Origin of the sequence: Mycolicibacterium sphagni (genome assembly GCF_002250655.1) — a bacterium.
GTDB lineage: Bacteria > Actinomycetota > Actinomycetes > Mycobacteriales > Mycobacteriaceae > Mycobacterium > Mycobacterium sphagni.
In genome coordinates this window covers 226,534-283,694 of sequence record NZ_NOZR01000006.1, presented here as the reverse complement: position 1 = coordinate 283,694, position 57,161 = coordinate 226,534, and the positions used below count along the sequence as shown (strand labels likewise).

The 57,161-nt window shown below is 65.0% G+C and carries 63 protein-coding genes, 1 tRNA gene and 2 pseudogenes (2 of these 66 only partly in view); 57 read left to right on the top strand and 9 right to left on the bottom strand.

Annotated elements, in window-relative coordinates:
• The 46 genes and pseudogenes from CG716_RS09980 to CG716_RS09750 form a co-directional block, all read left to right on the top strand.
• A protein-coding gene (locus CG716_RS09980; RefSeq protein WP_234817784.1) for a hypothetical protein crosses the window boundary here: on the top strand, positions 1-342 show its end. The gene continues 423 nt to the left of window position 1, outside the view; the window shows 342 of its 765 coding nt (coding positions 424-765); the start codon falls outside the window, past its left edge; it ends in the stop codon at positions 340-342.
• 98 nt (positions 343-440) lie between these two features.
• Positions 441-1,397: a phosphoadenosine phosphosulfate reductase family protein gene (locus tag CG716_RS09975; protein WP_207760620.1), complete on the top strand. Its 957-nt coding sequence runs from the start codon at positions 441-443 to the stop codon at positions 1,395-1,397.
• A 9-nt stretch (positions 1,398-1,406) separates the two neighbouring features.
• Positions 1,407-1,802 (top strand): hypothetical protein, encoded by a 396-nt coding sequence (locus CG716_RS09970; protein ID WP_094478935.1) that lies wholly within the window; start codon positions 1,407-1,409, stop codon positions 1,800-1,802.
• 191 nt (positions 1,803-1,993) lie between these two features.
• Complete coding sequence (locus CG716_RS09965; protein WP_133066910.1) at positions 1,994-2,977, top strand: hypothetical protein; 984 nt, start codon at positions 1,994-1,996, stop codon at positions 2,975-2,977.
• The gene (locus CG716_RS09960) at positions 2,974-3,279 is read left to right on the top strand and encodes a hypothetical protein (protein WP_094478931.1); all 306 of its coding nucleotides are present in this window, start codon (positions 2,974-2,976) and stop codon (positions 3,277-3,279) included. Before CG716_RS09965 ends, CG716_RS09960 begins: the two co-directional genes overlap by 4 nt.
• A 164-nt stretch (positions 3,280-3,443) precedes the next feature.
• Positions 3,444-4,022, top strand: coding sequence for a glycosyltransferase (locus tag CG716_RS09955; protein ID WP_165774089.1), 579 nt, complete (start codon positions 3,444-3,446; stop codon positions 4,020-4,022).
• Positions 4,010-4,702 carry a glycosyltransferase family A protein gene (locus CG716_RS09950; RefSeq protein WP_094478927.1) on the top strand — a complete coding sequence of 231 codons (693 nt, stop codon included), beginning with the start codon at positions 4,010-4,012 and terminating at the stop codon, positions 4,700-4,702. Before CG716_RS09955 ends, CG716_RS09950 begins: the two co-directional genes overlap by 13 nt.
• Complete coding sequence (locus CG716_RS09945; protein WP_094478925.1) at positions 4,699-5,373, top strand: galactosyltransferase-related protein; 675 nt, start codon at positions 4,699-4,701, stop codon at positions 5,371-5,373. The genes CG716_RS09950 and CG716_RS09945 overlap by 4 nt, the downstream gene beginning before the upstream one ends.
• Complete coding sequence (locus tag CG716_RS09940) at positions 5,366-5,899, top strand: class I SAM-dependent methyltransferase (protein ID WP_094478923.1); 534 nt, start codon at positions 5,366-5,368, stop codon at positions 5,897-5,899. Before CG716_RS09945 ends, CG716_RS09940 begins: the two co-directional genes overlap by 8 nt.
• Before the next feature lie 154 nt (positions 5,900-6,053).
• Positions 6,054-6,251: a hypothetical protein gene (locus tag CG716_RS09935; protein WP_094478921.1), complete on the top strand. Its 198-nt coding sequence runs from the start codon at positions 6,054-6,056 to the stop codon at positions 6,249-6,251.
• On the top strand, positions 6,248-6,925 hold the full coding sequence (locus tag CG716_RS09930; protein ID WP_110883941.1) for a glycosyltransferase family 25 protein: 678 nt from the start codon (positions 6,248-6,250) through the stop codon (positions 6,923-6,925). The genes CG716_RS09935 and CG716_RS09930 overlap by 4 nt, the downstream gene beginning before the upstream one ends.
• Positions 6,922-7,194, top strand: a complete 273-nt coding sequence (locus CG716_RS09925; RefSeq protein WP_094478919.1) for a DUF7213 family protein — start codon at positions 6,922-6,924, stop codon at positions 7,192-7,194. Before CG716_RS09930 ends, CG716_RS09925 begins: the two co-directional genes overlap by 4 nt.
• On the top strand, positions 7,195-7,584 hold the full coding sequence (locus CG716_RS09920) for an HNH endonuclease (RefSeq protein ID WP_094478917.1): 390 nt from the start codon (positions 7,195-7,197) through the stop codon (positions 7,582-7,584).
• Positions 7,581-7,985, top strand: a complete 405-nt coding sequence (locus CG716_RS30495; RefSeq protein WP_207760619.1) for a DUF2829 domain-containing protein — start codon at positions 7,581-7,583, stop codon at positions 7,983-7,985. The genes CG716_RS09920 and CG716_RS30495 overlap by 4 nt, the downstream gene beginning before the upstream one ends.
• Positions 7,982-8,305: an Acb2/Tad1 domain-containing protein gene (locus tag CG716_RS09910; protein ID WP_207760618.1), complete on the top strand. Its 324-nt coding sequence runs from the start codon at positions 7,982-7,984 to the stop codon at positions 8,303-8,305. The genes CG716_RS30495 and CG716_RS09910 overlap by 4 nt, the downstream gene beginning before the upstream one ends.
• Before the next feature lie 241 nt (positions 8,306-8,546).
• On the top strand, positions 8,547-9,071 hold the full coding sequence (locus CG716_RS09905) for a phage terminase small subunit (RefSeq protein ID WP_094478915.1): 525 nt from the start codon (positions 8,547-8,549) through the stop codon (positions 9,069-9,071).
• 7 nt (positions 9,072-9,078) lie between these two features.
• Positions 9,079-10,800 carry a terminase large subunit domain-containing protein gene (locus tag CG716_RS09900; RefSeq protein WP_094478913.1) on the top strand — a complete coding sequence of 574 codons (1,722 nt, stop codon included), beginning with the start codon at positions 9,079-9,081 and terminating at the stop codon, positions 10,798-10,800.
• 19 nt (positions 10,801-10,819) lie between these two features.
• Positions 10,820-12,265: a phage portal protein gene (locus CG716_RS09895; RefSeq protein ID WP_094478911.1), complete on the top strand. Its 1,446-nt coding sequence runs from the start codon at positions 10,820-10,822 to the stop codon at positions 12,263-12,265.
• Entirely contained in the window at positions 12,258-13,808 is a 1,551-nt protein-coding gene (locus CG716_RS09890; protein WP_094478909.1) for a VG15 protein, read from the top strand. Before CG716_RS09895 ends, CG716_RS09890 begins: the two co-directional genes overlap by 8 nt.
• Positions 13,809-13,836: 28 nt before the next feature.
• Positions 13,837-14,052, top strand: a complete 216-nt coding sequence (locus CG716_RS09885; RefSeq protein ID WP_094478907.1) for a hypothetical protein — start codon at positions 13,837-13,839, stop codon at positions 14,050-14,052.
• 122 nt (positions 14,053-14,174) lie between these two features.
• Positions 14,175-14,843, top strand: coding sequence for a hypothetical protein (locus CG716_RS09880; protein WP_234817783.1), 669 nt, complete (start codon positions 14,175-14,177; stop codon positions 14,841-14,843).
• 44 nt (positions 14,844-14,887) lie between these two features.
• A complete protein-coding gene (locus tag CG716_RS09875) occupies positions 14,888-15,709 on the top strand; it encodes a major capsid protein (RefSeq protein WP_094478905.1) in 822 nt (273 codons plus the stop codon).
• Positions 15,710-15,711: 2 nt separating this feature from the next.
• A complete protein-coding gene (locus CG716_RS09870) occupies positions 15,712-16,287 on the top strand; it encodes a hypothetical protein (protein ID WP_094478903.1) in 576 nt (191 codons plus the stop codon).
• Positions 16,284-16,637: a hypothetical protein gene (locus CG716_RS09865; RefSeq protein ID WP_094478901.1), complete on the top strand. Its 354-nt coding sequence runs from the start codon at positions 16,284-16,286 to the stop codon at positions 16,635-16,637. Before CG716_RS09870 ends, CG716_RS09865 begins: the two co-directional genes overlap by 4 nt.
• Positions 16,638-16,913 carry a hypothetical protein gene (locus tag CG716_RS09860; protein WP_094478899.1) on the top strand — a complete coding sequence of 92 codons (276 nt, stop codon included), beginning with the start codon at positions 16,638-16,640 and terminating at the stop codon, positions 16,911-16,913. It abuts the gene before it with no gap.
• A complete protein-coding gene (locus tag CG716_RS09855; RefSeq protein WP_094478897.1) occupies positions 16,913-17,299 on the top strand; it encodes a hypothetical protein in 387 nt (128 codons plus the stop codon). Before CG716_RS09860 ends, CG716_RS09855 begins: the two co-directional genes overlap by 1 nt.
• Before the next feature lie 51 nt (positions 17,300-17,350).
• Positions 17,351-17,953, top strand: a complete 603-nt coding sequence (locus tag CG716_RS09850; RefSeq protein ID WP_234817782.1) for a hypothetical protein — start codon at positions 17,351-17,353, stop codon at positions 17,951-17,953.
• Between the two features lie 97 nt (positions 17,954-18,050).
• Positions 18,051-18,353 carry a hypothetical protein gene (locus tag CG716_RS09845; RefSeq protein ID WP_094478895.1) on the top strand — a complete coding sequence of 101 codons (303 nt, stop codon included), beginning with the start codon at positions 18,051-18,053 and terminating at the stop codon, positions 18,351-18,353.
• 140 nt (positions 18,354-18,493) lie between these two features.
• The gene (locus CG716_RS09840) at positions 18,494-18,781 is read left to right on the top strand and encodes a DUF5361 domain-containing protein (protein ID WP_094478893.1); all 288 of its coding nucleotides are present in this window, start codon (positions 18,494-18,496) and stop codon (positions 18,779-18,781) included.
• Positions 18,781-22,947: a tape measure protein gene (locus CG716_RS30490; protein WP_207760617.1), complete on the top strand. Its 4,167-nt coding sequence runs from the start codon at positions 18,781-18,783 to the stop codon at positions 22,945-22,947. The genes CG716_RS09840 and CG716_RS30490 overlap by 1 nt, the downstream gene beginning before the upstream one ends.
• Positions 22,944-23,906 (top strand): hypothetical protein, encoded by a 963-nt coding sequence (locus CG716_RS09820; protein WP_094478891.1) that lies wholly within the window; start codon positions 22,944-22,946, stop codon positions 23,904-23,906. The genes CG716_RS30490 and CG716_RS09820 overlap by 4 nt, the downstream gene beginning before the upstream one ends.
• Positions 23,907-25,628: a Gp37-like protein gene (locus tag CG716_RS09815; RefSeq protein ID WP_094478889.1), complete on the top strand. Its 1,722-nt coding sequence runs from the start codon at positions 23,907-23,909 to the stop codon at positions 25,626-25,628. It begins immediately after the preceding gene.
• Entirely contained in the window at positions 25,628-26,077 is a 450-nt protein-coding gene (locus CG716_RS09810; protein WP_094478887.1) for a phage gene 29 protein family protein, read from the top strand. The genes CG716_RS09815 and CG716_RS09810 overlap by 1 nt, the downstream gene beginning before the upstream one ends.
• Positions 26,077-26,892: a glycine-rich domain-containing protein gene (locus tag CG716_RS09805; protein WP_094478885.1), complete on the top strand. Its 816-nt coding sequence runs from the start codon at positions 26,077-26,079 to the stop codon at positions 26,890-26,892. The genes CG716_RS09810 and CG716_RS09805 overlap by 1 nt, the downstream gene beginning before the upstream one ends.
• A 4-nt stretch (positions 26,893-26,896) precedes the next feature.
• On the top strand, positions 26,897-27,100 hold the full coding sequence (locus tag CG716_RS09800; RefSeq protein ID WP_133066909.1) for a hypothetical protein: 204 nt from the start codon (positions 26,897-26,899) through the stop codon (positions 27,098-27,100).
• Positions 27,097-28,116, top strand: a complete 1,020-nt coding sequence (locus tag CG716_RS09795) for a DUF7257 domain-containing protein (protein WP_094478881.1) — start codon at positions 27,097-27,099, stop codon at positions 28,114-28,116. The genes CG716_RS09800 and CG716_RS09795 overlap by 4 nt, the downstream gene beginning before the upstream one ends.
• Before the next feature lie 11 nt (positions 28,117-28,127).
• Positions 28,128-28,475, top strand: coding sequence for a hypothetical protein (locus CG716_RS09790; RefSeq protein ID WP_094478879.1), 348 nt, complete (start codon positions 28,128-28,130; stop codon positions 28,473-28,475).
• Positions 28,476-31,250 carry a hypothetical protein gene (locus CG716_RS09785; RefSeq protein WP_094478877.1) on the top strand — a complete coding sequence of 925 codons (2,775 nt, stop codon included), beginning with the start codon at positions 28,476-28,478 and terminating at the stop codon, positions 31,248-31,250. It begins immediately after the preceding gene.
• Complete coding sequence (locus CG716_RS30145; protein ID WP_165774088.1) at positions 31,250-31,399, top strand: hypothetical protein; 150 nt, start codon at positions 31,250-31,252, stop codon at positions 31,397-31,399. Before CG716_RS09785 ends, CG716_RS30145 begins: the two co-directional genes overlap by 1 nt.
• A 74-nt stretch (positions 31,400-31,473) precedes the next feature.
• Positions 31,474-32,772, top strand: a complete 1,299-nt coding sequence (locus tag CG716_RS31320; protein WP_094478876.1) for an N-acetylmuramoyl-L-alanine amidase — start codon at positions 31,474-31,476, stop codon at positions 32,770-32,772.
• Between the two features lie 15 nt (positions 32,773-32,787).
• Positions 32,788-33,147: pseudogene (locus tag CG716_RS09775) on the top strand (C40 family peptidase); the annotation flags it as partial.
• 11 nt (positions 33,148-33,158) lie between these two features.
• Complete coding sequence (locus CG716_RS09770) at positions 33,159-34,409, top strand: alpha/beta hydrolase family protein (RefSeq protein WP_094478874.1); 1,251 nt, start codon at positions 33,159-33,161, stop codon at positions 34,407-34,409.
• 112 nt (positions 34,410-34,521) lie between these two features.
• Complete coding sequence (locus CG716_RS09765; RefSeq protein ID WP_133066908.1) at positions 34,522-34,875, top strand: phage holin; 354 nt, start codon at positions 34,522-34,524, stop codon at positions 34,873-34,875.
• Positions 34,876-35,187 carry a hypothetical protein gene (locus CG716_RS09760; RefSeq protein ID WP_094478870.1) on the top strand — a complete coding sequence of 104 codons (312 nt, stop codon included), beginning with the start codon at positions 34,876-34,878 and terminating at the stop codon, positions 35,185-35,187.
• The gene (locus tag CG716_RS09755; RefSeq protein WP_094478868.1) at positions 35,187-35,426 is read left to right on the top strand and encodes a DUF7620 family protein; all 240 of its coding nucleotides are present in this window, start codon (positions 35,187-35,189) and stop codon (positions 35,424-35,426) included. Before CG716_RS09760 ends, CG716_RS09755 begins: the two co-directional genes overlap by 1 nt.
• Positions 35,423-35,836, top strand: a complete 414-nt coding sequence (locus tag CG716_RS09750) for a putative phage holin (RefSeq protein ID WP_234817781.1) — start codon at positions 35,423-35,425, stop codon at positions 35,834-35,836. The genes CG716_RS09755 and CG716_RS09750 overlap by 4 nt, the downstream gene beginning before the upstream one ends.
• A gap of 74 nt (positions 35,837-35,910) precedes the next feature.
• Here CG716_RS09750 and CG716_RS09745 read toward each other — a convergent pair whose 3' ends face one another.
• The 4 genes from CG716_RS09745 to CG716_RS09725 form a co-directional block, all read right to left on the bottom strand.
• Positions 35,911-38,070: an acyltransferase family protein gene (locus tag CG716_RS09745; RefSeq protein ID WP_094478866.1), complete on the bottom strand. Its 2,160-nt coding sequence runs from the start codon at positions 38,068-38,070 to the stop codon at positions 35,911-35,913.
• Between the two features lie 66 nt (positions 38,071-38,136).
• Positions 38,137-38,403: a hypothetical protein gene (locus CG716_RS09740; RefSeq protein ID WP_094478864.1), complete on the bottom strand. Its 267-nt coding sequence runs from the start codon at positions 38,401-38,403 to the stop codon at positions 38,137-38,139.
• A gap of 512 nt (positions 38,404-38,915) precedes the next feature.
• Positions 38,916-39,353, bottom strand: coding sequence for a hypothetical protein (locus CG716_RS30475; RefSeq protein WP_207760616.1), 438 nt, complete (start codon positions 39,351-39,353; stop codon positions 38,916-38,918).
• Positions 39,354-39,389: 36 nt separating this feature from the next.
• Positions 39,390-40,658, bottom strand: coding sequence for a tyrosine-type recombinase/integrase (locus CG716_RS09725; RefSeq protein WP_094478860.1), 1,269 nt, complete (start codon positions 40,656-40,658; stop codon positions 39,390-39,392).
• A gap of 110 nt (positions 40,659-40,768) precedes the next feature.
• Here CG716_RS09725 and CG716_RS30140 point away from each other — a divergent pair.
• A tRNA-Leu gene (locus CG716_RS30140) sits at positions 40,769-40,838 on the top strand.
• Between the two features lie 702 nt (positions 40,839-41,540).
• Here CG716_RS30140 and CG716_RS30135 read toward each other — a convergent pair.
• Complete coding sequence (locus CG716_RS30135; protein WP_165774086.1) at positions 41,541-41,972, bottom strand: hypothetical protein; 432 nt, start codon at positions 41,970-41,972, stop codon at positions 41,541-41,543.
• On the opposite strand from CG716_RS30135, the gene CG716_RS09720 reads away from it, so the two are divergent.
• The 4 genes from CG716_RS09720 (at position 41,965) to CG716_RS09705 (ending at position 46,430) form a co-directional block, all read left to right on the top strand.
• The gene (locus tag CG716_RS09720) at positions 41,965-43,725 is read left to right on the top strand and encodes a cadherin-like domain-containing protein (protein ID WP_165774085.1); all 1,761 of its coding nucleotides are present in this window, start codon (positions 41,965-41,967) and stop codon (positions 43,723-43,725) included. The two genes, CG716_RS30135 and CG716_RS09720, sit on opposite strands and share 8 nt — an antisense overlap.
• Before the next feature lie 362 nt (positions 43,726-44,087).
• Entirely contained in the window at positions 44,088-44,465 is a 378-nt protein-coding gene (locus CG716_RS09715) for a hemophore-related protein (RefSeq protein WP_094478856.1), read from the top strand.
• Positions 44,466-44,826: 361 nt separating this feature from the next.
• Positions 44,827-45,666 (top strand): alpha/beta fold hydrolase, encoded by an 840-nt coding sequence (locus tag CG716_RS09710; RefSeq protein ID WP_094478854.1) that lies wholly within the window; start codon positions 44,827-44,829, stop codon positions 45,664-45,666.
• Positions 45,667-45,695: 29 nt separating this feature from the next.
• Positions 45,696-46,430, top strand: a complete 735-nt coding sequence (locus CG716_RS09705; protein WP_094478852.1) for an alpha/beta hydrolase — start codon at positions 45,696-45,698, stop codon at positions 46,428-46,430.
• 185 nt (positions 46,431-46,615) lie between these two features.
• Here the strand turns inward: CG716_RS09705 and CG716_RS09700 are convergent, their stop codons facing one another.
• Entirely contained in the window at positions 46,616-47,176 is a 561-nt protein-coding gene (locus CG716_RS09700; RefSeq protein WP_094478850.1) for a hypothetical protein, read from the bottom strand.
• Between the two features lie 85 nt (positions 47,177-47,261).
• Positions 47,262-47,714: pseudogene (locus CG716_RS31430) on the bottom strand (NHL repeat-containing protein); the annotation flags it as partial.
• A 1,246-nt stretch (positions 47,715-48,960) separates the two neighbouring features.
• Between CG716_RS31430 and CG716_RS09690 the strand changes: the two are divergent.
• The 6 genes from CG716_RS09690 to CG716_RS09660 all read left to right on the top strand — a co-directional run bounded on the left by CG716_RS09690 (position 48,961) and on the right by CG716_RS09660 (position 55,338).
• Positions 48,961-50,166 (top strand): hypothetical protein, encoded by a 1,206-nt coding sequence (locus CG716_RS09690; protein WP_094478846.1) that lies wholly within the window; start codon positions 48,961-48,963, stop codon positions 50,164-50,166.
• A gap of 190 nt (positions 50,167-50,356) precedes the next feature.
• Positions 50,357-51,721: an MFS transporter gene (locus CG716_RS09685; RefSeq protein ID WP_234817780.1), complete on the top strand. Its 1,365-nt coding sequence runs from the start codon at positions 50,357-50,359 to the stop codon at positions 51,719-51,721.
• A 66-nt stretch (positions 51,722-51,787) separates the two neighbouring features.
• Entirely contained in the window at positions 51,788-52,690 is a 903-nt protein-coding gene (locus tag CG716_RS09680) for an NAD-dependent epimerase/dehydratase family protein (RefSeq protein ID WP_094478842.1), read from the top strand.
• A gap of 378 nt (positions 52,691-53,068) precedes the next feature.
• Positions 53,069-53,953, top strand: coding sequence for a cyclopropane mycolic acid synthase family methyltransferase (locus tag CG716_RS09670; RefSeq protein WP_094479007.1), 885 nt, complete (start codon positions 53,069-53,071; stop codon positions 53,951-53,953).
• Positions 53,954-53,994: 41 nt separating this feature from the next.
• Positions 53,995-54,384, top strand: coding sequence for a YchJ family protein (locus tag CG716_RS09665; protein ID WP_094478838.1), 390 nt, complete (start codon positions 53,995-53,997; stop codon positions 54,382-54,384).
• Between the two features lie 135 nt (positions 54,385-54,519).
• The gene (locus CG716_RS09660; RefSeq protein WP_234817788.1) at positions 54,520-55,338 is read left to right on the top strand and encodes a glycoside hydrolase family 16 protein; all 819 of its coding nucleotides are present in this window, start codon (positions 54,520-54,522) and stop codon (positions 55,336-55,338) included.
• A gap of 9 nt (positions 55,339-55,347) precedes the next feature.
• Here the strand turns inward: CG716_RS09660 and CG716_RS09655 are convergent, their stop codons facing one another.
• Entirely contained in the window at positions 55,348-56,943 is a 1,596-nt protein-coding gene (locus CG716_RS09655) for a class I SAM-dependent methyltransferase (RefSeq protein WP_094478834.1), read from the bottom strand.
• Between the two features lie 146 nt (positions 56,944-57,089).
• Positions 57,090-57,161, bottom strand: partial view of a hypothetical protein gene (locus CG716_RS09650; RefSeq protein WP_133066905.1) — the end only. Its footprint extends 612 nt past the window's final position; the window shows 72 of its 684 coding nt (coding positions 613-684); the start codon falls outside the window, past its right edge — the gene reads right to left on this strand; the stop codon is at positions 57,090-57,092.

Genomic DNA, 57,161 nt, shown 5'->3' with positions numbered 1-57,161 from the left:
GTGATGGCACGTTGGGACACCCTGCGGGCGAAGGCGATCGAGGACGCCAAGAACGAGGCGTACCGGGCTGCCACAGCCCAGGTCGACGAGCGCGTCCAATCCCGGATCAAGATGGAGCTTGCCCAGGCCGAAAGCGACGGCCGAATCCTCGGCACCACCCGCGAGCGCCTTCGCGCACTGGAGAAAGCGCTCGGCCACAACATCAACTGGGACGAGAAGCAGGTGGGCTGGCTCAACCACGCAACCCTCGCGGAGATCGCACAGATCCGTGAGGCCTTGGACTTGGGGCTGGGCGTGAAGGCTGCTGCCCGGTGCGGCGTACAGCGGCCCGCGTCGCGATGAGGAGTATCGAGCGCTGGTCGACGCGGGACTCGTTGAGAACCGCGACTAACCGCACGCCTGATTATCGGCAAACCCAGCAAATCAGAGAGGAGCGGACGTTGAGTGGCGATGAACTATTGACCGACGCAGACCTATTCACCGGCGATCCGCTGCGGCCTGACCTTGACCGGGTGTGCCCGCCGACCGTCGTGGCGACGCTGACCCGCAGCCAGCGCGAGGAGCGTGTCGAGCGACTGATTGAGCAAGCCCACCAGATCATCAACACGGCGTGGGATCTCGCCGAAGGGCGTATGCGCGCCGCCTGGTGCGTGCTCTACAGCGGCGGAAACGACTCCACCGTCCTGACGCACCTGGTGCGCGACCGCGTCGACTGTGCAGTCCACGCCAACACCACCATCGGCATCGAGGAAACCCGCCAGTTCGTGCGCAACACCTGCGCAGCGTGGGGGCTGGATCTGATCGAGCGCACCGCACCGACGACGTACCGGGATCTCGTGTTGGAGCGCGGATTCCCCGGACCGGCGATGCACTTCAAGATGTACCAACGCCTCAAGGAACGTGCTCTTGATCAGGTGCGCTCAGACCTCATCCTCGACAGCCGCCGCCAGCGCGTTCTCTTCATCGCCGGTCGTCGCCGCTCCGAATCCAAGCGACGGGCAACGATCCCTCTCTACGAGAAGGACGGATCGGCGATCTGGGCGTCACCGCTGGCCATGTGGACAAAGCTCGACATGAACACCTACCGGCTGATGGCGGGCGATGTACCCATCAACCCGGTGTCCGAGAAGCTGCACATGTCCGGCGAGTGCCTGTGCGGATCGTTCGCCAAGCCGGGTGAGCTGGAAGAGATCCGCTTCTGGTACCCCGAGACCGCCGAAGCAATCGACCAGCTCCAAGCCGAGGTGGTGGCAGCCGGCCATGGCGAACCGTTCTGTCGCTGGGGCCACGGTCAAGGCGCGCCGCCAGCGCGAGCCACTGGGCGTCTCTGCACCTCGTGTGACGATGCCCAGTTCGACCTGTTCAACCAGGCCGCAGAAGATGGGCTGTCGGCATGACAATGCGGCATGAAATTCACACCTCAGCCCACGACCACCGATGCCGCCCTGGCGATCTTCGACGCCTTCGTGCGGGAATGGCTCCCACCAGGCTTGCAGGACATGATGTTCGGCCACGAGCACAATGCAGCCGAGGTGGTGCGCAATGCCATCCGGGGCACGGTCCTACAACACGCACTGGCGTTGGAGGACGGCCCGTTCGGATACGCCGTCTTCTCGGGTCGACCATGCCCGATCAAGGAACGCAAGAGCGGCTGGACCTACGAACCAGTGAGCCCCGTGTTCGACGTGCAGCCGATCAACGCCCTCAAGTACGTGCTGCGCCGCCAGAAGGCCAACGACGAGACCGATGTCATCTACTTCATCGGCGAGATCACCCGACTGAAACACGAGGAAAGGCGCTGACGCGATGATCCGACGCCACCTCAGGGCGATGAGAACGGCGCTGAAGTTCTACCGGATGAGCCTCTCAGCCCAACAGCGGCGGGCCGAGTGGCGATGCAAGTACGGCGATGCACACATCGTCCTACACGACGAGCAAACTTCGGACCCGACATAAGACCCCGTTATCGGCACGAATCTAGGATGGAGACAGCGTGTTTGAGCGTTCGACGAGTGACGCCCGGCCGGACAGTGAAGCCCCGGAGCCTCACCGCTGTTTGGCGGGCCGGCATTGCCGCCGCCCGGAGATTCAGGAGGTCGACGGGGAAACGGTGGAGCTGCCCGCCCTGACGGAGAAGCCGGAGTCGATCTGCGAGGCCTGCCGCAAGCATGTCCAGGCGGTGGTGGATGATTCGCCGGCGGTGTGGGATTCCCTGCACGGCGCGTTGGGTGACCGCAGTATGCGGGCGGGGCAGGAGCGCGTTGCGGGGACGAAGAATCCGCCGATCCCGATCGATGTCGAGGTCGACGCTGTGAAGGATGCGCTCGCGGACTGGTTGGTCGCCGCGGCGGCCCGCGTCGCCGAACTGTTGAACGTCGATGACCCGCAGCCGAAGTCCCGCATCGACCGCGAACAACGCCGCATCGTCGGCGCCTGCACGAAACTGGTCTCCCCACACGTCGATGCGCTCCTGGCCGCCCCGGCGGAGTCGGTGACGGTGTGGCGGAAAACGGGGGAGTCTCGGACGTTCGTCGACAAGACTGGCATCGACATCTGCCTGGAAATCGTCCGCTGCCACCGCGTCGCCCACGCCATCCTCGGCGACCAGCACATCCACCAGTCTGTTCAGCTCCCGTGCCCGAACTGCCACGCCCGCCGCTGCTCCCGCACCGTCACCACCCGCAAAAACGGCGACGTTGACGACCTGATCGCCTGCGCCGAATGCAAAAGCTCCTGGACGTACGAGATCTACCAGTTCCGTTGCCGCCGCGACGCCGAAGACATGGAGGACGCCAAATTGGAAGCCCAGGAACGCCAGAGCTTCACCGAACTGATCGAGCAAGAACGCACCGCGCGGGAATTGGCCGAGTATCTCCTCGCGGAGCTGCGATGGAAATTCAGCCTCGCCCTGGACTGCCCCAACATTTCGGCCGCCGAATTCGCCACCGCAGTCATCGACGTCAAGGCGGCTTCGTGAGTTGGGAGGAGAAGCTTCAACGCCTCGTCGCGCTGCTGTGGGAAGCCCTACCCGAGGCATCCCGGTCGCAGCTGCTCCCCGCGATCCATCAGCTCGGCGCGGCCTGGGCGCTGCCCGATTCGGAAGCGCAACCGATCTGGATGACCACGGTGGAGGTGGCGTTGGAGTTCAAGCTGTCCCCGGCGTCGATCCGGTCGAACTGGCCCCGCCAGTACGGCATCCGACCCACCAATGATCGGTGGCTGCGCGAGGATGTCGAGCTGGTCAGGCTGAAACGTCGACTTAAGGGACACGTCGCGTGATCGCATTTAACACTCGGAAATTTGTAGTACCATTCAATCCGACGTAGTACCGCCATGCCTGCAGGCTGGCGGTTTTTTTGTGCCCCGAATCGGGTGCGGTCCGCCTCTTTGAGGAAGTCCGACGAGAGAAGTCCCCTGATGGCTGCGAACCCCTCCAACCTTCTGTGATCCCGCGCCGGCTGGTCCGCGTTGTCCCCGAGCACACCACCGCGCAGGTGGAGACCTGGTGGGCGGGCGCGACCGCGCTGCACCCCGGTTGGGAGCACGTCACGCGACGCCAGCCGCACGACCCCGACCTGTTTCCCCGCACCGCGCCGTACTGGCCGGATTGCGAAACCGGTGCGCAGCTCGCTGATCTGGTTCGGGCGGAAGAGTTGTGGCATTGGGGCGGGGTGTACATCGACTCCGACGTCGAGGTGTTCAAGCCGTTCGACAACCTCGTCGGCTTGCCCGCCTTCGCCGGTTGGGAAGACGGAAAACGGGTCTGCAACGCCGTGCTGGGATTCCCACCGCACCACCCCGTGCTGCGCGACTTCCTCGACCTCGCTATCGAACGCCGACACCACGGCACCGAAGCCGCCGGGGTGGCGACCTTCACCGAAATCGTGACCGGCCGCGACGATGTCGTCCTGCTCCCGCCGGACGCCTTCTACCCGGCCCACTGGTCCGAGGAAGCCCACCCATCGAAGGTGAAGCCCTGGTCCTGGACGCTGCACTACTGGGCGAAGTCGTGGCACGCGTAGCGATCGGTGTCCCGCGCTGGCCGGACGGCGGACACCGCGATCAGGCGTGGATGTTCGTCCGCGACTGGATGTCCCGCCACTACCCGCAGTGGCCGCGGTTCGAAGGCCACGACCCCGGCCCCGGCGAGGCTCGCGCCCAGGCCGCCGAGGCGGCCGGCCAGTGGGATGCGATCGTCTTCAACGACGCCGACACCCTGGCCCACCCCGACGCGATCGAAGCCGCTGTCACGCAATGCATCGCAGAGGACCGCATGGTCATCTGCGCCGACTCGCACATGTACCTGTCGAAGGCATCCAGCGACCGGATCCTCTCCGGGGGTGCATGGTTCTGCCGCCCCCGAGACTTCGGCGACAACGGCATCTACGCCCGCCCCTGTTCCGGGGTGTTCGCCGTCCCGCGCAGCCTCTACGACCGCATCGGCGGATATCCGGCCCTCGGACCGTGGGGGCAGGAAGATCAGGTGTGGTTCGAGTTGTGCCGCATCTTCGACGGCCCGGTCACCTGGACCGCCGAGCACATCACTCTGCATCTGTGGCATCCACCGGCTGACCGTGACCCCAACCGGCGCGAGGCACGCCGCAACTACCGCCTCTGGCAGCAGCTGGCCCGCCTCCGCGGGCCCAGCGCGCAGCGCCAAGCCAGAGAGCTGATGGCCGAAGTGGGGCACCGCATCCCGTGATCCCCGTCCTGGTGCCGTACCGCCCCGACCACGGCCACCGCGACGAACTGTGGGCCTTCGTACAGCGTGCGTTCTGGAACCGCCTGCCCTACACGGTGGTTGAAGGCGCACACGACGACGGCCCGTTCAACCGGTCCGCCGCGGTGAACCGCGCAGCCAACGACGCCGGCGACTGGGATGTTGCGATCATCGCCGACGCCGACACATGGGTTGCCCCGACCAACCTCGCCAAGGCTGTCGACCAGGCCGCTGCTGGTCTCGTGTCGGCGCTCACCAGCGTCGTCGAGCTCGGCGAGGCGTGCACCCGCACCATCCTCGCCGGCAACATCATCGACCCGACAACGTTCGGGATTGACCGAATCCGCACCGACGACATCGCCACCCAATCGTCGATGCTCGTCGTCAGCCGCGAACTGTGGGACCACGTCGGCGGATTCGACGAGAAGTTCGTCGGGTGGGGCGGCGAGGACAACGCCTTCTGGAAGGCAGCCACCATCCTCGGCGGCCCGCCGCGCCGCGTCGACGGCTGCGCTTTCCACCTATGGCACGAACCCGCATCGGATCAAGCCACCAGGATGCGTGACCCCGGCTATGTGCGGAACCTCAACCGCTGGTTGAAATATCAGCGGGCACGCAACGCCAGCCAACTCCGGGCCGCCCAACATGCCTAGATCACATCCGGAAGGCCGCGACTGGGCCGTCGACCGCATCGCCGCCACCACGACACCCGTCGTGGTGGATATCGGCTGCGGTGAAGGCACCTACAGTGACCTCGCCCGCGGGTGGCGGGCCGACGCGCACTGGATCGGCGTGGAAATCCACGCCCCCTACGTCGACCGGTTCGAACTGACCCGCAAGTACGACGAAGTCGTCATCGCCGACGCCCGCACTTACAGCTTCCCCCGCGAGCCCTTCACACTGCTCGCCGGTGATGTGATCGAACACCTCACCCGCCCAGACGCTCTCGCGTTCCTGGCGCGGGCCCGCGCCGCGGCCGCCGAGATCATGGTGTCTGTCCCGATCATCGACTACCCGCAGCACGGGCACGACGGCAACGAACACGAAGCCCACCTTGACCAGTGGACGTTCGACGAGATGGCCGACCAGCTCCCCGGCTGCGATACGTGGCGGGGGGACGTGGTCGGCCGGTATTGGTGGACAGCTTCCCCGACGTCAGATCGGACAGACCCCCGATGAATTACGCGCCGATGGCCCAAGACAACTGCAGCTGCCCTGACGGAGCTGCAGTATTCGGCGGCCCGCATTTCCACGCCGGCCACGTCGACTCCACCCCGGAGCGCTGGTTCCCGACGAACCGCGCGGCCCGCCGCCGAGCCAAGCGGGCCACACGATGAGCTGGCTGTCCGGTGTCGCCGAAGTGGTGTCGGTGAGCGGCAAGCATGTGAACGTCAAGTGCCCGCACTGCGCCAAGACTCACCAGCACGGTCGCGGGATGCTCGGTTCCAAAGCGATTCTGGCCGGCTGCCATGCTGGCTGGTCCCGCTGCCGTGAGTACCGCATCATCGACCTCGGCCACGCCCGCAAGTGAGCGTCGCAGTCGGGGTTGTCGCGCACACCGCCCGCCTGACGCAGGCTTTGGCGCTGTTGCTGTCAGTTGGCCCCGACTGGGTGTCTGTGGATGATGGCGAGCTCGGCTGCACAGGGAATCACCTGACGGTGTGGGCTGCTCTGCTCGAGCGGCGCGCTGACTGGCTGGTGGTCGTCGAGGATGACGCGGTCCCGTGCGACGACTTCCGGGAGCAGCTCGAGCACGCTCTCGCTGTCGCACCCACCGACATCGTCGGCTTGTATCTGGGGCGGACGTATCCAGTGGCCGGCCAGATGGATATCGCCCATGTGCGCAACGATCCGGCGCATTGGGCGTTGTCGACGCAGCTGCGTCACGCGGTGGGCACCGCGATGCGGGCGGAGCTCGTCGACGACATGCTCCACTCGACCGACCGCGGGTTGCCGATCGACGAGGCGATCACGCAGTGGGCGAAGGCCCGCGGCCACCTCGTCGGCTATACGCGGCCGTCGCTGTTGAACCACGCCGACACCGCCCCACTGATCACGGCCCGCGCTGACGGCGCGCCCCGCGACAGCGGCCCCCGCACAGCGTGGGCGCACGGCGGCCGACCCGCATGGAACAGCACCACCGTCGCTCTTGGTCAACTGCCGGGCCGCGCGCCGGCCCGCCACTTCTCCCGGCGGATGGCGTGAGCGACCTCGAGCAGCTCCGCACCGAAGCGTATGAGGCGCTGGAGGTGGCGATCACGAAGATGACCGCCATGCTGAACGCGAAAGCCCTCGAACATGGCGAGGTCCCGGACCTGGTGGCTGTCGACGCTGTCCTGCTGATCGGCACTCAGTGGATCGACGAAGACGGCGACCGCTGCGGCGGGACGAACATCTTCCCGCGCCACGGCTGGCAGCCCGGCTACATCACGGCCGGGCTCCTCACGACAGCGCACGCCAGGGTTGCCGAGTAGATGCCCCGGGCGCCGAAGTACTGCGCGGGCGACCCGGACTGCCGAGAGCTCGTCCCGGCCGGTGTCCGGGCCTGCCCAAGCCACAACTCCCGCTGGCCCACCGACGGCCGCACCCAACGCACCACAACCCCCGAGCACGAAGCGTGGCGCCAACTGGTGCTGATCAACGCCGGGCATCGCTGCCAGATCCGCTACGCCGGGATCTGCACGGGCGACGCCGGCCCGGGCCGCGGCCAAGCCGACCACATCCGTGCGGTCGCTGAGGGCGGCCTGGAGTTCGACCCATCGAACGGCCAAGCTGCCTGCCCCGAATGCCATCAGGTCAAGTCATCCGACGAAGGCCACCGAGCACAAGGCCACCACGTGCCCGACAGGGAGAGGCTGCCGTGACCTACCGCAACGGCGGCCTCGTCGCCCCGCCCGACGGTGATGCTTCAGCGCTCCACCGGATCCTGGCCAACGCCAACTGCCCGTGCGGGATACTCACCGCCGCCCAAGCGCGCGAACTGGGTCTCGGCCGAGACCTGCTCACAGCACTCAACCGAAAGGCTGCACCGATGGACTTCGGCGAAGCGATCCGACAGCTCAAGGCTGGCGAGAAGGTCTGCCGCGCAGGGTGGAACGGCAAGGGAATGTACATCGAGCTTCAACGCCCTGACCTGGGCTCGAAGATGAACGTGCCGTACATCTACCTGGTGACGCCGCACGGGCCGTCCGACAAGCCGCTCACGCTGGTGCCGTGGCTGGCCAGCCAGACCGACATGCTGGCCGAAGACTGGGGCATCGCATGACCTACCACGACCCGAAGAGCAGCGCGGACATCGAGAACCGCTTCAGCTTCCACCCGGCGAGCACATCCGATGTCGCCGCGCAGCACGAGAAGGTCCGGGCATCCTGCAAAGCGCTCGGCCACCAACTCGACGCCGACCTTCCACCTGGCCGCGAGAAGGCACTGGCGCTCACCAAGCTCGAAGAGGCCATGTTCTGGGCCAACGCCGCCATCGCCCGCCCTGGAGCAGGTAACGGCGTGCGCGTCGGCACCGCCGTCGAGAACCGCCACGGCGACATCAACGCCCCCGGCAAGCTGGCCGAACACCACCCCACCGACTGACCCGACGACCCGCACCGCCGCAACGCTCTGACCTGCGGAAACGCGCCAGCCAGGGGGTGGGGGGACCCCGTAGGGGGGTGTCCACGACGCTACGGCCGAAGCTGCAGATTGTGCTCTGTACGGTTCCCCACGTTTTGGGGGCCGGGGGCCCGGCTGGCGGTCTCGCGCGGCGTTTTACCCATCTGACCTGGCCCGATACGGGCGTTCAGGCCGGTTCCGCTCCGATACGGAGGTCAGTCCCATGCCCGCTCAGAAGAAGCATCCGTCCACGCGGCGGCGTCGGAACAAGGCGTCGTCGGCTGCGGTCCTGGAAGAACGGGATGACGACGACGACATCGAGGATGTCGAGATCCCCGAACTGCCGCCGCGGCTGGTGCCCGACGATGACGGTGTCCGGCGGGTGGTCGACTGGTGCCCGGAGACCTTGGACTGGTGGGACGACGTCTGGCTGTCACCGATGGCCGGCGAGTACCTCGACGCCGATATCCATGGCTTGGTGCGGCTCGCTGCGCTGATCGACAACTACTGGCGGGATCCGTGCGCGAAGACCCACGCCGAGGTTCGGCTGGCGCAGAAGGACTACGGCCTGACGCCGTACGACCGCCGCCGGTTGGAGTGGACGATCGCGTCGGCCAAGAAGGCGACGGCGGGCGGCCAAGGGAAGGGCGGTGCGTCGGCCGCGCCAACGAACCCGCAGCCGGCGCCCGAGACTGACCCGCGCCTTGCCCTCGAAAACAACGTCGTAGCCTTCCCGCAAGCCCAGTAGCGCGGTTGTGACGGTCCTCACCGTCCCGCCTCTCGATCTCTCGTTCCCGACGCTCGGCCCGGCGCTCTGCGACTTCATCCAGGACCGGTGCGTGTTCGGGCCGGGGTCGCTGGAGGGGCAGCAGGCGGTCCTCGATGCCGAGACCCGGGGCCTGATCTACCGGCTGTACGAGGTCTACCCGCAGTACTCCGACGTCGAGAAGAAGATCCCGCACAGGCTGGCCGGTCGCCGGCGGTTCAAGCGCGGCGCCCTGGAGCTCCGCAAGGGTCTGGCCAAGACCGAGAAGGCCGCGTGGATCACGTTCGCCGAGCTGCACCCCGAAGGCCCGGTGCGGTGCGACGGCTTCGACGCCTACGGCAACCCGGTCGGGCGGCCGGTGCGGTCCCCCTACATCCCGATGATGGCGGTCACCGAAGAGCAGGTGTCCGAGCTCGCCTACGGCGTCCTGAAGTACGTCGTCGAGAACTCGCCCGACGCGGACCTGTTCGATCCCAGCCTCGAGCGGATCATCCGGTACGGGCCCGACGGCGGGAAGGCCGGCGAAGCGGTCCCGGTGTCCGGAGCCCCCGGCTCCCGAGACGGCGCCCGCACGACTTTCCAGCACTTCGACGAGCCCCACCGGCTGTTCCTGCCGCGTGTGCGTGCCGCGCACGAAACGATGCTGCAGAACATGAACAAGCGGCCCCTGGAGGAGCCGTGGACGCTGTACACATCGACCGCCGGCCAGCCGGGTCAGCAGTCCATCCAGGAGGACGTCCGCCGGGAGGCCGAGAAGGTCTCCGAGGGCAAGAAGAAGGCGCCGAGTTTCTTCTTCTTCTCCCGCTGGGCAGGCCCCGAGCACGACGACCTGTCCACCAAGGAGAAGCGGATCGCCGCGATCGCCGACGCCACAGGGCCCGGCGGGGAGTGGGGTCCCGGCCAGTTCGAGTCGATCGCCGAGGACTACGACCGTGAAGGCGTCGACCGCGCCTACTGGGAACGGGTGTGGCTCAACCGGTGGCGCAAGTCCGGGTCGCAGGCCTTCAACATGCCGAAGATCATCACCCTGGCCTGCCCTGGTGTGCGGATCTCGCACGGCGCGTTCGTGACGATCGGATTCGATGGCGCCCGTTTCCGTGACTCCACCGGCATCGTGATCACCGAGATCTACACCGGCAAACAGGAACTCGTCGGTCGGTGGGAGCGGCCCCCAGATCAGATCGGCATGGACGGCAAGCCGCTGCCCTGGGAAGTCGACGAAGTCGAAGTCACCGCGGTCATGGAGCAGACCATGGAGCGGTTCGAGGTGTGGCGCGGGTACTTCGACCCTCCGCACTGGACAGAGACCATCGCGAACTGGGCCACCCGTTGGCCTGACCAGATCGTCGAGTGGTGGACGGCGCGGCCACGCCAGATGGCGTTCGCGATCCGCGCCTACAACGAGGCATTCGAGTCCGGCAGCATCGAGATCTGCGGCACCGAGACCGCCGGAATGATCGGCCTACCCGATCACATCGAAGGCACCTGCGATGCGTTCCTCCGGCACCTCGGCAACGCCGGCCGCAAGGACCTCAACATCGTCGACGACGAAGGCAAACCGCTGTTCGTGATGCAGAAGATGGACGGCCGCGCCGAAGACAAATTCGACTTCGGCATGTCCGGATGCCTTTCCTGGACAGCAGCTTTGGATGCACGCCGAGAAGGTGCGCAGCCCCAACCCAAGACGGAGGCGCCGCGGCGTCTCCGCTGACCCGAGAAGGGGGTATGCCATGGCCAAGCCGACAACCCCCGAAGAATGGCTGAGGGTACTTACCCGGCAAGCCGACCTCGACTGGGCCCGCATCGCGAAACTGCGGTCCTATGTGGACGGCAACGCGCCAATGCCGGAGATGAGCGAGAACACCCGCGAGGCGTGGGTGAAGTTCCAGCGGAAGTCCCGCACCAACTGGGGCAACCTGATCGTCGAAGCCGTTGTCTCCCGAATCATCCCGAACGGTGTCACCGTCGGCGGATCCATCGACTCGCCGCTGGCCAAGCAGGCCCAAGCCATTTGGACCCGCAACCGCATGGCCAGCGTATTCCGTGACTGGCTCCGGTTCGGCTGCACCTTCCGCGAGTCCTACCTGACGGTGTGGACCGACGACGACGGCAAGGCGCTCATCGCCGCCGACAGTCCCGAGTCCATGCGGGTGTCAGTGGATCCGTTGCAGCCGTGGAAGGTCCGCGCCGCGGTCCGCTGGTGGCGCGACGTCGACGCTGAGCGCGACGAGGCCATCGTCTGGATGGAAGGCATGCGGCAGAAGTTCTTCCGCGACATCGGCGAGAACTCCACCAAGGAAGCCGGACTTCCCGTCCGGCTCAGTCAAGGCCAGTGGACCGCCAACGGCGAAGCTGAGGAAGTTGACGGCCTACCGCCGGTCATCGTCTACAACAACCCGGGGCACGCAGGCGAATTCGAGATCCACACCGACGTGATCGACCGCGTCAATCACGGGATCCTGGAGCGGCTCACCACGTCGGCGATGCAGGCCTACCGTCAGCGTTGGCTGAAGAAGGACAAAGGCGTCGTCCTGCCGGATAAGGACTCCAAGGGCAACGTCATCGACTACGCCAAGCTGTTCGAGCCGGCGCCGGGAATCGTCTGGGACCTCCCCGCCGGGATCGACCTCGGCGAGTCCTCGGTCACGGAAATCACCGGGATGCTCAATGCGTCGAAGGACGACATCCGGCACCTCGGATCCGCCACGCGCACCCCGTTGTCCTGGCTGCTGCCAGACGGCGCGAACCAGACGGCCGAAGGGGCCAACGAAGCGCGCGACGGCCACGTCTTCAAATGCTCTGAGCGTCTCGACGAAGCTGAGCCGGGTATCGAGGCCGCGCTGGCACTCGCATTGAAGACCGAAGGCGCTGACCTCACCGACGACGTCGTCGTCGACGTCCGGTTCAAGCCGGTCGATCGAGTCACCCTCAGCGAGATGTACGCCGCGGCAGCGCAAGCCTCACAGGCGGGGGAGTCGTGGCAGTCGATCGCCCGGAACATCCTCGGCTACAGCCCCGAACAGATCGCCCAAGACAATCTCGACCGCGCCCAGGAGCGGCTCACGGCGATGAGCTTCGCACCGACGCCGACCGAGCAGCCGCCAACGTCTGAACAGCCGTCCGGCAACGGACAAGCCGGCCCGCCGCGGACACAGCCCGCGCCGGTAAATGCCTAGCCAGTCCCTCCTCGCCACCCCCGAACAGACGGGCTACGACAACGCCCTGGCTGACATCCGCGACAGGCTAGGCAAGTACATCGTCGCAGTGTGGGCCGAGTACCAACTCGGCGCACTCGGTGCCACACCGGATCCGGTGATCGGGATGATCGCCCAAACCGTGCTGGCTGCACAGCTTTCCGCCGGAAACCTCACCTCGGTGTACTTCGCGCAGAAGTTCGGCCGCCGGCCATCACCGGTGATCCCCGCGGACATCGCCAACCGTGAGGGCGGCGTCACGAAAGCCGACGTCTACGCGCGCGCATTCCGGCAGCAAGCGTTCAACCGGCAAGTCCTCGGCAAGACCGAGACCGAAGCCAGCGAGATCGGGTTGCGGCGCCTGCAGAACGCGGTCGACACCGACTTCCAGATGGCCGCCATCCGGCAGGGTCGCCGGTCGATGCGGGACGGCGGCCGCAAGTACTACCGGCGGGTCCCGACCGGGCGCGAATCGTGCGCGATGTGCCTGATCGCGGCAACGCAGCGATACAAGGTCGAGAATCTCCTCCCGATCCACCCCGCGTGCGACTGCCGGGTAGACGAGCTCGAACCCGGCATGGACCTCGACCAAGTCATCGACCCCAAGATGCTCGAGGACACCCACCAGCAGGTGAAGGCTTTCGCAGGGATCGCCGATCGCGGCGGCCGGATGCCGGACTACCGCGAGCTGATCATCACCCATGAGCACGGCGAGATCGGCCCAGTCATAGCCTGGCGGAATCACGACTTCACTGGGCCCGGCGACCTACAGCCGCCGAAGCCGCGCCCGTCTGTTCCGAAACCGGCGCCGCGGCCAGCCCCAGGGATCGTCAACGAGGTCAACCGGATCGGCATCAATCAGGCCGACGCCACCCAGCTCCGCGACTACCTCACCGCCAAACACGGCCTGCAAGTCGACAATTTCACCAAGCAGCGCAACAACATCGACGCGTTGCGGCAGTACAGCAGGGCTGTCGACGACATCCTCACCAAATATCCGCAGATCAAGCTTGAAAAGGTGAGCGTCGGCGATGTCGGAGCGAACACCTACGCCTGGGCCAAATATCGGCGCGACGCAGATCGAACCCTCGAGGTACGACTCGGCGAGCAGTGGGTGCGCGACCCGAAAGCCATGGACGCTGCGATGTCGCGGAATGTTCGGGAACGGTTCCACCCCAGCGGGTTCGAGCATGAGCCGTTCTACGCGACGATCGTCCACGAACTCGGCCACGCCCTCGACACCGCCGGCATGCGAAATTCCAGGCGACTGGCCTTGGCCACCGTCCGTGAGGTGTACGACGCCGACACCCGGCCCGGGAAGCCGAAGTTCGCCGACTGGATCGCCGACAGGGCCAACCTCCCCGGCTACAGCGTGGCCACCAATCGGGAAACCGGACACCTCGAGCTGAACGAGGGCGAGGCCATCGCCGAAGCGTTCGCAGACGTCGAACTCAACGGCGACGCCGCCCTGCCGACATCGAAAGCCCTGCACAAGCTACTCGTCGCCCAGTCGACCAAGCAGTAGAATCGGGCACCACGAAAGGAGGTGCGCGATGCTGGCTGGAGTCCCGACTGACGCCGAGCTGCGCGCCACCTTCAAAACCGTCCTCGCCGACGCGATCAAAGGCGCCGGCGTACCCGAAGGTGTCGGACTCGACCAGCACACCACCGAGGCACTCCTCGACGTCGACGCAGCCGCGCCGAACCCGCCGGCAAGCCTGATCCAGGCCGCCAGGGTCGCGTTCGGCAAGCAGCTCGACAAGCCCTAACCAGGGCACGTAGACAACCCCCGGACCGGTTCCGGCGGCCAACCCCAGCGACATCGACGCTGGGGTTTTTTCATGCCCGCAACGGGCGCCAACTCGAAGCGAAACGCTAGGAGTTCCTTTCCATGACTGAAACCGCCACTGACACCACCACCCCCACCGTTACGCCGAACAGCATGCCCGGGGCCCCCGCCGCTGCACCTGCAGCACCCGCGGAGCCCACCAAGGCTGAGCCCAAGGCCCCGGAGGCCAGCACCACGCAAAGTGACCAGCTGACCGCCAGCGAGCGAGCCGAACTGGACCGCCTCCGCGCTGTCCACAAGGAAGAGGGCAAGTGGGAGAACCGGTCCAAGGCCAATGCGAAGAAGCTTCGCGATCTGGCCGTGGAACTCGGGGTGGACCCGGCCGAGTTCAATCCGTCGGATTTCGATCCGAAGGCCGAACTCGGCAAGCTGCGTGAGGATTTCAACGCCGAGCGCACCGCGCGGCTCCGCGCAGAGATTGCCCGCACCGAGCAGGTCGATCCTGACGTGCTCACCGGCAATACCGAAGAGGAGATGCGCGCCGCCGCCCAGCGGCACAAAACGTTGGTGGCAAAGGCAGTAGAGGACGCACTCGCTGCCGCAGGGAAGACACCGCCGAGCGCCGCGCCGGCGTCGACGGTGACCAGCAGCGAGCGGATCGAAGGGCCTACGCAGGTCACTCGTGAAGAACTCAAAGGCATGACCCCTCAGCAGATCCTGGCCGCCGACAAGGAAGGCCGCCTCAATCAGCTGAAGGGCAAATCGACGTAATCGCCTGCAAAGGCACTTCTTTCGCGAAAGGTAGGTAGCCAGCCATGGCAATCACCCATTTCATTCCGGAGCTCTGGGTCGCCCAGATGCTCGAACGGTGGACCGCCGAGAACGTGTTCCCCTCCCTGGTGAACCGTGAGTACGAAGGCATCGCCACCAAGGGCAACACCGTCCACATCACCGGTGTGGTCCCGCCCGAGGTGAAGGACTACAAGGGCAACAACCGACTGACGGAGCCCGATGAGATCGATGACGTGAATATCGATCTGCTCATCGATCAGGAGAAGAACTTCGACTTCTACATCGATGACATCGACAAGTCGCAGTCGGCCGGCTCTCTCTCCCCGTACACCGATGCCGCAGCCGACGGCCTGATCGCTGACGCCGACATGTTCATCGCGAACATGCTGGTCGAGCACGGCACCGCGATGAGCGGTTCCGTCCCGACCACTGGTGACGACGCGTTCGACATCTTCGCCGACGCTCAGCGCGACCTCACCAAGGCCAAGGTGCCGGCCAACGGCCGCATCGCGGTGATCAACGCCGACTTCCAGCGCCTGCTGGTGGGTGCGGATTCGAAGCTCACCAACGTGGCCTACAGCGGCGACAACAACGGGCTGCGGACGGCCACCATCGGCCAGCTGCTGAACTTCCGCACGGTGGCTTCACTCCACCTGCCGGCCGTCAACCACCCGCAGGCGGTGTTCTACCACCCGCGGGCCGCGGCCTACGTGTCGCAGATCGACGAGATCGAAGCCATGCGGGCGGAGAAGAAGTTCGCCGACCGCATCCGCGGTCTGCACGTCTACGGCGGCAAGGTCGTCAAGCCCGAAGGTGTCCGCGTCTTCAACAAGGGCGGCAGCTAACCGTGGATCCCCTGGCCAGCCTCGACGACGTCGCCCACGCGCTGGGCCTCGCCGACGAGGCTGCGCTGGGGGGCGCCAAGGTGTTCCGGGCGAACCTTCTGCTCCCGAAGATCAGCCGCGAGTTCCGGCGCGAAGCCGGCCGCCAGTTCACCCCGGGCCGCACGAAGGTCAAGCTGATCACGGTCGCCGGGCGGGTCACCCTGCCCGACGGCCTGGGCGACGGCGGTGAAGTCCACTCCGTCACCGGTGTCGACAACCTCCACTTCGAGGTCGACGACGACGAGCTCGTGCTCACAGTTCGCCGGCGAAGCGTCGGCACCGGTGTCGTGGTCAAGCTCGACTACACCCACCGTGAGGAAGTTCCCGAAGAGGTGAAAGGCACGGTCGCCGCGATCGTCGCCCGCTACCTCACCGTGGATCCCACCTCGGCGGTGGCGCAGTCGACGTTCCTCGCCTCCGAGCAGTTCCAGCAGCGGTTCGCCGACTGGGTGTCCTCGTCGGTGAAACTCACCGACGACGATATCGATTTCGCGCGTTCCTACCGGGACCGCCCGGTCACGGTGATCGTCCTCCGATGACCACCGCCGGATTCCCCGCGAACCTCCCGGTCCAGTGGGAGACCCGTTCCCCGGGCCCAAGGGACGAGATGAACGAGGAAACCGACGTCTGGGCGGATCCGGTCGAGCGGAAGGTGATCTCGTACTCGAGCCGCCAAACCGTTCTCCGTGACGACGGGCACGTCGCCCTCGACACCGATCAGATCCGGATGCAAATCCCGATCGAGGGGTTTGAGTGGACCGCGCGGGATCGGGTCACCGTTCCCGGCCGTGGGCAATATCTCGTCGTCGGCATAGATGACGGGGTGGGCTTCCACGGCTGGCGGCCCGGCCTGACTCTCGTGCTGAAGAGTGTCACGGCGGTGGTCTGAGTGGGCCTGAAGTTCAACAGGCCTGCCTGGTCGGAGCTGGTGGCCGAGGTTGTCAAGACTGAGGGTGTCCGCCGGGCTGAAGCTATCGCAGACGCCTGCAACTCCGGTTCAGGCCTCGGCGACGGAGGGTACAAGGCCGGCACCGAAGGTGACCCCTCGAAGGTGTTGCAGAAGGGCGGATTTCGCGCCACCGTCATCACCGCCACGGATGCGGCGATGGCCGACAACGCCGCCCACAACCGGCTGGTCCAGAACCTCCACGTGGGGTCCGACTAGTGGACATCTTCCCCGTCATCCAGAAGTCGATGATCGACTATCTACTCACCCGCTCCGAGATCGAAGGGGTCGAGGTCTTTCCCCGGATCCCGGCGGCGCCACGGCCGGGCAGGTTCGTCGTCATCTCCACAGCACCCGCGACAGGCAATCCAAAGCCTGTTCTGTCGACACGACGCATCATCGCGGAATGCTGGGCTCCCAAGCCCTTTCAAGCTGGCCAACTCGCCGAAACGGTGCGCGGCCTGATCTGTGACAGCAAGTACCACCACATCGGTGTGCGGAGGGTGAACGTCATCGGTGAACCCGGCGATTTTCCCCACCCCACCATCACCGACCAGGTCCGGTGGCAAGTCACCGCTGACCTGTTGATCCGCGCCACCGCTTAAGGCGCACCTGTTACTCGGGCCCCGGCTGCACCGTGCCTGAAAGGGTGACAAATGTCCAATGATCTTGTGTACGCGGCTGAACCGGCCGCAGAAGGAACTATCTTCGCCGGCCCTCTGAGTGCCGATCCTCCCACCTCGGCTGTGTCCGAGCTGGATTCGCTGTTCCTCGACCTGGGTGACGTCGGAGAGGACGGCTTCACCGAAATTGTCGACCGGAAGATCGACAAGAAGCGCAACTTCGGCGGCAAGGTCGTCAAGGTGCTACACACCGAGTTCGGCATCACCTACGAGCTGGTGTTCCTCGAATCGCTGAACGCTGATGTGCTCAAGGCGATCTGGGGTGCGTCGAACGTGACCGTGACGCCGGCCGACGGTGAGCACGGCACCCAGATCGAGGTGCGTAAGAACTCCAAGCGCACCCCGCATCTGCAGTGGGTGATCGACACCATCGACTCCGAGCTGGGCGCGCGGCATCGCACCTGGATTCCGGAGGGCGAGATCATCGACACCGGCGACGTCAAGATCGTTCACACCGACACCATCGAGTACAAGGTGACGATCGAGGCGTTCGAATCCGAACTGGCGAGAGGTGATGACGGGTTCAAGGACAACGCCCGCACCTGGACCGACGACGGTAAGACCACCGGTTCGTAACTAGGCCCCGTGGGGAGTACTCCACGCAGCCGGGGCCGCTCCCCACGGGTCTATCCCCGGCTGCGCAAAACCAATTCACGAAGTGAGGCTGCGACAGATGGCTGCAAAGATTGCCCCCACCGTCACGTTCGAATTCGAATTCGTCAACGTCGACGGCGAAGAGGACATCCGGGAATTGACGATGCGGTCGGCTCGGCTGATCCCCAACGAAGTGTTCCGCCAGTCCCGCGGCAACTCGACCGAGGCGACGTGGCTGCTCCTCGAGTGGGGCATGGATGCTGACACCTTGGCGTGGTGGGATTCGATCCCGAACTCGGTGAACATGGACCCGCTGATGGCCGCGTGGCAGAAGGCCAGTGAGGTTGACATCCCAAAATCCGAGGTGTCCTCCGAACAGTAGAGGACCACGGCTCCGCGCTCGAATTTGACCTGATCAAACTTGGTCTGCGCCTTCGGTATTGCCCGTGTGAGTGGTTCGACTGGGCGGATCTGATCACCATCGTCGAACGCTCCGGTGAGGGCACCGAGCTGTACCGGTCGATGTACCCCGACAAAGCCGGGTGGACGTTGACGAATCACCTTCTGGCCACCATCGCTGACGTGTTGCGGTGGCTGCAGTGGGCCAAGACGAAGGACGGCCGCCGAAACCGCAACATGCCGGACCCGATCGAGCGGCCCGGCGTGGAGCGGCGCAAGCGTGTCCAGCCGAAGGTGAAAGCCGCTCCGCGGTCGAAGATTCGGGCCCTGTTGGGGCTCAAGCCGCGCGACTCATCGAATCGCGCGCAGAAGCTGCATGACCTGTTCTCCGGGAAGGGAGGTGATGACTGATGTCCGGTGCTGCGAAGTTGGCGTCAGGCTACATCGACCTCACGGTGAAGTACGCCTCGGCGATGAAGCAGGTCAGCGCAGATTTCGACAGCCTGCAGGGCACCGCTTCCCGCGCCGGCCAAGTTGCCGGCCAGAAGCTGAGTTCCTCGCTGGCGACGGAGGTTTCGAAGGGCACCAAGGCTTCTACGGGTGAGCTCGGTTCGAGTCTTGCTCGCACGTTGGCCAAAGAGCTCGGCGGGGCAGGCGATAAGGCGTCCAAGCAGCTGCTGAAGTCGTTGGCCGCAGGCAACGATCAGGCACGCCGGGACGCCCTCGTCGCCGGCCGTAACTATGCTTCCGCCCTTCAGACCTCCATGCGCGGCGGCGGCACCGACGTCGCCAAGAGGTGGGAAGCGGAGTTCCGCAACGCACTGAACGCCCGCGACGCGTCGAGGGCCTTCTACGACGAATTCCACAGCGTCGGGGTGGTGCGCAGCCGGCAGGTCTTCGCTCCCCTCGAACAGGCTGGTGTCCAGACCGCGCGGCGCACCGGAAGCCTCATGGCCGGCGCCATCAGCACCACCCTCACCGGCGCGCTGGGAATCGGCGGCGGCGGCCTGGTCGGCTACACGCTGTTCTCGGGTCTAGACCGGTTGAAGACCCTGCAGACTGCGACCACGCAGCTGCAGGTGATGCACAAGTCCGCAGAGCAGATCAAGCAGATCACCGACGATGTGACCTCCGTGATCTCCGGCACCCCGGTGAAGCTCGACGAGGCGATGAACAGCGTCACCCAAGCCCTCTCGGGTGGGGTGAAAGAAGGCGCCCAGCTCAAGCAGTACATCGGTGACATCGCCGACGCCGCCGGATCGGCCGGGAAGCCGTTCGGGCAGATCTCGCTGATCTTCGGCCAGGTACTCGGCAAGGGCAAGCTGATGGCCGAGGAGATCCAGCAGTTCGAGGAGAACGGCGTCCACGTCCGGGCGGCGTTGATGAACACGTTCGGCTGGACGGGTGCGCAGCTCGAAAAGCAGGTCTCCAAAGGCAAAGTCACCCTCACGGAGCTGCAGAAGGCCGTCGAGCACGACTGGGGTGGCCTGTCGGCCAGGATGGGTGACACGTTCCAGGGTGCGATCGACAGGATGCACGCCAGCGTCGCCCGAGTCGGCGCGAATTTCATCGGCGCGGTGTTCGGTTCGGGCGGCCCCAACAGCGATCCGCTCGCCGGCGCCACCGGTGGCGTTAACAAGCTGACGGACAAGCTGAAAGAGCTTGAGAACTGGACCAACTCGCACGGCGGCGAGATCCATAACTTCTTCAAGGGCGTTGGTGACATTGTTGGCGAGACGGCCGACAAGCTCGGTGACATCAAGGCCTTTTTCGACTGGATGGACACGCACGTCAAGACGCCGGCCGAGGCGGGCAAAGATACACGAGACTGGGTCGACAAGTATCTGCTCGGCATCCCAGAGGCGAACGCCGCCCCCAGCGCTGCACCGTTCAACCCGGGTCCGAAAGCGCCCTCTGCTGCGAATCCGCCAGCCGGTGGGTGGTTTGCGCAGCCTTCCACCGCATTGCCCTCTCCCGCAACCGCTGGCAGCCCAGCGGCTGCCTCGCAAGGACTTCCGTCGGTTCCGTACGGGCTGCCGTCCGGAACGAACACCGGGGGGTCCGGAACCGGTGCGACCTTCCCGGAATGGGTCATGCAGATGGCCGACCGCTTCGGCATCAAGCCGAGCACCTATGGCGGGCATCAAGAGTCGGACCGCAACGAGCCGGGCTACGCCCCGAACCCGAACCATGAAAACCGCGGCATCGACTGGACCGGCCCTGTCGAAAACCTGCAGAAGTTCGCCGACTATCTCGCGACGATCCCACAAGACCTCGAACAGGTCATCTGGGAGAACCCGAACACCCATCAGAAGACGGGTATCGGCGGCGGCCAGATCAATCCGGGCTACTACGACCAGGCCACCTACGACGAGCATGGCGGGAACGACCCCAAAAACGTTCACGTTCACACTCGGCAGAGCCGGTCAATTCCCTTGCCGGGCATGCCGCAGCCTGCGCTGTCCGCACCTGCGCCGGGTTCGACTCCGTTCGACCCCACTGGTGGGCTGCTGAGCGGCACCACCTCCGGCGGAAACATCCCAACCCCGTCTACTGCCTCGCTGGGCCCGGACGCATCCCGCGATCAGGTCGTGGCCGCTCTCGTCGCCGAGGGCCGCCGCCGAGGACTCTCCGATCAGGAGATCGCCGGTGTTCTCGCAGTGGCTCAGGCGGAAAGCAACTTTGGGCGCGTTGGCTTCATGGGGTTCTCCACCCAGACCGCCGACACCGGCTACACCGGCGGCGCTCCGTACGCCAACGACTTCAACAAGTCTCTGCAGAAGTTCTACGACAACTACCAGGCCGGCGGATACGCCACCCAGGGTGGCCCGAAGGCCAAGAGTGATGCCCTCGCAGCTCTGCAGAACGGTGACTCCGGTCCTTACCTGCAGTGGCTGCAGTACGGGGTGCAAGGCGCTGTCCCGCAGGGGAAGTGGAATCAGGAGTACGCCGGGAACCTCTCCCAGTTCTTCAACCAGTGGAGGGCCCAGGGCTACTCCGGCGGCGGCGGCGTGTGGGGATCGGGGAGTTCAAAGGTCGACTCCATTCCGGCGATGCTCGCCCCGGGTGAGCATGTGCTCGACGCTGAAGACGTCAAAAAGATGGGCGGCCAGTCAGGGGTTTATGCCTTCCGCTCCGCCCTGAATGCGGGGGTCATTCCGGGCTTCGATGACGGTGGAGCAGTCGATCCGAAGCTGCGGGACGCGCAGAATCATTTGGCGGACTTGCAGAATCAGGTCCAGGTCTCCCAAGCCCAACTGAACGAGGTCCTCAACAACCCCGACGCCGATCCGGTCGCGCTGCTGCAGGCCCAGCAGGGGTTCGGCTCGCTCAACAGGGAATTCCAGCAGGCGCAGGCCGATCTGCCGATCATCGCCCGCGGCGGCTCCCCGTCGAGCCATCCGGAGAACAAGGTGTTCTCTGCCGACGACGCGGCCAAACTGTCGCGGGCCCGCCTGGACGCCCTGAAGGGGAAGGACGACGTCCCGGCCTCGCAGATGCTGTCCGCCCAGTACGACCTCGAGCAAGCCCTGCGGACGCAGACCGAGGCGCACGGCGACTACGCGAAGCTGCAGCAAGACCAGCAGCCCGACTTCCTTGGCGAGTTGGGCAAGTCGTTCCGCACCGAGGGCTACATCCCCGCAGCCGCGGGGAACGGCAGCGTTGCGGGCACGAGCTTCCTGTCCGGGATTTACGGCATGGGCGCCGAGGTGATCAACGGCATCATCGACCAGGCCGCCTCAGCAGCGTCGTCCGCCGCCTCGATGGGCGTCAACATGGTCGCCCCGGGTGCTGGCGGCGCTGCGGGTGCCGCGGCGCAGTTCGGCATCGGCATGGGCGCCAACATCGCCAAGCGGGGCGTGAAGTACGGCGCCCAGATGCTGGGTATCGGCACCGACGCCCTGATTGAGCAGCTGACCCCGTTCGGGGCACCGCGCTGGCTGTCGACGGATCCGATGGGGTTCATGCCGCAGCAGCAGATCATGCAGGCCGCGACGACGACAATCGAGAAGGCCTTCAAGCAGCAGGATCCCAAGAACCAGCTGCCGGAGGTTCCCGCGGCCCCCGAGCAGCCGGCCCCCTCGTTGGCTCCGATGAGCGGCGCCGCGAGCACCCCCACGCAGCCCGCGCTCTCGGGTTCGGCAGGCACGCCCGTCGCGCCTCCGGCCGGCCCCGTGCAGCCGATGCAGGCTCCGACCCCGTCGATCAACGCCGCGCCCGGGCAGTCGTTCCTCGACCGGTACAAGCAGTACCTGGGCGGCTACGCCAAGGGCGGCGCGGTGGGCATCTTCGACGACGGCGGCTGGCTGCAGCCCGGGGGGATCGCCGTCAACAAGTCCAAGACGGTCGAGCCGATGCCGGTGTTCAACGGCGACCAGTGGAACAACCTGAACCGGATCGCCAACCAGCCGGCCCCGCAGCTGGATCCGAAGGCCATGGGTGGCGGCGACGACTTCCGCATCATCTTGGAGAACGTCACCGTCGGTAACGCCGACGAGCTCCGCCGCAAAATGGACGACTACCAGCAGCTGCGCACGATGCGGTACCGCGGCCGGCCTTCGATGGGTGGCAAGTGAGCAACCCGTTCATCGACGAAGAACCGGACTATTTCGAGCGGCAAATCCGCGCCATGTGGTTCACCGGCATGGGCAAATCCGTGCACGTCCACGGGCCGCGATCGGGCCGGGAGGGCATCCACCTGGCGGCCGGTCAGGTGAAGGGCATCTGGCATTCCCAGGTCGAAACCAACTGGAAGTCAGGGGCTTTCCAGGAGGGGTCGAAGCAGAAGTCGGTCAAGTGGCTGCACCGGGACATGAAAATCGGCCTGCACGTGATGGATAGCGAAGACCAGTCGTTCGAGGACAACGACTCGGAGTTCATGAAGCTCTTCGCCTACGAAGAAGACGAATGGGACGACGACCCCGAACCCACCACACTGCACATCGACACCGCCAAGTCGGGGGAACGCAAACTCGACCTCCTGATGTATGAGGAGCCCGAGTTCGACCCGGACCTCGATCCGATCGAAGCCCAGTACGCGAATCTGATCCTGAAAGTCCGCGCCGGTCAGCCATTCTGGTATCAGGACGACGTCATCAAGACGTTCTCGTCGTCGGCGACGTCAGCATCCGGCTTCATCGAGGTCGAGAACCCCACCCCGCGGCCGATGAAGCACAAATGGATCCTCACCAAAGGCACCTGGACGATCCCGGATGTGTCATGGAAGGGCGCCAAGTACAACCGCCGGCCGGGCGGGGTCTACGCGACCCGCTCCATTCCGCTCAATCCGATCACCGACGATCAGGGTGGAATCGTCATCAGCCTCGACACCGCCAACGACCTGATGGTGCGGGACCACAACTTCACCAACGCATTGCCCGCCCTGGTGCCCAACGGCATGTTCTTCATGCACGTCATCCCGCCGTACACGCCCAAACAGCTGCTCCCCATCTCCTACACCGACGCCCCCGCCGGCGGTGCGATGGCGCAGCTGGTGCAGCCGCGGCGCTTCAACCGGCCCTGGGGCGAAGAGTAAATGCCCACAGCGGTGTTGGACTACGAACCCCACCCGCTGGACACCACCAACCTCACGCTGGAACAACAGTGCGAGGCGATCTGGGCGGAAACCCTAAAGCAGGAGCGCGCAGAGAAAGCCCTGCGGAAACAGAAGCCGATCGCCTCCATCCACGACGGCGAATGGCACCTCCAGCACATCCTCGGCGACGACACCTACTCAGCTGAGTTCTCGTGGATCTCCAACGACTCCGGGCCCGGCCAGACCATCCTGCCGTTCGACTCCCATGCCGCGCAGTGGATCTACGACATGCAGGGCCGCATCGACCGCGGCGAGAAACGAAACGTCCACATCACCGTCGAGCACTGCGGGGCCCGGTGGGGCGGCCGCCTCGACAACGCAACCTATCGGTGCACCGAGGACGGCGACGAAGTCCTCATCGTCACCTGGCTGCACGACTACGAGAACGCCAAATGGTATTCCGTATGGAGTAACCCGTTCCTACCGGCCGCATTTCAGTGGCCTAGGGCATTTCTGCTGGCTGGCCCGGTCACCTGGGTCCTGCTACTCAGCCTGCATCTCCAGTTCATTCGTGAGCACAACCCGCTCATCACCATCCCCGACGACCCGCTCGACTTCCATTCCTATGTAACGGCTTTGGACATGTCGCAGTGGCAGAACGTCGTCAAGCCGCTGTCGTTCATCGACGCCATGGCCTCCGGTGTCGTGTGGGGTGTCGTCTCCAGCAGGTGGTCGAACTGGCACGACATGACCCACATCATGCTCGAGGACTCCGAGCTGTCCGTGGTTCCCACCCGGTACTTGGAAGGTGACCCGGACCCGTGGCCCGGGGCTAACCTGCGCCACGGCACTCTGTGGTGGGACATCGTCGACAAGTCCGGTGTGTACATCGGAACATCGCACGGCGGAACGATGTTCGACGGGCTCGCGCGCACGGTCGCCGAGTTCGCTGAGGACTTCATCGACTCCACCGAGAACGTCCTCAATGACACCACCGTTCCCCAGGAGTACTTCCAGCCGGGGAACCGGCTCACGAAGAAGGAATGCCCGTACGTCGTCTACGTGCAGGGCGACGAGTCCGGCATTCAAACCTCCGACCTGGCGATCTCCCCGGCCAAGGGCATCCAGGTCAACGTCGGTGGTCACAGCATGCCTGGCGTCAATGAGGCGATCTCGGCGTCCATACAAGCCGGGTTCGACATACTCGGTGGGATCGCCCAGATCGGCTCGTTGGGCGGGTCTGTCGACACCCTTCTGAAGCCGCTCTACGAGGACACCATCCTCGCCTGGTGGTCGGTCAAATCCACTGAGCGGGCGCAAAACTCGGGCTGGTCGCGGTACTTCGAGTACTTCCAGGACGGGGCGAACAAGGCCTACACCATCGCCTCCCTCATGGTGCTACGGGCCGGGTTCTGGGCAACGAAGACCACAATCTCGGTCAAGGTAGCGATCCTCGACGCCTCACCCTGGATGGTCGGCGACCGCGGACTCGGCCACTTCTTCCTCGAAGACCGAATCGGCTTCGCCCTCAAGAACGATCCACGCAAACGGATCTACATGGACCGATGCCGGCGGCTGGATCTGCGCTGGACACCGGAGAACCCGTATGCGGACTGGATCGCCACCATCGGTGATGAACGAGCGCTACAGGATCCCGCCCAGCGCGCCTGGGGAAAAATCGAGGCGATCGTCGCCGCACTCAGAGAAGTAGGTGTGTGGTAATGCCCAACCTGCCCAAGGACTTTGACGCCGAAGACCACAAGAGGAAGGCGCGGAAGTTCTCCAACATGGTTCCCACCCGGGAGAACTGCGACCTGGCGGATCCACTGGAGATGTTCCTGTGGACTTACGTCGCGCTGCCCGGGATGAACGGCGGGCAGATGGGCTTCCCATCCTCCTACGGGATGCTGATGTCCAAGCACCAGTTCGAAGTTGGGGTGATGCTGCAATGCCCCCAATGCGGGCACTCGAAGCAGCCGGAGAAGGTGTACGTGCCGCCGGCCGCGAACGATCCGCACTGGATGACCTCGCCCGGGAAGTGGACCGCGCCGGAGAACGCCCCCAAGCGCGACGGTGATCCGCTCGACGCCGCGCTCGATGGGCTGACTCATCAACAGCAGGCCGCCTTGTTCGAGCGGTTGCAGAAGAAACACCAGGAAGGGGTGCTCTGATGGCCAACCTGTTTGGCACGTGGACAGACGCCGCAGGCCTTCCCTGCGAAGGCTATCTGGCCCTCACCCCCCGGGGTGTGCGGGACTCGCTGATCAACGAGGGCAACAGTGCGGTCGCGCCGAAGCGGGTCCGGATCCCCTTGGATCACAGGGGTTCTTTCAGCCGCCTCGTTGAGCCCGGCGACTATCGGGTCGACGTGTGCATCACCGACGCCGACACCCTGTCCCGGGAGATCACCATCCCCGCCGGCGGTGATGTGAACTTCAAGACCCTGCTCGCCGAGTACGGGCCGACCCCCGTCGATGTGACGACGATGTTCGCCGACCTGGGGGCCTACAGCTTCCAGATCCCCTGGTGGGCAACCCGCGTCGACCGGATCATCATCGCCGGTGGCGGCGGCGGTGCGGACGGAACCACCATCGCCCGCGGCAAAGGCGGCCTGGCCGGGGCGTGGGCGTCGGACACCCTCGTGCGCGGAACCGATATCCCCTGGGAGACAGCAATCATCACCGGCTCGATCGGGGCTGGCGGGGCGCGCAACGGGGGGAATGGTGGGAACACCACCGCCGGCGCGACAGGCGCCCCTCTGCTCACCGCGGCCGGTGGAACAGCCGGGGCAGCAGCCAACTTCCACGGCCAATCTCCCGGCGACCGCACCTTCAACACCCACCTATACCCGGGTGCTACGGAACAGGCATTCATCGGAGCAAAGGGCCGCAGCCCCGGCGGCGGCGGCGCGGGCGGCGAGGTGCTGAACCAACGAGGCGGCCCCGGCGGGGCTGGCGCGGCATGGTTCCGCGCCTACAGGGGGTGACCTGATGTTGAAGATGGGGCGCCCAGACAACCGGAGCTGCACCTACAAGGGCGATCGGCGGGGAATCGTCGCTGACGCCCAACTGATGGGCCCAGACGTCGACGGTGTGGTGTGGCGGCCCGTCCGGGAGTACTTCGAGGACGGCAAAACGCGCGTCATCTACGAACCCGTCCATCCGACTGAGCTTCCCGCGGGGATGTTCCGTTGACCCAGCCCGACGGGCTGCTACCTCACTCCGCGTTCAACTACGGATCCTTGGCGGCGTTGGCCGCCAAATCTGAAGCGGAGTGGCGCGCCGACCTTGAAGCGTCGGTGAAAATGCCCTTCGACAAGTTCTTCGAGGGACTGTTCGCCGGGCTCTCTCACGACCTCCAGGGCGGTATCGAGTTCAGCCGGGCTGTGCTCACCGAGATAGCTCGCAGGATCGTCGCCCTACCGGGAACGATCTACACCTCCGTCGAGGCCGCCCTCACCGACTTGGCCAACTTCCTCGGCCTGAAGTGGGTGGGCATCGACTCGGCGCAGAGCGCCGCGGACTACGCCAACGAACAGCTCCTCGGCCTGCTCGTCACCGACGTCACCGGCGGGGTGTCACTGAACTCCCCTTTCGACGGGCCAGCCGCCACGAATCTCGGTGGCAGCTTCACCCAGGTGTACTCCGGGCCGGGCGGAGGAACCTGGGGAGTCGACGGTTTCAGCAGCACCAAATGGAACCGATCAGGTGGCCAGTACCGGCGGTGTATCGCCCGCCACAACACACCTCTGGCGACGAGCACGCAACGGATACGTCTGGTCATCAGCACACTTCCTTGGACGGCGAGTGCTGGGGGAGCGCCAGTCAACTACGCGTGCGGTCGGGTGAATGCGGCGTGCGACTCCTACGTCTACGCGCGGTACAACAACAACGGGGCGCTGCGGCTGGGTTGCGTCTCGGCGGGCACGGACACCGAATTCAACACGGTGTCGTTCAACCCGGCGCTCGGCAACACCATCGACCTCTATCTCGGCACCGATAACAGCGACCGCCAATTCTTGGTGCGGCGCAATGGTGTTGACGTGATGCCCCCGTACACCGATACCGCAGGCATATCCGCCATGGGCCCGTCGAACCTCTTCGTGGGGTTGGGGGCGATGGCCACCGACCGAAACGTCTTCACCGAACAATCCATCCCCGGCGGTATCGGAGCCTGGGGTGCCATCGACCGCCAAGCCACCACCTACTGAGGGAGCAGCGAATGGCTGACACGTTGCAGCGCAAGCAGACACCGCTCAAGGCGTGGCATCTCGCCGAGGCGGTAGACCCCGATTCGGGGCGGTTGATCACGGTGCAGGAGAAGATGACCGTTGCGATCAGCGAGATCCTCGCGGAGCAGCCGTTCTGGCGGCCAGCGATGTTCCTCGCTGATGGTGTGTGGCATGTGGAGTTCAACGCCGACGGCCCAAGCCGATTCGTGCGCGCCGTGGCCGGGGATTGGCTGGTGATCGAGTTCGTCGCCGCGGCGGGGGACACCCCGGCCGGCCCGGAGTTGCGCATGGTCACCGATGCGGATCGCGCATCCAACTACGACGTCGTGGAGGCCTAGATGGCAATCGAATTCACCGTCGACCATGATCACACCGCCCGCACTGACGACGCCGAAGAGCAGCTGACCGGGTGGATCAAATTTTCTGTGGAGAACCGTCCGGCCGGTGACTTCCGGGTGCATTACTCGGATCCTCCGAAGGCCACCAATCTGCCTGCTCGGCATGGCTGGCTGGCCGCCGACGGGCACATGTACAAAGACCAGTCGATAACGGCGCCGTTCCGGCTGACCGCCAATGATCCGGCATTCAACCTGGAGCACCTGACGTATCGGGCTGATCCCGACCTGAAGACCGCGCTGGGTGCGCCGGTTTCTGTGCCGCACTTCTACTTCCCCGCGCCTGACACCGATACGACGCTGTACCTGACGCGAGTGATGCAGGCGCCTGAGCAGCCGGTGATGCAGGTCCGCACGAGAGGCTACGCGGAGGACATCCTCGACGCCGGACACATCGGCCTGACGGTACTCACCGCCACCGACGCTACGACCGCCCGCTCAGTGCTGGCCGACGGCACCGGGGTTGTCGAGCTGGATTCGTTCAAGTCGGCGCTCATCGCCACTGACGACCAGCTGTTCGCAGCCGCACGTTCGGCTGCCAAGATGCAAACCCCCATCGGGGCGATCAGATTCCCCGCCCGGAAAGTCAGCCTGACCGCGGCTTCGAAGGGCACTGTGGTCTACAGCGGTATGCGATTGCTCCCCCCCGATGGCGGCGCCGTAGCCAAGGACACCGAGGTTAACGCCAACCTGGCACCGTGCGTTGTCGAGGTCACCGGCATCGGTACCGAGACCGACTCGCTATTCGTTATGCCCGCCAGCGGCAAGGTCTTTAACGTCCTGATCGACGGGCTGGCCTTCAAGGACGTCAGCAACAGTGGCGCTGGAGGCTCGGCCCAGTTCTGGTACGGCCCGAATGCCGGCGCGGTCCTATGGTGCAGCGAGATGCGGGATCTGACGTTCCTCAACTTCAAGAGTGTGCTGGGTTCGCGGGCGAACGCGATGGCGATCGACCAGTGCCTGTTCACTGGGCATTGGCAGATCCACGGCTTCACTGACGCAGCCATCAACCTCGGTGGCTCCGACAACCAGCTCTGGCTCAACGGGTACCTGAACATCGGAACCTACGCCGCAGCCCCAACAGGGTTCTGGAACAGCGGATACCAGATGATGCTGGGCGAGCTGTCCACCACCCAGATTGGCTACATCTACAACACTGTTGGACCAGGCTGGAAGGGCTTGTTCTTGCAGGGCGGATCTGGCGACGGTGGTGGTTGGGACTGTGTGTTCTTCGGCGGTGTCGTCGAGGGCACTCCGTACGTGGTCGATCCGACCAAGGCTGCTACCAACGTCCTGGTGAATATTGCCGGGGGGCAATGGAAGTTCATCGGCACCCGGTTTGCCAACGTCGATGACTCCAAGGTCGCCACGGGAGCTATCACCCAATCCGGTGGCAAGGTGACCTTCACGGCCTGCGGATGGCAGCGATGGGACAACGGCTCACCCACGTTCCCGTGGCTATACCGCACGGGTGGCAAGGCCAGCGTTAGCCAGCTGACAAATGCCTTTGAAGCCAACGGCGAGCTCTGCTACGAACGCACCCCCCAGGGCAAAGTCGTTCCGCTGTATGACAAGAACGATCTGTCGTACCCGACCAGTGGATCGCTTGCGCCATGCCAGGCGAACACGCTGGGCACTGAAACGTACACCATCGTCAATGGTCTGGTGACTCAGATCGCAGGCCTGACGATTAACGCGGGGGCCTACGCCCCGGTGGTTGGCGACAGCATCCTGATACCCGGCGCACCGGATGCGAGCGGTGCGGGAACCGCCAATTCGGCGACCCTGGCGACAGGGAGCATCATCTACAAGGTCACATCTTTGGCCGGCGGCAACATTGCGCTCGAGCCGCGGGCCGACATGCTGACCAACCCGGGCGGCAAGGTGGTGTACGTCGAGAACAACGGCGGTTGGGGTGCCGGCACCTACTGGACGTTCAAATCGCCCACCACCAACGGCCAGTTCACTTTGGGCACAACGAGGGTGTGGCTAACCAACGGGCTCGCCACCGGTGCCATGACCGTGAACACGCTCGTGGTCTCCGGCAGCAAGACCCAGACGATCCAGTCCAACTCCGCGGCGACGAGCGGCAAGACACTCACGTTGCCGGCGGTTGGTGATGACACGCTCGTATCCCGCACCAGCACCGACACGCTGACCAACAAAACGCTGACCTCTCCGTCGTTGACGACTCCGAAAATCGACACGGTCCTCGACAGCAATGGGAACAAATCATTTGTCGTTGGGGCCGCAGCAACCGCAGTCAACTGGTTGCAGATCAACAACGCTCCGACCAATGTTGCGCCGGGCCTGCAAGCGTTCGGCGCAGACCCGAATATCGGGATTACCTTGTTCCCCAAGGGGTTTGGCGCACTCACGGTTTACGTCCCCGCCGGCTCCACTCCGACTGTAGGAGGCTACGGGCCAGACACGGATCACGATCTCAATCTGACCACCAAGGGAGCGGGCCTCGTCAAGGCCAACGGTGTTGCGGTCGACACGATTTCGGCGGCCAACACGCTTACCAACAAGACCCTTACCGCGCCGAAGATCTCGGGCGGATCGGGGACTGCAACGATCAGCGCAGGCACCGGATCACCCGAGGGGGTCAAAACCGCCACAGTGGGATCGCAGTACATGCGAACTGACGGCGGGGCGGGAACGACGTTCTACGTCAAAGAATCAGGATCTGGCAGTACCGGATGGGTGGCGAAGTGATGAGCGGACAGGGCAGCGGCCTGCTACTCGCGATCGATCGACTCGGCAACACCGTCGCCGAACTGGAACAGCGCAACGCCGAGCTCGAACAGCGCAACGCGCAGCTTGAACTGCAGCTCGCAGAGCTGGCGAGCAAGACGCCCCACTAAAGCCAGCTTCGTTCAAACACACCCACCGTTGGCACGGCGTGCGGGTCCTTCGCCATGCCTAGAGGAGGCCGCTGATGCCTGTCCGCTATTGGCCGCTCGGTGCGGGCCGCATCATCACGAGCCCATTCGGCCCGCGCGACGGCGGTTTCCACGCCGGAACGGATTTCGGCCGCGCCGGCGGATCCGCGGGCATGACGGTGTACGCCGTCCAGGCCGGCACGGTCATCTACGCCGGCGCCGCCCAGGGCTACGGCGGACCCGACCCGGCCGGCTGGCTCGTGATCGACAGCAACGACGCTGAGGGCGGCGGCTGCTTGGAGTACGGGCACATCGTTCGGCGCCCGGAGATCCGCGTCGGCACGCACGTCGAAGCTGGCCAGCCCATCGCCCAAATCAACCCCAACAGCGCGACCAACGGCGGCGTGGCCCCACACCTGCACCTCTCGGACATGCCAGGCGCCTACGTCCCGAACGCCAAACAAGACCCGATGCCCCGGCTCGCCGGAGCGCTAGAGCCCGAAAGCAACTCCACCCCAACACAAACGGAGGTTCCGATGAGTGACCCAACTTGGCTGCCGGACGTGCTGCGCGCCGCTGGGCTGCAGTGCGACATCTACCCAGGCGCATTCGATCGTGGCCATGGCGATTTCGGCGAGATCTGGGGCGTCGTGTGCCATCACACCGGCAGTTTCGGTGAAACTCCCCGCGGCATCGCCGAGCACCCAACCCTCGGCCTGGCCTCGCAGCTGTACCTGTCCCCGGACGGCAAGTTCACGCTCTGCGGTGTCGGGATCGCCTGGCACGCCGGGGCGGGCTCATACCCGGGCCTGCCGGACAACAACGCCAACTTCCGAACCATCGGGATCGAGGGCGCAAACGACGGCGGCGGCACACCGGGCAAGCCCCACCACCAGCCTTGGAGCAACGTGCAGTACGACGCCTACGTCGCCGGCGTCGGTGCGATCCTCAAGCACCTGGGTCAGCCCGCGTCGCATTCGATCGATCACAAGGAATGGGCCGGCGCCGCTCAAGGGAAGTGGGACCGCGGCGGCATCGACCCAAACCTGTTCCGCAACGACGTCACGGCCTGGTCGGGCGGCACGCTCCCGCCCCCGCCAGCCACGCCGGTCCTCGTCCCGGGCGTGCCAGTCGAGTACGCCAACTTCGGTGTGATCCGCCGCGGCGACAAGGGCATCCGGGTGGTCTCCTTGCAGACCCGGCTCAAGCGGAACTACTCCAAGCTGGTCGTCGACGGCGATTTCGGGCCGGACACCGAGGCGAAGGTCCGCGACTACCAGAGCTTGCACCCGCCGCTGGTCGTCGACGGGCAGGTTGGCCCCGCCACCGCGGCGATGCTCAAGCTGATCGGCTGACCCTTGCCGGCATGGCTGGCAGTCGTCACCGCGCTCTTGGTGCAGGTGTCCGGCACGCCGTACATCTCGGGCGGCGACAGTCCGGCGGGCACCGACTGCTCTGGGATCGCGTCGTGGGTGGCCAACATCGCGACGGGTCGGCCGACGTTCGGGGATCGCTTCGACACCGGCAGTGAGGCGCGCGCGCTCACCGAGCGCGGCTTCAAGCCCGGCACGAAGCCCGGGGCGCTGGTCATCGGGTGGAACGACCACCACACCGCCATCACCCTGCCCGACGGGCGAGGTGTCGCGTCGGGCGAGGGCGGTGGCGTCAAGGTCGGCGGCCCTGGCGCCTACCAACGCCAGTTCACACATCACATGTATCTCCCCATCGAAGGGACACCGGAATGACTTGGTCACCCCCGTCAAAGGTCGGCGATATCGACCCGGCGATCGCAGTTGCCAAGAGCAAGCTCAAGGGCTTCAGCTACGGCAAGGCCGAGGGGCTGGGCACCACCGACACCAGCCAGGTCTACACCGAGGGATTCGGCCGGGCGCTGCCGACGTTCCAGAACAACCGCAACGCCGAAATCGACAAGGGCACAAAGCCTGCACCGAAGATGTCGGCGATCGGCACGCTGGACTGGGCGACCAAGAGTCAGCTGGGAATGCTCGCCGCGGTCCCGACTCCGGCGCCGGCGAAGCTGCGGCACCCCGCGTTCGCCTTCCGCGGCACCGGCGGCATCATCGGCCAGGACTACGTGTCGCGGATCTGTCAGCAGTGCGACGACCTCGTCGAGGAGATCAACACCCCATGGGCGGCCACCATGGGAGGCCTGCCGGTCGGCACTGCGGGCAGCGTCACCGACCCGTCGATGTGGCGGGCAGTGCGGGAAGGGCTGGCGGCCGCGAAAGCGGAGTTCCTGAAACGGTTCGCGCTCAACCGGAAGGTGCGGATCGTCATCATCGGCTACAGCGCAGGCGCCGTGCTCGCCGCGCTGTTCCGGCAGTGGATTCTCGAGAACTACCCCGACAACTACCTATGCAGCGTCAGCCTCGGTGACCCGACGCGCCCGAACGGGGGAGCGTTCTACAACGCGCCCGGCGCCAACCGTGATGGACAGGGCATCTCGAGCTGGCACTACGGCGATGTCAACGACTGGCGGCATTGCTGGCTCACCAACGTCTCCGACCCGGCGCGGCCTGACATGTACGCGCGGATCGCGCTGGGTAAGACGGGCGAAATCATGATGGACGCGTTCGACATGGTGACCCACGTCGAGCTGGGCAATCCGGTCGCGACGGCGCAGAACCTGGTCACCGTGATCCCGGAGATCGCGGCGGACGCCGGCATCGCGGTGCCCGACGCGCTCGGCGCCCTGTCGAACGGCATCCCCGGCCTGCTGGCGTGGGGACTGCCACTGCTGGGGGGCGCTCTTGGCGGCCTGATCGGCGGCGGCAACCCCGACACCCTCACCGGGACCGCGGCGGCTGCGAAGGCCGCGCAAATTGGGCTGACTTTCGCGCTCGACAACCCGCCGACGAAGCCACACATCACCTACGAATTCGCCGAGGTATGGCCCGGCATGACGTACCTCCAGCTCGGCGTGCAACACGTGCGTGACTGGGCCAGCCGTGTGGCCCCCGTCGCGGCCTGACGCGCTCCACCCGCTCGAGATCGCCGCCTGCACGTTCGGGATCACCTTCAGCATCGCCTGCGGGGTCCTCGCATTTGCGTTGGCCTGCAACAACTCCCGGAAGGGGAACAGTGTGACCACCATCAGCATCTTCGACGTCATCAAGAACCGCTCGTGGGAACAGGCCCGCGCTCTGCTCTACATCGTGGTGCCGCTCGTCATCTTCGCGACGGTGCACACCAATGCCACCCTGTGGGTCGGCCTCGCACTGTCAGTTCTCGCGCCCACGCTGGCGTCGTGGAAGTCGGTTACCGGGTTCCGCACCGCATTCCAAGGTGTCATTGCCGCGCTGCAGTTGCTGCTGGTTGGGCTGCATCTCATCACTGACCTGACGTTCACCACCTGGGCGCAGATCGTGGTGGCCGTGATCGGCGGTGGTGTCGCCGCGGCAAACGTCCACGCGTCCGACAACACCACGTCCGCGTAGGTGCCCGGGTTACTGAACCCCCAGTTCTGGAACGGCATCGGTGTCGTCACGCTCGTCGTCCTCATCGGGGTGATGCTGTTGGTGTCGTTGCAGCGGGGCTGGTTGATCCTCGGTATCCACCACCGTGAGGTCATCGCCGGCCGTGATCGTGAGATCGCGGCCCGCGACAAGACGATCGACGCGCTCGACGCGCGCTGCGACAGGCAGGACGACACGATCGGCCTGCAGGCCAAGGCGATCTCGGACACCACCGCTGTTGAGGAATTCGCCAAGACGATCCTCACCGCGATGCGTGAAGGGCAGCGCTCGTGATGTGGCCATGGGTGCGGGCGCGCCGCGACATCGATGACGCGCGGCAGCGGGCAGCCAACGCCGAACGGCAGGCGCTGGAAGCCGAACTGATGGCGGCCGGCGCGGAGGCCGGCCACCAGGCCGCCCAACAGTTGGTGGAGCGGGCACGGCAGTCGACGACCGCGCTGCGTCGCCAAGTCGATCGCAACGGGTTCACCGAGATGCTGCAGGAATCGTTCGGTAAGAGGGGGCACGCATGAGGAACACGCCGCCGATACTGCTCTGGGCCTATGTGATTGGCGGACTGCTGGTGCCCGCGACGTTCGTGTCGGACATCTGGCTGGACATCGACTACCAGCTGGCTGCCGACGTGTCGCTGATCGTCGTCGCGGTCCTGGTGAACGCGTTCACCGCGCTCTACGGGTTCCGGTCGAAGTGGAGGACCAACCGTATCGGCGGGGTGTACCTGATCAAGTGCATCGCCTTGTCGCTGTTCCTTCTGCAGGCCACGGCGTCGGTGTGGTGGAACGAGGACTATCCGTTCCGCCAGCAGATCCGGTTCGTGATCTACGCCTACGCGGCGCTGGTGTACATCCCGATGGTCATCACGTTGTGGCGGGAGCAGCAGCGTGATCGACGTGAAGTGACGGGACCGCCGTTGCCGTTCTAACCTGACATCGCTCTCCGGGAATCGCCCCGCTGGCCTTCGGCTGGCGGGGCGATTTTCTGTCGTCGCGAATAACCTCAGTTGATCCCGGCCGCGGCTAGGGATTCGCCGATCACCGGGGCGATCTTCTCTGCGTACGCGGACGACATGTGCGTTGCGTCGCGCTTCGTGGGTGTGGACGCGACGAAACTGGGGCAGTAGCCGCCCGCGCAGAACCATGGCCGCGAATCGATCCACACACCGCCGATCGACTGCGCCAAGCTCTGCTCGCCTCCGGCGGCTTCTTGCCACCGGCTGCTGACCGAGCCCAAGCAATCGGCAGGACCGTTTGCGCGGTCCCCGAAACACTGTTTGATGTTCACGTCACCTGGCGGCGGGGCGAGGAGAACAACTTTGCCCGCGCTGGGCCGGAACTTATCGATGATCTGACGCAGCGAGACAGCTTCGTCGGTGGGTGACAGGCTCGGGGCTCCGGGGACACGGAGATCCTTGTAGCGGTTGCTGATGATCACTACGTTCGGCTTTGTGTTGTTGATCAAATCGACCGCATTCTGTTTGCGCGCTTCGCAATCGGGCGATACCGGATCGTACGACACCAAGACGTTGGTGAAGGCGCAGCCATTGCCGATCGCCTCGCTGACCACCCGGATTCGGCCATTGGAGTTTTGGGCTATTGCGCGTAGTGATGCCGCGTAAATGGTCGCGACAGAGTCACCGACAATTACGACTTGGGTTGGCGCGGTGGGTGATCTCCACGTGCATTGGTCTGCGTTGGGTGTTGCGCCGTAGGAGCAGTCGACCAGGTCCGGCGGGAGGATGCTGCCGCTGACAACCGACTCCATCGTCGGATCAAGCTGGGGCCATTGGGTGGCCTTGATTGCGGCCTGGATTTCGGTTTGCAGGGCAGAGGTGAGCGGCCCGAGCGGAGCGGGGGGCGGCGCGTCCGGTTCGGGCGCCGAAATGTTGGCCGGGACAACCTGCGGCGGAACCGCGTGCTGCGAGTAGATGCTGGGTCGCAATGCGTAAGACGACACGCTGACAACGAGGAGGACGGCGACGGCTGTTGCTGCGTACACGCTTGATCGTTCCCGCATCAACTTCCTCATGGTTTCGAGGGTATTGCCCCACTCAGCGCGCCGCAGCGGGGTCTCGATGAAATGGTAGGACGCAATCGCCAGGCTGAACGCCAACCCCACCACGAGGATCGATGAGTAGACGCTGGACTTCATTGCGGCACTGACAAAGACGATGATCGGCCAGTGGACCAGGTATAGCGAGTAGGAGATGTCGCCGATGTAGGTGCTGAGTGGGTTCTGCAGGAAGTCTTGATATTTCGGCTCGCCGCCGACGCCAGCGATGATGACTAGGGCGGCACCAGCGACGGGCAGCAGCGCCCACGGCGCGGGGAACGCGTCGGAGCTGTCGGTGATGAGGAACAAGCTCGCTGCGATGAGCGCCACACCGGCCCAGGACACATACGGCTTGGATCGGGCGGGGATCAGAGCGAACACCCCGACGCAGCACGCCAGCAGGGCGCCAGCGCCAAGCTCCCACACGCGGGTGAAGGTGTCGAAGTAGGCCCATGCCCGATCGGTGGCCGTCTCGTACACAGCCCAGGTGAGCGATGCCGCGATGATGACACCCATGAGCGCTCCGGCGAGCTGCATCCGGTGCCGGTTGTTCCAGGCCTTGCGGGCGACGATCACGCTGATCAGGAAGATCAGCGCGGGCCATACGAAGTAGAACTGCTCTTCGATCGATAAGGACCAGAAGTGCTGGATGGGTGACACCGTCTCGTCGGAGTTGAAGTAGTCGGTGCCTTTGGCGCCGAACCACCAGTTCGACAGGAAGACGAAGGCGAACAGTGCGTCAATCCCGACCTCGTGGGCGCGGAACGCCTTGAACAGCAGCACCGACACGACGTAGGTGGCGAGCAGTGTGACGACGGCGGCGGGAACGATGCGGCGCACCCGATTCCAGTAGAACGTCCGAAATGACACGTTGCCGCGTTCGGTGGCGGCGCGGAGCAGGTTGCCGGTGATGAGGAATCCGGAGATGACGAAGAACACGTCGACGCCGACGAACCCGCCGGCGGGCCAGTGCCACAGGTGATTCGCGAATACAGTGAGGACCGCGAGCATGCGCAGGCCTTGGATGTCGAGGCGGACATGCTTTCGCGCTGCCCGCTTGCGCCGCCGCCTAGCTTTCTTCTGATACCGCTCCAGCACGGTTGCCATCGGCTGTTTCCCCCCAGGGACTGTTCTGCTTTGGGTGATGCTCGAATGCTGGCTGATTGGCGTCAACTAGCTGTGAGAATCCCCCTCATGCGCGGGAACCATACCTGATTCGGCCGCGAGCGCAGAAACGATTACTACGTGTTTTTCTGCCGGTTCGTACTCGAAATCGTCGGCGGGCTTATCGTCGCTGACATGGCGGCGGTCGGTGATGTTGTGCAGTCGACGGGCGGCGGGTGGATTGCTCGACCGCCGACGCACTGCCCAGCGGGCCACGAGCTCGGCCCGGGTCTCGTGCTCGTCGGGCACCAGCCCTGCAGCTGCCGAGGTGGCCACACCACCTGGACGTGCCAGTGCGGGGCGACGACCTTCGGGCCGCCAGTTGGGCAGGGGTGTCGGATCCTCAACGGTGCGGCCGCGGTGCGCTGAAAAAGCGGTGCCGGTCTTCCCAAGGTCGTCGTATAGTGCGGCGATGGGGGATTACTGGTGGTTGATCGCTCCGGCACTGATGATCGTGCCGTTCCTCGGGGCTTGGCTTGAGAAGCGGTTCGGAGACGACCCTGCCGACGATGTCGACGCGATTGGGTGTCCAGAGTGCAGTCACGAGGCCGGATTGGATCCCGGTGGGAATTGCTGCAGCGCGGTCGAAGCGATCGGCGGTTGGGTCGACGGCGGCTGTACTTGCCAGAACGATTACCACTGGCGATTCGAGTCGGTTGTGGGTCGATAAACCCTCTGTCAACACAGTGTTGAGTCGGATAAACTCAAGTCACGGTCTGTCGGCACACGGATCGCAAACAGCCGCCCCGGTCGAGCACCCCCCGCTCCCGGGGCGGCTCCATTTCCGATCAGGACTGGTTAGTCCAGGGGCCGCAACCATTCGTCATGAACACCAATCGATGATGGCCATCGATCATCCCGGTCCACCCGCTGACGTCGCCGTCCGGCTGGATATTCGCACGCGCCATCTGCCCTGACTGAACGGTGCCCTCGTTGAGGGTTTCCCCGGGGCGATACGGGGCGACGGAGACGATCGACCACCTGCAGGTGCTGCCCGCTGGCACGGTGGCTGTGTACGGGCCCCAATCGTGGCCGTCTGCGCCGCCCATGGGATAGGTTCCGTCGCCCGGGATGTACTCGCTCGCGCCGGGTGCAGTCGATGTTGTGGGAGCCGGGGACGGCTTTGCCGCCTGGTGATCCGGTTCACGGCACATCGCCAACACGATCCACAGCGCGATACCGATCACGATCAAGCCACCGATGCCCGGCCGGGACCCACTGGCCATGGGCGGCAGACACGGAGGTCCCGAAGCGCAGGCGATTTAGCTCTTCTTCGTCGGCATTAGGACGGCGAGCGCATCCATCATGACCGAGTTCTTGGCCTGGTCGGCGTGCGCGTAGATCCGGGTGACCTCTGGGCTGTTGTGCCCCAGGATCTCCATGCGGGTCTGCTCGTCGGCGCCGGCTGCCCGCAGTACGGTGGCTGCGGTGTGCCGGGTGGTGTGGAGCGGTAGCGTCTCGTCCTTGCCGATGATTCCGGCGTCGCGGAGTAGTGCGTGCCACGCGCGGCTGTCTTCGTTGGGAATGACGGGCGCGCCGTTCGCGCGGTGGAATACCAGGTTGTGCGGATTGGGTCCAATGTCGGCTTCCTTGAGTTCAGTCAGCGCGATCTGTAGCGGCTTTATCACGGGCACCCACCGTTGGCCCGCTTTCGACTTCGGTCGCGTGAGCGCCATCGACGCATGCAGCGGTTGGTATTCGAACTTAACCGGAGTGTCCCACTGGGGATTGGTGCAATGACCACCGTTCTTCCGTCCACACGGCCAAGTTCCGTCCCCATGACGGTCGCCACACCCGTGAGCGCGCCTCAACTGCTGGAGCTGCCAAGAAATGTCCATCGCGCCAGCCTCAAGGTCGACTCGGTCCCACGTCAGCCCGAGGGATTCGCCTTGCCGTGTGCCCGTGAGGAACAACAGCTTCCACCGCGTGGACTCCATCCGGTTGCGGTTCGCGTCGGCATAGGCGAGGAGCTTGTGAACGTCGATCGCGGACAGCGGTTCTCGTTCGCCAGCGACGTACTCGGGGGTGTCGACCGCGTCGGTCACGTTGCGCTTAATCAGGCCATCCGCGATGGCGTCCTTCAACGCTTGACCCAACACGATGTGCGCCTTCTGGGTGCGGCGCTCACCCTTTCCGATGAGAGCGTGCATTCTTCTCACGTCGGCCGCAGTCAGGTCGGCGAGACGCTTGTGGCCGATCGTGTTGGCGATGTTGGTGACAGTGTGCCCGTAGTCGCGGTAGGTGGTCGGCCGGACCCTCGACTTCTGGATGTTCGGTAGCCAGTAGTCGAGCCACTTGGCGACGGTGATAGTGCGGTTCAGGTTCAGGCCGTCGGCGTTGTCCAGTTTGAGCTCGTCGAGCTTGGCGACGAGCGCACGATGGTCCTTGGCATAGACGCGCTTCTGGCGGCGCTCACCGTTCGGCCCGGGCGCGGCTTCGACTGAGCCGACCCACATTCCGTCTTTGCGTTGGAAGATCGATCCCTCGCCCTTGGCTCGGGGAGCGCGCTTCTTCTTCGGCTGGAACCCCACCGGCAACCTCCTCCCGGGAATCGTGTACACCACTGTACACATGCAACTGCATATGTACTGTATGCAACAGTCACTAAAAGTGGCCTCTGCCAGCAACTATCGCTTTTAGTGCCAGATCAATTCTACCGAAAACGCGGACTTAAAATCCGCACAGTGTCGGTTCGAGTCCGACTGGGGGCACTATGTCTCGCAGTTAGAGCCGGGTGCCCGTGGTTTCACACCATCCGCAGCTGGGGTCTAGAAGTCACCGAATGTCACAACCTAGTACCGAGCCACCGACAGGAGTGCCTGCACAGCAAACTCATTCGCTGCTACGCCGGGTTGACGCCGGTATCGGTTGGCTGAAGTTGTCCGCCGCCGCCTGCAATGCGCCCGCCGGCGAGTGTGCGTATTTGGTCAGAGTGAAGCTGGCGCTCGCGTGCCAGACCCATGCCGCGAGGACAGCGACGGGCACCCGCGCAGATGCATCAACGTCGCGCACGAATGCGACCTATGCAGGACGTCACGCTGTAAATTGTCGCGGTCGCGGCAACCCCCGTTCACCCAACGAACGATCTCCTTCACCGCGGGCCTGAAGGCCAGAGCAGCAACGATTCTCTAACTCAATAAATCAACTTTTAGCTGATCCAACCTTGGAACTGGCAATCTCCTGCGAATTCCTGTGCAACCGATTGAAAGTTCGCAACTAGCGCGTAAATTGACGGTAACGACAAATCATTCGAGCCGGGGGGCGGGAATGGGTACTGAGTACTCGTCGTCAATTTTGGGGCGGGGCAAAGCCAAGAGCACACGTCGGCAGCGGCGCCAGCCCTATGCGTGGCTGGGGGTCGGTGCGCTCACGATGGGCATGGGTGCCGCCTTAGCCAGTGGTTCGGCGGTGGCCTACGCCGATAGCGGGGCCAATCCGGCGCCAAGCCATGCCGACAGCACCGTACTGTCAACCGGCCACAGCGCGGCGCACACGACACGAAACGCGTCCTCGATGCCGACACCGATCTGGACGGCCCGCCACACCGCGCCGGGGGCCAAACAGCGGTCCACGGCGGGGGCCATCGCCGGTACCAGCGTTGCCAGCCAGGACAGTATGCATTCCCCTGGTGGGCCAACGGTTTCCGCACCGACACCGACCACCGCGGCTGCCGCGGCGACCTCCGCCAGTTCCGAGGCGAGCAGCGCGGCCGGACAGCAGCAGTCGTCGGTCGCGACAGCGACAGCACGTGATGCACTGGCTGCCGCGGTACATCGGACGCAAGCCGCGGCGAGTGCGGTCGCCCCCGCTGCGGCGATGGCATCACCGTGGACATCTGTGCTCAAGCTGGTGGCCACGGTGCTGTCGCTGTTCGGAGTGAACACCCAAAGCCCGACTGCACCCACCAATCCGATCGGTGCGTTGTTGTGGCAGGCGTACCGCCAATTCGAAACCGCAGTTGGGGCGCCACCTCCGCTGGCGGGCACCCCCACCATCGGCACGCCGGATCCGACGACCGGGACCGTAACCGGCACCCTGGGGTTCACCAACCCCAGCGGGCAAGGACTGGCCTACACCGTGAGCGCCAACCCCACCCAAGGGGTGGTGAACGTGGACTCGACCGGCGGCTACACGTACACACCGACGACGGCGGCCCGCTACGCCGCCACCGCGTCAACGACGGACACTTTCACGGTCACCGCCACCAACGCCAACGGCTCCGCGGCCGAAACTGTCACCGTAGCGGTGTCTCCGCTAGTCGATAAACCAGTGGCTGGCACCCCGACCGTCAACACCCCCGACAGCGCCACCGGCGTGGTCACCGGTGCACTGAACATCACCGACCCCGCGGGTAAAGCCCTGTCCTACAACGTCTCTAGTCAACCTACGCAAGGTTCGGTGACCGTGACCACGACCGGAGCGTTCACCTACACCCCGACTACCGCGGCCCGACTCGCAGCAGGACAATCCACCGCACCAATCACCGATACATTCACCGTCACCGCCACCAACGGAACCGCCTCCACTCCCGAGCAAGTCACCATTCCCGTCGCCCCGGCCACACTCACAGCTAGTTCCAACATCTCCGTCGCCGGTGTCGGGTATCCAACTTCAGAGGCGCTAAGCCGCGACGGCAAAACGCTCTATGTTTCGTCGTATCCGAGCAGCGGCAACGGTGTCGTGTCCGTCATCGACACCGCCACAAATACCGTGACCGCAACGATCTCCGTGCCGCCCTTAACCGCAATCGCCCTAGCCGGGGCGTACTCACTGTTCCCAACGTCTATGGTGCTCAGTCCCGACGGTAAAACGCTGTATGTCACGAGCTCCGTCTCGGACAGCGGCCAGTTGTCGGTCATCAACACCACGACCAACGCTGTCGTCGCTACCGAGGCTCTTGGAGGTTCCGATGAGCCAAGTGCGGTGACTATCAGCCCAGACGGCACGAAGCTCTATGTGGCCGACTACACCGGCACCGTGTCGGTGATCAACACCACCACGACCAATGACGGCGTGCCCGCGCCCAGCGTCATCACGGACATATCGGTGGGTGCCCCGGACTTACAGGGGATAGCAGTGAGCCCCGACGGCGATACCGTTTACGTCTCCTCTGGTGGCGGTGGGGTCGACTCCGTCTCCGTGATCGACGCTGCCACGAACCAAGTCACCGGCACGATCACTGTTGGGAACCATCCCATCGCAATGGCGTTCAGTCCCGATGCTGCCCATCTTTACGTTCAAAACTATTCCGACGAGTCGCTGTCTGTGATCGACACGGCCACCAACCAAGTCAGCACAACAATCACCGGCGTTACCTATCCCGTGGGTGTGGCTGTGAGCCCCGACGGCTCGGCCCTCTACGTCCCCGCCGACCTTGGGGCAGAGGTGTCGGTGATCAGCGTTGCTCGCAACACCGCCGTGGCCACTTCTACCAACCCCAACTACTACGACGCGAACGACGACGGGGGCGGCACGCCGACCGTGGTGGTTGGACCCGATGGCACCGTGTATGTGCTCACTTCGAACGCCAGCGGTGGTCAGCCAACGGTTTCGGTCTTCTCCGTGGTCCCCTCCACACTGACCGCCCAGTTGGCTTAGCTAGCAGTGCTGAAGCCACTCGCTGGTTCCTCCCAGACCGAGAACCCATGCACAACAACCCGATTCAGCAGACCGGGTGCCTGCAAGGTGAGCTGCATCGAGTCCCCGACGGCGGCTAGATATTTATTGCCGTGTCCACTACTGAGCTACGCGGCTGCTGCGCCGACGAGCGCCACCGGACCACTGCTGATGCGGTGTTAATCCCCTACATGCCTAACTTGGGGCCCAGGGGAGACGAAACCACCCGTCAGACAGTCGGGGTCGAACAGATCGGACCGAGCGGGCCACGGTAACGATGTAACGGCACCTCTCGGACCGGCGATGAAGGGTCAGGTTCGCCAGTCCAGGGAAAGGCTGTGTCTATGACATCTGCACGTTGGTTCCGAAGTGCCGTTGTTGTCGGCGGTCTGATGGCGGCGATTCCACTGTTGCCGGGGGCGGGTCTCGCGTCGGCGGATCCGATCACGGCGGCGCTGGCTACCACCACCTGTAGCTATGGCCAGATCACGGCTGCCCTGAATGCGGAGGCACCCGCCCTGGCCACCATGCTGAACAATCGCCCGAAGATGCAGACCAAGTTGCAGCAGTTCCTGGCTCTGCCTGTGGACCAGCGCCAGGCGCTGATTGCCAAGCAGCAGCAGTCCGCCAACCCGCAGATGCAACAGATGATCGCCTCGGCGATCGGTCAGCAGGGGATGCAGCAGATCACCCAAGTCGCCAACACGTGCCAGAACTACTGACTGTCATGAGTTGCGGTTAACGCGCGACCTCGGCGGGGTTCTTGCCGTCGTGGTTGCCGTGCTCGGTAGCGCGGTAATGACTCTCACTCGCATCTCGGGCCATGTTTAGGGGCCTGGGCACAGAATTGGATTGTCCAGCCCAACGGCCACATCGCGATCCCTATCGGCGTCTGGGGCAATGCCGCTTCTCGCACATCGTGTCTGAAATCGTCGGCTGCGTGTCCGTCGCTGCTCTTTCGTTCGCCCCGATCAGGTGTCAGACTCGGGTTCGCCGGGTCAGGCGCCTCACCCTCTGGTCGCCAGCTTCTGCTCGGCCCACGGATGCCGTGCAAATCCCCGACACCGCCCAGGAGCGCAGACGATGACATCCCACGCCATCGTCGAGCGCCTCGTCGACGTGCGCGACGGTCAGCTGGCGGCGTGCTCCCGGGCCGGCGACGGGCCGGCACTGGTTTTCCTGCACTACTGGGGCGGTTCGCGGCGCACGTGGACGCCGGTGATCGAACAGCTCGATCCCCGGCAGGCGTTCCTTGCCTACGACCAGCGTGGCTGGGGCAACTCTGCCGAGGTACCCGGGCCCTACGACATGACCCAACTCGCCGACGACGCGCAGCAGGTCATCGACACCCTGGGCGGCGGCGACTATGTGCTCGTGGGCCATTCGATGGGCGGGAAGGTGGCTCAGTTGCTCGCCGCCCGCAAGCCCGCCGGCCTCACCGGCGTGGTCCTCGTCGCACCGGCGCCACCGGCCCCCGTGGGGCAGACCGCAGCACTGCAGGAACTCACCTCCCACGCTTACGACAGCGAGGCGACGGTGCGCCAGAGCATCGAGGTGATGCTCACCAACGGCGGGCTGTCCGCAGCGTTACGTGGGCAGGTTGTCGAGGACAGCCTGCGGGCACACCGCGACGCGCGGCTGGCCTGGCCGCTGCACGGCCTCGTCGAGGACGTGTCGGCCGGCGTGGGCGGCATCGAGGTTCCCGTGCTGGTGCTGGCCGGCCGCCACGACAAGGTCGAACCCCCCGCGGTACTGGCCGATCATCTGCTCCCGCTGATCCCCACCGCCACACTGGTTATTCTCGAGAGGACCGGTCACCTCTCGCCCCTAGAGGTGCCGGATCAGCTGGCCGCACAGATCGCCGCGTTCACTGCGGCGCTGCCCGGCCGCCCGGCACCGCCCGAGCGTCCGACCCGCGCCTAGTCACCAGTTCACCCACCGAAGGGAATCCCATGACCCACACCGCCGCCCCGTCGCCCACCGTGGTCCTTGTCCACGGCGCCTTCGCCGATGCGTCGGGCTACGCCGGCATCATCCTCGAACTGGAGGAGGCCGGCATCACTACCCTCTCACCACCGAATCCGTTGCGCGGGTTGTCCGTTGACGCCGAGGCCGTCAAGGCTTTCGTCGCCGCGATTGACGGTCCGGTGGTGCTCGTCGGGCACTCCTACGGCGGTGCCGTCATCACCCAGGCGGCCGTCGACCTCGACAACGTCGCCGCGCTGGTCTACCTGGCTGCCTTCGCCCTCGACGAAGGAGAGAGTGCCGCCGAGCTGCAGGAACCCTTCCCGCCGTCGCTGCTGGCCACCAACGCCCGCCCCAGCAGCTACCCCGCCGCCGGCGCCGCAGGCGGACCGGACCTGTTCATCGCGTTGGACGGCTTCCGGGAGACGTTCTGCGCTGATGTCCCCATCGCCACCGCCACGGTGATGGCCGCCACCCAGCGCCCGGTGGCCGCCGCCTGCCTCGGCGAAAAGTGCACGGGCGCAGCCTGGAAGAGCAAGCCGTCGTGGTATCTGGTGTCCGAGCACGACAATGCGATCAGCCCCGACGCCGAGCGCTTCATGGCCGAGCGGATTAACGCCACCACCGAGACGATCAACGGCTCGCACACCGCCTTCATCGCCCAACCGGTCGCCACCGCCGCCTTCATCCTCAAAGCTGTCGCACACGTGCGCGCCGGATAACTCTCGCGCGGATGACCGGCGGAGCCCCGGCGTAGCCTTGCGCAGCTGCCGCACCCTGGATCGCGATCTCGCCTAATTCACCTTCGGCACAGTCATTTCCGCTGCCGTCGATGATCCATACCGTGGCATGGGACGCCGATCATCCTTCGTGGCGCCAACAGCTGGCGCGGACCAGATCCGGGTTCCTACGCGCCGCACAGTTGTGCGTTGGCTTGGCTGACCCCTGTGCCGCACCAGTAGGGATTACCGCCCTCCCAGCCCGGGAACCCATGCACAACAACCCGATTCAGCAGACCGGGTGCCTGCAGGACCAGCTGCATCGAGTCCCCGATGGCTGTCGACGAACCCGGGTCGGGGTTGGCGGCGCTGGCCCCCGTGTTGTCGGTGAAGCTCACGGCCGTGACACCGAGCGTTATATGCGTGTCGTCGCCGGACAGGACTGACAGCGAGTCGGTTTCACTGCAAGCGTGAGGAGGCCCGAGGCTGCAGGGCCCCATGCCGAGGCTCACGACCATGGTGGCGGTCCTTGCGGCGATGTCCAACGTCGCGTCGTGAACATGCCACTGGCCCACGAAGCCGGCGCCCGCCGTGGCGGCCGCCGAGGTCGGGGCGGAGTTGGCCGAGGCACTTGCCGAGGTCGTCGACGTCAGGGCGGGACTGCTGTTCGGCGTGCTTGTCGCACAGCCTCCCAGACCCTCGATGACCATCGCCACGCCGGCGACGGCGACCACGAGCCCATGCTTCACGCTGTTGTCCTCCTGCTGGAGTCAGTCCTACTCGGGCCGGACGCCAGTCAGGCGGCAGCAGACCAGCAAGGGCGACCCATCACGCTGCCGGCAGTTTCACTACCCGGCTGTTTCCGACGTCGGTGACGTACACAGCGCCGGCGCTGTCCACCGCCACACCACCGGGTGCGTTGAGGTCGGTGAAGGGCAGCACTGTCGGGGTGCTCGCTCCTGCGGCCAACGTCAACACTCGGTTGTTGCCCGCGTCGCTGACGTACACGGCGCCGGCACGGTCCACTGCCACGCCTGCGGGCCCGTTGAGGCCGGTGAAGGGCAGCACTGTCGGGGCGCTGGCTCCTGGCGCCAACGACAACACTCGGTTGTTACCTGCATCGTTGATGTACACGTCACCGGCGGCGTCCACGGCCAATCCCTTCGGGGGTCCATTCAGGCCGGTGAAGGGCAGCACTGTCGGGGCGCTGGCTCCCGGCGCCAACATCAACACTCGGGTATCGGCGACGTACACGGCGCCGGTGCCGTCCACCGCGATACCCCCGGGTGGCCCATTCAGGCCGGTGAACGATAGCGGGGTTGGGCTGCTGGCTCCCGGCGCCAACTTCAGCACCGGGGTGCTGCCGGAGTCGGTGACATAAACGGCGCCGGCGCCGTCCACCGCCAGACCGCCCGGGCCATTCAGGCCGGCGAACGGCAGCTGGGTTGCGGTTGCGGCCCCAGGCGCCAGCTTCAGCACCTGACCGCTGAGGTAATCGGTGACGTAGACGTCACCTGCGGTGTCCACCGCCACGCTCCCGGGCACATTGAGATTGGTGAACGGCAGCACGATTTGGCCGGCCGGGGACGGGCTTGGAGCGGCTGAACTAGGTTGCGCCACAGCAGAACTAGACGCCGACGGGGCGGAAGTCGATGTGGAGGACGGCGGATTCGGTCCGCCGCCGTGGCTGCATCCGATGAGCACAACCGCGCTCAGTCCTACGATGCCCACGATGCCTTGACTGCGTCGGGGCCATGCCGTTTCGGTCACGCGTGTCCTTTCACATCATGGTGGCGGTGGGCTCCGCTGACGCTGACCCGTGCGAGCAGCACCGCCGCCACGCTCCCGCATGCTTTCACAGGGCGTGTCCTGACGGGAGTCGAAAAGCTGTTGTCGGGAATCGTGCGACGGTGGCGGTTCGAGTCCGACTCGGCACTCACTGCAGACGTGCCGGGTGCCAGTTCATCGCCGGTCGCACCGCGGAGATGAAGAAGGGCACTGTTCCTAGCGCCGTGTATCCGGCGATGGGGGTGACTGTGCCCGCTGGGCCACAGGGCGCCACGAATTTTTCGGCCGCCCAGCAAACTCACCGATGTAAGCGTGTCGACCGCAGGGGATGGCCGGGGTCGAGGGGGCTCGCCGGCCTGTCCCCGATTCCGGTCGTTCGCAGCGGCCGTCGCGGCCGCTGCTGCGCTGTCGACCAACCGCGCAAACAACCTGAGATTTACATAAGCCTGGTTATGGTACCGAAAGGTAACTTAGTAGACAGTCTCAGCAAACCCGTTATCTTACCCGTAAGTAATATAACGAGCCGGAAACGGTAGCTGATCACCCCCAGCCGTTCAGCGGCTGGCAATGTTCTGAAGCGGTCAACAGGGACTTGAACAGTGCCTTTACCGCGTGCATCTGGAATGTAGCGCAGCTATCTGGGTTGCTTTCGAGGCGCAAGAAAGTTTCCGGAACCACTACTTACTGCTGAGTAAGGTGCGGTACGTTTTGGCGCGCGGGGGGCAATTTTGGTCAAAGGAGAGTCATGAACGCTGCTATTCGTCCGTACACCACCGCTGGGGTGGCGCTCGTGGGAGCGAGTGTCATTGCGATTTCGCCGCTGGCGCCGCCGATGCCCGACGTCCATGCGATGCAGCGCACCGTGTCGTCGGTCGGCGTCGAGCTCAGCGCCACGGTGAACCCGATCGAGAATTGGATTCAAGTTTTCCAGACGTCCGCAGCAAATCTTGGTGCAATCGGCCAGCAGATCGTCGACAGTCCCGCCCCGATCCTCAGCCAGATCGTCGCCAACCAGATCGCCAGCCTGAAGGCCTTGCAGACGGCCTTTGCAGGCAATGCGGCCAACGTCAAGCAGATCTTCGACAGCATCCCCGGAACGATCGATACCGCTCGCGGCCAGTTCCAGAGCGGCGACATCACGGGCGGCTTCGACACCATCAACAACACGGTCGTGATCCCGCTCGCGCTGGCGGCGGTTCAGGCCGTGTCCGATTCGACCGTCCCGGTGGTCAACACGGTGAACAACTTCGCCAAGGCGTTCGCCACACTGCCCAACGCGGTGTACCAGGTGTTGCTGCCCATGACGTTCCCGCTGTTGTCGACGATCAACGTTGTTGTTCAGGCAACGCAGGATGTGTACGACGGAGTGGTCGCCTCCAACCCGGGTGCCGTCATCAACACTCTGGTAAATCTCCCGGCGAATCTGGTCAATGGCTTCCTCAACGGTTCGGGCATGATCCTGGGAATCATTCCCACCCCGGGTCTCCTGACGCCCTATAGCTCCAGCTTCGGGTTCCTGGCCACCGGACCGATCGCCAGCCTGATTCAGCTGCGGGACGTCATCGCCCAGGCCATCGGAGCCACCCCGCCGCCCACGACCGCGGCCACCAATGCCGCAGCGGCGGTGCCCACCGCGGCCAAGACGGTCACCCTGTCGACTGCCGCCCCGAAGGCTCTCGGCAAGGCGGCGCCGGCTCGTGGTGCCACTAAGGCGGCGTCGGAGAGCGCGGCTGAGCCCAACGCGGCCGATAGTTCCACCGGCAGTACCGGTTCCACGACGACCAGCGCCAAGGCCACCCCGGCAGCCGAATCGGCCACCGGCGGTTCCAATTCCTCGTCGAGCAGCACCACGGCGGGATCGTCGGCCGCAGGCGGGCACGATTCGAAGGCCAGCGCCGGCACGAAGGGCTCGTCGGCCAAGTCCGGCAGGCCCGGTAAAGCCAGCAACTAAGTTCGACCTCTTAGCGCCAGTCGGCCCCTGCTGGAGGGTGGGGCCGACTGGCGCTTTGGCGTTTGTATGCGGCGGCGCTCCGGGTGGGCGTTTACCAATGCGGTTCGAGTCCGGCTGGGGCACTTCAGGTCGACGCATATCTGCGAGCAGGTGGCCGCTGACCACTCACCATCTGGGAGGATGTTCCCCCGTGACCACACCCGAATCCGATCTGGTCGACGGCGTACCCCGCACCCGCATCGTCATCGCCTCGATGGTCGGCACCACCATCGAGTTCTACGACTTCTACGCCTACGCCACCGCGGCGGTCACGGTGTTTCCGCACCTGTTCTTCCCCAAGGGCAACCCGACCACCGCACTGCTCGCGTCGCTGGCCACTTTCGGGCTCGCCTTCGTCGCGCGCCCACTCGGGTCGATCCTGTTCGGACACTTCGGCGATCGCATCGGCCGCAAGACCACGCTGGTGGCATCGCTGCTCGTTATGGGCATCGCCACGTTCCTCATCGGCCTACTGCCCACCTACCACCAGGTCGGCCTGCTGGCCCCCGCGCTGCTCGCGGTGATGCGGTTCAGCCAAGGCCTCGCGCTGGGCGGGGAGTGGAGTGGTGCCGCGCTCCTCGCCACCGAGACCGCGAAGCCCGGCAAGCGAGCCTGGGCGGCGATGTGGCCACAACTCGGCGCCCCCTTCGGCTTCCTGCTCGCCAACGGGGTGTTCCTCGTGCTGGTGCTGTGGTTGGGGCACAACAACGCCAGTCCTGACCTCGACGGCCCGTTCCTCAGCTGGGGCTGGCGTATCCCGTTCCTACTCAGCGCCGTGATGGTGGCCATCGGCCTCTACGTCCGGCTGCGGCTGACCGAGACCCCGGTGTTTGCCCGCGCCATCGAACGCGGCGAGCGCGTCCGCACACCGCTGGCCGAGGTGTTCCGGAACCAATGGCGCCAGTTGATCATTGGCACATTTGTCATGCTCGCCACCTACACGTTGTTCTATGTTGTGACCACCTGGGCGTTGAGTTTCGGAACCGGCAAGAAGGCAGCCAACGGCGGCGGATTGGGCATTCCTTACCTGGAATTCCTCCAACTGCAATTGATCTCGGTGCTCTTCTTCGCGGCAATGTTGCCCGTCACCGGCTACCTGGCCGACAAATTCGGGCGCAGGGTCACGCTGATCGTGGTGACCGTCGGAATCATGTTGTACGGCTGCTTCTTTGGGCCATTGCTGGATCCGCACTCGGCGACGGCGACGTCGACCCTGGTGTTCCTCATCATCGGCATGACGCTGATGGGGTTGACGTTCGGTCCGATGAGTGCCGTGCTGCCCGAACTGTTCCCGACCAATGTGCGCTACACCGGGTCTGGCATCGCTTACAACGCGGCGAGCATCCTCGGTGCCGCGATCGCGCCGTTCGTCGCGACCTGGCTGGCCACCTCCTACGGGGTGGCGTGGGTCGGCGTGTACCTGTTGTCGGCTGCGGCGTTGACCCTCATCGCCCTGCTGGTCATGCGGGAGACGCGGGACACTTCGCTCGATGACGTAGGCCAGTTCATGCCCTAGCGGCCAGGATCCCGCACTTCAGGACAAATCGCAGTCCCGCGCTGTCGAGCTGCCTACCATCAGCCGATGCGCGGATCCAAAATCTTGATCACCGGGGCGAGCGGCCAGGTGGCCCTCCCGGTCGCCCTGGCCCTAGCGGCCGACAACGAGGTGTGGGGCATCGCCCGCTTCACCGATGCTACGGCGCGTGAACGCCTGGAGAAGGCCGGCGTCCGGTGCGAGGCCGTCAACATGGCTGCCGGGGATTTCAACGGGCTCCCGACCGACTTCGACTACGTCCTCAATTTGGGCGTCGCGAAAAGCGGTAGGTGGGACAAGGACATGGCGGCCAACGCGGAATCGGCGGGCCTTCTCATGGCGCATTGCCGCGGCGCGAAGGCGTTCCTGCACTGTTCGTCCGGGGCCGTCTACGATCCGCCGGGCGACGAACACCGCACCGAACGCACCGTTCTGGGCGACAACCATAAGCCCTTGCTCCCCACGTATTCCATCACCAAGATCGCCGGGGAAGTCGTCGTCGCGACCATGGCACGTGCGCTCGGCGTACCGGCCACCATTGCCCGCCTGAACGTCCCCTACGGCGACAACGGTGGGTGGCCGCTGTTCCACCTGGAGTTGATGTTGAGCGGCACACCCGTTCCCGTTCCTCCCGGCGGACCTGCCGTCTACAACCCCATCCACGAGGACGACATCATCGCGATGATCCCGAAACTGGTTGAGGTGGCGTCAGTTCCGGCTACCACAGTCAACTGGGGCGGCGACCAGTTCGTCAGTCTGCAGGAGTGGTGCACCTACCTCGGCTCACTCGTCGGTAAAGAACCGGTGTTCGAGGAGACCGATCAGACGCTGCGCGGAAATCCGTTGGATGTCGCCAAAATGCATGAACTCATCGGAGCTACAACCGTCGATTGGCGCGACGGCATGCGCCGGATGGCGGCCACGTTCCACCCGGAGCTGATCAGCCATTAGTTGACCCAACGGCCCCTTCGGCCTGCGGCTCAATCGTTCCTGCCTCGTGCGCTCCAGGGAGATCTGGCATCTCATGCCGACCACCCGCGGAACGGCGCTGAAGGAACCACACGAGCGCGCCCGTCGACAAAACTGCAGCGACCGCGATCGTCGGCCACATCAATGCCTGAGCCAGCCACACTCGCCGCTGGACTCTCGCGATCCGGTGCTCGGCCTGCTGAATTCGGGCCAACTTGTCCATGCGCTCCTTAATGCCCGCGATCGGTTGCCGGAAAACCGGCTCACAGCTTGGTCTCGCCGCAACGACCGAAATGACTGATCGACGGACGCCTACCGCGTAGGGTGCGGACCAATCACCCCCTACGGCGGGAGGGCGGCATGCCCGACAAAAGGCCCACCTCGAAGATGCGACCCCACTTCGAGGACATCCAGGCTCACTACGACCTCTCCGACGACTTCTTCGGCCTGTTCCAGGATCCGAGCCGGACCTACAGCTGCGCGTACTTCGAACCTGCGGACCTCTCGTTGGAAGAAGCGCAGATTGCCAAGATCGATCTAAATCTGGACAAGCTCGACCTGAGGCCGGGAATGACGCTGCTCGACATCGGCTGCGGGTGGGGTGCCACCATGAAACGCGCGATGGAGAAGTACGAAGTCAACGTCATCGGCCTCACGCTGTCGAAAAACCAGCATGCGCACACCACGAAACTTCTTGACCAGGTGGATTCCGAACGCACCCATGACGTCCAGCTACATGGCTGGGAGGAGTTCAGTGAGCCCGTCGACCGCATCGTGTCAATCGAGGCCTTCGAGCACTTCGGCTTCGAGCGCTACGACGACTACTTCAAGAACTGCTTCAACATCCTGCCCGACGACGGACGGATGACGATCCAGAGCACCACCAGTTACCACCCCTACGAGATGGCCGAACGCGGCAAGCCGATCACGTTCGAAGCCCTGCGGTTCGTCAAATTCATCATCACCGAAATCTTCCCGGGCGGCCGAATCCCGACGGCGACCATGATGCAGGAACGCGGCGAGGCGGCCGGATTCACAGTCCCCGAGGTGCTTTCGCTGCGACCGCACTACATCAAAACGCTCGGCATCTGGGGAGATACTCTGGAAGCCAACCGGGACAAGGCAATCCAGATCCAATCCGAAGAGGTCTACGACCGCTACATGAGGTATCTCCGGGGCTGTAGGGAGATGTTCGCCGACGAGTACTGCGATGTCAACCTCGTTACCTACCTCAAGACTGCGTAGGGCGGCGGCTTCACCATCTCGGCAATTGGCACACTGTGGGGATGCGACCGATCGATGTGTGCCCCTGCGGCTCCGGTACGACATTCGATCGTTGTTGCTCGGCACTGCACCGCGGCGAGAGGCAGGCCGATACGGCCGAACAGCTGATGCGGGCCCGTTACAGCGCCTACACCGTTGGCGACCTCGACTACGTATGGCGAACGTGGCATCCACGCACTCGGCCCGGCCTGTTGACCCCGACCGACGGTCTGACCTGGACCGGGCTGGAGATCGTCGACACGGTCGACGGTCGGCCCGGTGACCTGGATGGCGAAGTGGAATTCCGGGCCCACTACCGCCAAAGTCGACAAACCGGGACGCTGCACGAGCGATCCCGATTCGCCGTGCGCGCCCGTCGGTGGTTTTACGTCGACGGGGACCTCTTCGGCTGACGGCTCCGGAACAGGAGCGCGCGCAACAAACAACTTCATCCGTGCATGGATTATGGCGGCGGTGTTCGCTTTCGCCGCGTGGTGCTTTGGCCCCGCGCAGGCGGTCAATGCCTTTATGGTTTAGCCGTGCCTGAATTGGACCGTCGAACCATGATGCTGATGTCCGGGCTTGGCCTGGTGGCCGCCGCAATCCCGCTCCCGCGCGCCGGGGCGATTCCGTCGCCGCGCCCGGACGCACCGCCGGCCTACCTCTTCCAGGACGACTTCGACGGGCCGCCAGGGTCGGCCCCCAATCCGGCGAATTGGACGGTGCAGAACTGGCAGGACGACGTGTGGCCCCCGATCGCCAGTCAATACCGCGACGATCGGCAGAACGTCTTTCTCGATGGAAACTCGAATCTCGTAGTTCGCGCTACCCAAGACAACGGTGACTACTTCAGCGGCAAGGTGCGGGGAAACTGGCGGGTGCCCATGGGCTACACCTGGGAAGCGCGAGTCAAGCTCGACTGCCTGACCTCGGGAGCGTGGCCCGCCTATTGGGCCGTCAATGAAGATCCGCTGCCCGACGGTGAGGTCGACGTCATGGAGTTCTACGGCAACCGCAGTTGGCCTCCCGGAACGACGGTCCACGCCGCGTCGAATGGGAAAACGTGGGTAAGCAAGCCGATTGCCGGCTTGATCGACGGTGCGTGGCACAACTGGCGGATGCGCTGGGACGCAGATGGATTCAAATTCTGGCGGGACTATGTAGACGGCGCGGCCCCATATTTCACGGTGCCGCCCAAGCCCATACCGGTGCACGGCAATCCCACCGACTTACGCTGGCCGTTCAACAATCCCGGTTATTGGCTGGCTCCGATGTTCAACCTTGCGGTAGGTGGGCCCGGCGGTGGTGATCCGTCCCTGGGTACCTTCCCGGCGTCGATGCTCGTCGACTGGATCCGGGTCTGGTAACGACGAACGTCAACACGAAGCGCCCAATTTCATCTCCTCCAACCGGTCCGGCAGCGCGTCGACATACTGCGCGAAGACGTCGCGAAGCACCGCCTCGTCGGTGAGTGCCTGGCCGTCGTCCAGTTCGATTTGCAGGCGGCCGTCGCGGGCCAGCCGCAGCAGATCCTCCACCAGCGCCACCGAATCGCGTGTGCCGTCAAGCAGTTTCAGCCCGTGCGCGTCCAGCGATCCCAGCTCCACCGTCTCGTGCCACAAGTTGAACGTGTACGTATCGCCGCCTTCGCGCAGCGTGAATTCCGCTACCCGCCTCAGTGATTCGTTCACCTTCAACGGTTCGGTCATCGGATCGGGGGACACCGCGTCGGTCCTGACGCGGGCTTGGCCGTTGACCACCAGAAACTCCAGCAGCTGGTCGATCCGCTCATCGATCCGATCGGATGAGCCGAGATCCGAGCTCACCACGTTCACCAACTGCGTCCGAGACAGCGTCCACGGCGACTGCGCGGTCAGCGCCTCGCACGCGATCTTCACGGCAGGATCGTCGATGGCTACCGTTGTCCCACTGGATAACTGATACATCTGCGCCGAGCCGTCCAGCCGGGTCGGACCGTCGACCACCGGCATCTCAGTGGCGAAATGCATGCTCTCGAAGCTGCGGCTGTCCAGTGTGTAACGGATCCCGGATGCGCGCTCGGCATGCACGAACAGCGTTTGGCGGAATGCGCGATCGACCGCGAAATCCAAGTACTGCTCAATCAGGAGCTGCGAACCGCCGCAGTGCCGCGCTACGTGTTCGGCCACCTTCTCGCCGTAATTGGCCGGGAACATCAGCTCGGGTTGAGCCTCGGCAAGGAACGCCAGCCCGTGCGCGCCCGCTCGCTGCAGCATGTCGGTGAAATAGCACGGCGAATTGATCCCAGCGAGCTCGTCGTGGACCAGGTAAGAGTCCTCGAAACCGTTGTCCCGCTCGCGGAATTCGGCAACGGCCCGGGCGAGCGGGGTGGCCGGCGGCGCCACCTCCTCAAGGAAATCGACCATGCCACGGGCATCGATCACCTGCCGCTCCGCAGATCCACTGTCGCGGGCGGCGAACAGCATCGCGTCGCGCACGATCTCCTTGGACTTCCAGCCCGGATACACGTTGTAACTGAGGTAGGCGACACCGGCGGGCGTCAGCGTCGCGCTGATAAGCGCCAGGATCGCGTCCTGCACCGTCTCGGGCACCCAGCTGTACACACCGTGGGCGATGATGTAGTCGAACCGGCCCAACGCGGTGACGTCGACACTCGCGATGTCACCTGCGATTAACTTCACGTTCTCGATCCCCGCGGCTTCCACGAGGCGTCGCCCCTGGGCGACTGCGACCTCCGACAAGTCGATGCCGAGCACCTGAGCCTCGGGATGAGCTGCGGCGAACGGGATCAAATTTCCGGCTGCGCCACAGCCGATTTCGAGCACTCGCGCTCGGGCAAGGGGTGGCGCCTGCAGGCCGAACAGCTGCGAGACCGCGGCCAATTGTCCCGGTGCCGACTGGGGGATCGAATCCGCCGAGTACGGTGTCGCGTCGTAAGCCCCGCGGATCTGATCGACGGGGTCGGTCGACATCGTGCTCCTCGCGATCGCTGGCGGAACCAAAGGGCTAATCCCGCCCACATTGGATCACAGCGATCCACAAGGTGGAGACGTCGCCGCCGAGTTTCGGTGGTGGGGGATCACCCGCCCCCGCGGCGGCGACGTCCGCACAGCGGCTGCTAGGGGCAGCTGCCGCCTGGTTGAGTGACCACCAGGTTGTTGCCGCCACTTGCATCGGCCTTGAAGCCGCA

Excerpts from the sequence above, each read along its gene's own strand:
- CG716_RS09690 (WP_094478846.1), top strand. The coding sequence starts at position 48,961 with ATGAACGCTGCTATTCGTCCGTACACCACCGCTGGGGTGGCGCTCGTG.
- CG716_RS09670 (WP_094479007.1), top strand. The coding sequence starts at position 53,069 with ATGCCCGACAAAAGGCCCACCTCGAAGATGCGACCCCACTTCGAGGAC.
- CG716_RS09755 (WP_094478868.1), top strand. The coding sequence starts at position 35,187 with ATGTGGCCATGGGTGCGGGCGCGCCGCGACATCGATGACGCGCGGCAG.
- CG716_RS09815 (WP_094478889.1), top strand. The coding sequence starts at position 23,907 with ATGCCCACAGCGGTGTTGGACTACGAACCCCACCCGCTGGACACCACC.
- CG716_RS09910 (WP_207760618.1), top strand. The coding sequence starts at position 7,982 with ATGACCTACCACGACCCGAAGAGCAGCGCGGACATCGAGAACCGCTTC.
- CG716_RS30475 (WP_207760616.1), bottom strand. The coding sequence starts at position 39,353 with ATGGCCAGTGGGTCCCGGCCGGGCATCGGTGGCTTGATCGTGATCGGT.
- CG716_RS09840 (WP_094478893.1), top strand. The coding sequence starts at position 18,494 with ATGTACCCCGACAAAGCCGGGTGGACGTTGACGAATCACCTTCTGGCC.
- CG716_RS09880 (WP_234817783.1), top strand. The coding sequence starts at position 14,175 with ATGACTGAAACCGCCACTGACACCACCACCCCCACCGTTACGCCGAAC.
- CG716_RS09845 (WP_094478895.1), top strand. The coding sequence starts at position 18,051 with ATGGCTGCAAAGATTGCCCCCACCGTCACGTTCGAATTCGAATTCGTC.
- CG716_RS09895 (WP_094478911.1), top strand. The coding sequence starts at position 10,820 with ATGGCCAAGCCGACAACCCCCGAAGAATGGCTGAGGGTACTTACCCGG.
- CG716_RS09770 (WP_094478874.1), top strand. The coding sequence starts at position 33,159 with ATGACTTGGTCACCCCCGTCAAAGGTCGGCGATATCGACCCGGCGATC.
- CG716_RS09800 (WP_133066909.1), top strand. The coding sequence starts at position 26,897 with ATGTTGAAGATGGGGCGCCCAGACAACCGGAGCTGCACCTACAAGGGC.
- CG716_RS09940 (WP_094478923.1), top strand. The coding sequence starts at position 5,366 with ATGCCTAGATCACATCCGGAAGGCCGCGACTGGGCCGTCGACCGCATC.
- CG716_RS09935 (WP_094478921.1), top strand. The coding sequence starts at position 6,054 with ATGAGCTGGCTGTCCGGTGTCGCCGAAGTGGTGTCGGTGAGCGGCAAG.
- CG716_RS31320 (WP_094478876.1), top strand. The coding sequence starts at position 31,474 with ATGCCTGTCCGCTATTGGCCGCTCGGTGCGGGCCGCATCATCACGAGC.
- CG716_RS09890 (WP_094478909.1), top strand. The coding sequence starts at position 12,258 with ATGCCTAGCCAGTCCCTCCTCGCCACCCCCGAACAGACGGGCTACGAC.
- CG716_RS09785 (WP_094478877.1), top strand. The coding sequence starts at position 28,476 with ATGGCAATCGAATTCACCGTCGACCATGATCACACCGCCCGCACTGAC.
- CG716_RS09750 (WP_234817781.1), top strand. The coding sequence starts at position 35,423 with ATGAGGAACACGCCGCCGATACTGCTCTGGGCCTATGTGATTGGCGGA.
- CG716_RS09745 (WP_094478866.1), bottom strand. The coding sequence starts at position 38,070 with ATGGCAACCGTGCTGGAGCGGTATCAGAAGAAAGCTAGGCGGCGGCGC.
- CG716_RS09850 (WP_234817782.1), top strand. The coding sequence starts at position 17,351 with ATGTCCAATGATCTTGTGTACGCGGCTGAACCGGCCGCAGAAGGAACT.
- CG716_RS09710 (WP_094478854.1), top strand. The coding sequence starts at position 44,827 with ATGACATCCCACGCCATCGTCGAGCGCCTCGTCGACGTGCGCGACGGT.
- CG716_RS09790 (WP_094478879.1), top strand. The coding sequence starts at position 28,128 with ATGGCTGACACGTTGCAGCGCAAGCAGACACCGCTCAAGGCGTGGCAT.
- CG716_RS09805 (WP_094478885.1), top strand. The coding sequence starts at position 26,077 with ATGGCCAACCTGTTTGGCACGTGGACAGACGCCGCAGGCCTTCCCTGC.
- CG716_RS09680 (WP_094478842.1), top strand. The coding sequence starts at position 51,788 with ATGCGCGGATCCAAAATCTTGATCACCGGGGCGAGCGGCCAGGTGGCC.
- CG716_RS09705 (WP_094478852.1), top strand. The coding sequence starts at position 45,696 with ATGACCCACACCGCCGCCCCGTCGCCCACCGTGGTCCTTGTCCACGGC.
- CG716_RS09875 (WP_094478905.1), top strand. The coding sequence starts at position 14,888 with ATGGCAATCACCCATTTCATTCCGGAGCTCTGGGTCGCCCAGATGCTC.
- CG716_RS09865 (WP_094478901.1), top strand. The coding sequence starts at position 16,284 with ATGACCACCGCCGGATTCCCCGCGAACCTCCCGGTCCAGTGGGAGACC.
- CG716_RS09715 (WP_094478856.1), top strand. The coding sequence starts at position 44,088 with ATGACATCTGCACGTTGGTTCCGAAGTGCCGTTGTTGTCGGCGGTCTG.
- CG716_RS09905 (WP_094478915.1), top strand. The coding sequence starts at position 8,547 with ATGCCCGCTCAGAAGAAGCATCCGTCCACGCGGCGGCGTCGGAACAAG.
- CG716_RS09665 (WP_094478838.1), top strand. The coding sequence starts at position 53,995 with ATGCGACCGATCGATGTGTGCCCCTGCGGCTCCGGTACGACATTCGAT.
- CG716_RS09810 (WP_094478887.1), top strand. The coding sequence starts at position 25,628 with ATGCCCAACCTGCCCAAGGACTTTGACGCCGAAGACCACAAGAGGAAG.
- CG716_RS30490 (WP_207760617.1), top strand. The coding sequence starts at position 18,781 with ATGTCCGGTGCTGCGAAGTTGGCGTCAGGCTACATCGACCTCACGGTG.
- CG716_RS30145 (WP_165774088.1), top strand. The coding sequence starts at position 31,250 with ATGAGCGGACAGGGCAGCGGCCTGCTACTCGCGATCGATCGACTCGGC.
- CG716_RS09970 (WP_094478935.1), top strand. The coding sequence starts at position 1,407 with ATGAAATTCACACCTCAGCCCACGACCACCGATGCCGCCCTGGCGATC.
- CG716_RS09920 (WP_094478917.1), top strand. The coding sequence starts at position 7,195 with ATGCCCCGGGCGCCGAAGTACTGCGCGGGCGACCCGGACTGCCGAGAG.
- CG716_RS09885 (WP_094478907.1), top strand. The coding sequence starts at position 13,837 with ATGCTGGCTGGAGTCCCGACTGACGCCGAGCTGCGCGCCACCTTCAAA.
- CG716_RS09655 (WP_094478834.1), bottom strand. The coding sequence starts at position 56,943 with ATGTCGACCGACCCCGTCGATCAGATCCGCGGGGCTTACGACGCGACA.